The organism is Sphingomonas sp. (assembly GCF_041661825.1).
In the GTDB taxonomy this organism is placed as follows: Bacteria; Pseudomonadota; Alphaproteobacteria; order Sphingomonadales; family Sphingomonadaceae; genus Sphingomonas.
In genome coordinates this window covers 339,638-396,877 of sequence record NZ_JBAZTU010000006.1, presented here as the reverse complement: position 1 = coordinate 396,877, position 57,240 = coordinate 339,638, and the positions used below count along the sequence as shown (strand labels likewise).

53 protein-coding genes, 1 tRNA gene and 1 pseudogene (2 of these 55 only partly in view) are annotated in these 57,240 nt (G+C 65.1%); 33 read left to right on the top strand and 22 right to left on the bottom strand.

Features of this window, described 5'->3' with window-relative positions; genetic code table 11:
• The 4 genes from WC729_RS26970 to WC729_RS26955 form a co-directional block, all read right to left on the bottom strand.
• On the bottom strand, nt 1–140 hold the 5' portion of the coding sequence (locus WC729_RS26970; RefSeq protein ID WP_372857711.1) for a hypothetical protein. It extends 199 nt beyond the left edge of the window; 140 of the gene's 339 nt are visible here — the first part of the coding sequence; it begins with the start codon at nt 138–140; the stop codon falls past the left edge of the window.
• Nucleotides 141–334: 194 nt separating this feature from the next.
• The gene (locus tag WC729_RS26965) at nt 335–886 is read right to left on the bottom strand and encodes a non-canonical purine NTP pyrophosphatase (RefSeq protein ID WP_372857710.1); all 552 of its coding nucleotides are present in this window, start codon (nt 884–886) and stop codon (nt 335–337) included.
• Nucleotides 883–1,746: an SIR2 family protein gene (locus WC729_RS26960; protein WP_372857709.1), complete on the bottom strand. Its 864-nt coding sequence runs from the start codon at nt 1,744–1,746 to the stop codon at nt 883–885. The genes WC729_RS26965 and WC729_RS26960 overlap by 4 nt, the downstream gene beginning before the upstream one ends.
• Entirely contained in the window at nt 1,743–2,297 is a 555-nt protein-coding gene (locus WC729_RS26955) for a non-canonical purine NTP pyrophosphatase (protein ID WP_372857708.1), read from the bottom strand. The genes WC729_RS26960 and WC729_RS26955 overlap by 4 nt, the downstream gene beginning before the upstream one ends.
• A gap of 345 nt (nt 2,298–2,642) precedes the next feature.
• Between WC729_RS26955 and WC729_RS26950 the strand changes: the two genes are divergently transcribed.
• The 4 genes from WC729_RS26950 (at nt 2,643) to WC729_RS26935 (ending at nt 7,911) form a co-directional block, all read left to right on the top strand.
• Nucleotides 2,643–4,712, top strand: a complete 2,070-nt coding sequence (locus WC729_RS26950) for an NHL repeat-containing protein (RefSeq protein ID WP_372857706.1) — start codon at nt 2,643–2,645, stop codon at nt 4,710–4,712.
• A gap of 397 nt (nt 4,713–5,109) precedes the next feature.
• Nucleotides 5,110–5,751 carry a hypothetical protein gene (locus WC729_RS26945; protein WP_372857704.1) on the top strand — a complete coding sequence of 214 codons (642 nt, stop codon included), beginning with the start codon at nt 5,110–5,112 and terminating at the stop codon, nt 5,749–5,751.
• 265 nt (nt 5,752–6,016) lie between these two features.
• Nucleotides 6,017–7,261 (top strand): DUF3419 family protein, encoded by a 1,245-nt coding sequence (locus tag WC729_RS26940; protein ID WP_372857703.1) that lies wholly within the window; start codon nt 6,017–6,019, stop codon nt 7,259–7,261.
• Between the two features lie 2 nt (nt 7,262–7,263).
• Nucleotides 7,264–7,911 carry a class I SAM-dependent methyltransferase gene (locus tag WC729_RS26935; RefSeq protein ID WP_372857702.1) on the top strand — a complete coding sequence of 216 codons (648 nt, stop codon included), beginning with the start codon at nt 7,264–7,266 and terminating at the stop codon, nt 7,909–7,911.
• A 342-nt stretch (nt 7,912–8,253) separates the two neighbouring features.
• Here WC729_RS26935 and WC729_RS26930 read toward each other — a convergent pair whose 3' ends face one another.
• Nucleotides 8,254–9,516 (bottom strand): dicarboxylate/amino acid:cation symporter, encoded by a 1,263-nt coding sequence (locus WC729_RS26930; protein ID WP_372857701.1) that lies wholly within the window; start codon nt 9,514–9,516, stop codon nt 8,254–8,256.
• Between the two features lie 74 nt (nt 9,517–9,590).
• Between WC729_RS26930 and glmM the strand changes: the two genes are divergently transcribed.
• The 6 genes from glmM to folP all read left to right on the top strand — a co-directional run bounded on the left by glmM (nt 9,591) and on the right by folP (nt 15,530).
• Nucleotides 9,591–10,931 (top strand): phosphoglucosamine mutase, encoded by a 1,341-nt coding sequence (gene glmM / locus WC729_RS26925; RefSeq protein WP_372857700.1) that lies wholly within the window; start codon nt 9,591–9,593, stop codon nt 10,929–10,931.
• Between the two features lie 44 nt (nt 10,932–10,975).
• Nucleotides 10,976–11,206: a DUF1272 domain-containing protein gene (locus WC729_RS26920; RefSeq protein ID WP_372857699.1), complete on the top strand. Its 231-nt coding sequence runs from the start codon at nt 10,976–10,978 to the stop codon at nt 11,204–11,206.
• A 169-nt stretch (nt 11,207–11,375) separates the two neighbouring features.
• Nucleotides 11,376–12,506 carry a bifunctional hydroxymethylpyrimidine kinase/phosphomethylpyrimidine kinase gene (thiD, locus tag WC729_RS26915; protein ID WP_372857697.1) on the top strand — a complete coding sequence of 377 codons (1,131 nt, stop codon included), beginning with the start codon at nt 11,376–11,378 and terminating at the stop codon, nt 12,504–12,506.
• The gene (locus tag WC729_RS26910) at nt 12,491–13,105 is read left to right on the top strand and encodes a ribonuclease HII (RefSeq protein WP_372857696.1); all 615 of its coding nucleotides are present in this window, start codon (nt 12,491–12,493) and stop codon (nt 13,103–13,105) included. The genes thiD and WC729_RS26910 overlap by 16 nt, the downstream gene beginning before the upstream one ends.
• 201 nt (nt 13,106–13,306) lie before the next feature.
• The gene (locus WC729_RS26905) at nt 13,307–14,458 is read left to right on the top strand and encodes a site-specific DNA-methyltransferase (RefSeq protein ID WP_372857694.1); all 1,152 of its coding nucleotides are present in this window, start codon (nt 13,307–13,309) and stop codon (nt 14,456–14,458) included.
• A 7-nt stretch (nt 14,459–14,465) separates the two neighbouring features.
• Nucleotides 14,466–15,530, top strand: coding sequence for a dihydropteroate synthase (gene folP / locus WC729_RS26900; protein ID WP_372857692.1), 1,065 nt, complete (start codon nt 14,466–14,468; stop codon nt 15,528–15,530).
• On the opposite strand, the gene WC729_RS26895 is transcribed toward folP, so the two are convergent.
• The 3 genes from WC729_RS26895 to WC729_RS26885 form a co-directional block, all read right to left on the bottom strand.
• Entirely contained in the window at nt 15,523–15,957 is a 435-nt protein-coding gene (locus WC729_RS26895; protein ID WP_372857690.1) for a DUF1772 domain-containing protein, read from the bottom strand. The genes folP and WC729_RS26895 overlap by 8 nt on opposite strands.
• Nucleotides 15,954–17,168: a Gfo/Idh/MocA family protein gene (locus tag WC729_RS26890; RefSeq protein WP_372857689.1), complete on the bottom strand. Its 1,215-nt coding sequence runs from the start codon at nt 17,166–17,168 to the stop codon at nt 15,954–15,956. Before WC729_RS26890 ends, WC729_RS26895 begins: the two co-directional genes overlap by 4 nt.
• Before the next feature lie 97 nt (nt 17,169–17,265).
• Nucleotides 17,266–18,687 carry a sigma-54-dependent transcriptional regulator gene (locus tag WC729_RS26885; protein WP_372857687.1) on the bottom strand — a complete coding sequence of 474 codons (1,422 nt, stop codon included), beginning with the start codon at nt 18,685–18,687 and terminating at the stop codon, nt 17,266–17,268.
• Between the two features lie 143 nt (nt 18,688–18,830).
• On the opposite strand from WC729_RS26885, the gene WC729_RS26880 reads away from it, so the two are divergent.
• The 8 genes from WC729_RS26880 to WC729_RS26845 all read left to right on the top strand — a co-directional run bounded on the left by WC729_RS26880 (nt 18,831) and on the right by WC729_RS26845 (nt 25,390).
• Complete coding sequence (locus WC729_RS26880) at nt 18,831–18,956, top strand: aa3-type cytochrome c oxidase subunit IV (protein WP_372857685.1); 126 nt, start codon at nt 18,831–18,833, stop codon at nt 18,954–18,956.
• 10 nt (nt 18,957–18,966) lie between these two features.
• Complete coding sequence (locus WC729_RS26875) at nt 18,967–20,100, top strand: NAD(P) transhydrogenase subunit alpha (protein WP_372857683.1); 1,134 nt, start codon at nt 18,967–18,969, stop codon at nt 20,098–20,100.
• Between the two features lie 14 nt (nt 20,101–20,114).
• Nucleotides 20,115–20,828 carry a hypothetical protein gene (locus tag WC729_RS26870; RefSeq protein ID WP_372857682.1) on the top strand — a complete coding sequence of 238 codons (714 nt, stop codon included), beginning with the start codon at nt 20,115–20,117 and terminating at the stop codon, nt 20,826–20,828.
• Between the two features lie 2 nt (nt 20,829–20,830).
• Complete coding sequence (locus WC729_RS26865) at nt 20,831–21,130, top strand: NAD(P) transhydrogenase subunit alpha (RefSeq protein WP_301083971.1); 300 nt, start codon at nt 20,831–20,833, stop codon at nt 21,128–21,130.
• 29 nt (nt 21,131–21,159) lie between these two features.
• Complete coding sequence (locus tag WC729_RS26860; RefSeq protein ID WP_372857681.1) at nt 21,160–22,572, top strand: NAD(P)(+) transhydrogenase (Re/Si-specific) subunit beta; 1,413 nt, start codon at nt 21,160–21,162, stop codon at nt 22,570–22,572.
• A 245-nt stretch (nt 22,573–22,817) separates the two neighbouring features.
• A complete protein-coding gene (locus tag WC729_RS26855; RefSeq protein WP_372857679.1) occupies nt 22,818–23,753 on the top strand; it encodes a hypothetical protein in 936 nt (311 codons plus the stop codon).
• Between the two features lie 114 nt (nt 23,754–23,867).
• Nucleotides 23,868–23,943, top strand: a tRNA-Val gene (locus WC729_RS26850).
• 154 nt (nt 23,944–24,097) lie between these two features.
• The gene (locus WC729_RS26845) at nt 24,098–25,390 is read left to right on the top strand and encodes a tyrosine-type recombinase/integrase (RefSeq protein WP_372857678.1); all 1,293 of its coding nucleotides are present in this window, start codon (nt 24,098–24,100) and stop codon (nt 25,388–25,390) included.
• Between the two features lie 217 nt (nt 25,391–25,607).
• Here the strand turns inward: WC729_RS26845 and WC729_RS26840 are convergent, their stop codons facing one another.
• Together WC729_RS26840 and WC729_RS26835 are read right to left on the bottom strand one after the other, a co-directional pair.
• On the bottom strand, nt 25,608–25,820 hold the full coding sequence (locus tag WC729_RS26840) for a helix-turn-helix transcriptional regulator (RefSeq protein WP_372857676.1): 213 nt from the start codon (nt 25,818–25,820) through the stop codon (nt 25,608–25,610).
• An 859-nt stretch (nt 25,821–26,679) separates the two neighbouring features.
• Nucleotides 26,680–27,795: an IS110 family transposase gene (locus tag WC729_RS26835; protein ID WP_372857837.1), complete on the bottom strand. Its 1,116-nt coding sequence runs from the start codon at nt 27,793–27,795 to the stop codon at nt 26,680–26,682.
• Nucleotides 27,796–28,053: 258 nt separating this feature from the next.
• Here WC729_RS26835 and WC729_RS26830 point away from each other — a divergent pair, with 258 nt between their 5' ends.
• From WC729_RS26830 to WC729_RS26820, 3 genes and pseudogenes are all read left to right on the top strand, one after another.
• A complete protein-coding gene (locus WC729_RS26830; protein ID WP_372857675.1) occupies nt 28,054–28,980 on the top strand; it encodes an ArdC family protein in 927 nt (308 codons plus the stop codon).
• The gene (locus WC729_RS26825; RefSeq protein ID WP_372857674.1) at nt 28,977–29,216 is read left to right on the top strand and encodes a sigma factor-like helix-turn-helix DNA-binding protein; all 240 of its coding nucleotides are present in this window, start codon (nt 28,977–28,979) and stop codon (nt 29,214–29,216) included. Before WC729_RS26830 ends, WC729_RS26825 begins: the two co-directional genes overlap by 4 nt.
• Before the next feature lie 71 nt (nt 29,217–29,287).
• Nucleotides 29,288–30,208 (top strand): annotated as a pseudogene (locus tag WC729_RS26820) (HEPN domain-containing protein).
• Between the two features lie 19 nt (nt 30,209–30,227).
• On the opposite strand, the gene WC729_RS26815 reads toward WC729_RS26820, so the two are convergent.
• The 3 genes from WC729_RS26815 to WC729_RS26805 all read right to left on the bottom strand — a co-directional run bounded on the left by WC729_RS26815 (nt 30,228) and on the right by WC729_RS26805 (nt 31,394).
• Nucleotides 30,228–30,728, bottom strand: a complete 501-nt coding sequence (locus WC729_RS26815) for a MucR family transcriptional regulator (RefSeq protein ID WP_372857836.1) — start codon at nt 30,726–30,728, stop codon at nt 30,228–30,230.
• A 113-nt stretch (nt 30,729–30,841) separates the two neighbouring features.
• Nucleotides 30,842–31,054: a conjugal transfer protein TraD gene (locus WC729_RS26810; protein ID WP_372857673.1), complete on the bottom strand. Its 213-nt coding sequence runs from the start codon at nt 31,052–31,054 to the stop codon at nt 30,842–30,844.
• 16 nt (nt 31,055–31,070) lie between these two features.
• Nucleotides 31,071–31,394, bottom strand: a complete 324-nt coding sequence (locus tag WC729_RS26805) for a conjugal transfer protein TraD (protein ID WP_372857672.1) — start codon at nt 31,392–31,394, stop codon at nt 31,071–31,073.
• A gap of 171 nt (nt 31,395–31,565) precedes the next feature.
• Between WC729_RS26805 and traA the strand changes: the two genes are divergently transcribed.
• Nucleotides 31,566–34,469, top strand: a complete 2,904-nt coding sequence (gene traA, locus WC729_RS26800) for a Ti-type conjugative transfer relaxase TraA (protein ID WP_372857671.1) — start codon at nt 31,566–31,568, stop codon at nt 34,467–34,469.
• A gap of 160 nt (nt 34,470–34,629) precedes the next feature.
• On the opposite strand, the gene WC729_RS26795 is transcribed toward traA, so the two are convergent.
• Together WC729_RS26795 and WC729_RS26790 are read right to left on the bottom strand one after the other, a co-directional pair.
• Entirely contained in the window at nt 34,630–35,562 is a 933-nt protein-coding gene (locus WC729_RS26795; protein ID WP_372857670.1) for a HEPN domain-containing protein, read from the bottom strand.
• Between the two features lie 45 nt (nt 35,563–35,607).
• Nucleotides 35,608–36,720, bottom strand: a complete 1,113-nt coding sequence (locus WC729_RS26790; protein ID WP_372857669.1) for a Fic family protein — start codon at nt 36,718–36,720, stop codon at nt 35,608–35,610.
• A 54-nt stretch (nt 36,721–36,774) separates the two neighbouring features.
• Here WC729_RS26790 and WC729_RS26785 point away from each other — a divergent pair, with 54 nt between their 5' ends.
• The 4 genes from WC729_RS26785 (at nt 36,775) to WC729_RS26770 (ending at nt 42,018) form a co-directional block, all read left to right on the top strand.
• The gene (locus WC729_RS26785) at nt 36,775–36,993 is read left to right on the top strand and encodes a hypothetical protein (RefSeq protein WP_372857668.1); all 219 of its coding nucleotides are present in this window, start codon (nt 36,775–36,777) and stop codon (nt 36,991–36,993) included.
• A 139-nt stretch (nt 36,994–37,132) separates the two neighbouring features.
• On the top strand, nt 37,133–37,807 hold the full coding sequence (locus tag WC729_RS26780; protein WP_372857666.1) for an HAD family hydrolase: 675 nt from the start codon (nt 37,133–37,135) through the stop codon (nt 37,805–37,807).
• A gap of 67 nt (nt 37,808–37,874) precedes the next feature.
• On the top strand, nt 37,875–40,670 hold the full coding sequence (locus WC729_RS26775) for a TonB-dependent receptor plug domain-containing protein (RefSeq protein ID WP_372857664.1): 2,796 nt from the start codon (nt 37,875–37,877) through the stop codon (nt 40,668–40,670).
• Nucleotides 40,671–40,692: 22 nt separating this feature from the next.
• Nucleotides 40,693–42,018 carry an MFS transporter gene (locus tag WC729_RS26770; protein WP_372857662.1) on the top strand — a complete coding sequence of 442 codons (1,326 nt, stop codon included), beginning with the start codon at nt 40,693–40,695 and terminating at the stop codon, nt 42,016–42,018.
• Nucleotides 42,019–42,051: 33 nt separating this feature from the next.
• Here the strand turns inward: WC729_RS26770 and WC729_RS26765 are convergent, their stop codons facing one another.
• The 7 genes from WC729_RS26765 to WC729_RS26735 form a co-directional block, all read right to left on the bottom strand.
• A complete protein-coding gene (locus WC729_RS26765; RefSeq protein WP_372857660.1) occupies nt 42,052–43,125 on the bottom strand; it encodes a 2Fe-2S iron-sulfur cluster-binding protein in 1,074 nt (357 codons plus the stop codon).
• A 10-nt stretch (nt 43,126–43,135) separates the two neighbouring features.
• Nucleotides 43,136–43,612 (bottom strand): 1,2-phenylacetyl-CoA epoxidase subunit PaaD, encoded by a 477-nt coding sequence (paaD, locus tag WC729_RS26760; protein WP_372857658.1) that lies wholly within the window; start codon nt 43,610–43,612, stop codon nt 43,136–43,138.
• Nucleotides 43,613–43,617: 5 nt separating this feature from the next.
• Complete coding sequence (gene paaC / locus WC729_RS26755) at nt 43,618–44,397, bottom strand: 1,2-phenylacetyl-CoA epoxidase subunit PaaC (protein ID WP_372857656.1); 780 nt, start codon at nt 44,395–44,397, stop codon at nt 43,618–43,620.
• Complete coding sequence (gene paaB / locus WC729_RS26750) at nt 44,397–44,681, bottom strand: 1,2-phenylacetyl-CoA epoxidase subunit PaaB (protein WP_372857654.1); 285 nt, start codon at nt 44,679–44,681, stop codon at nt 44,397–44,399. The genes paaC and paaB overlap by 1 nt, the downstream gene beginning before the upstream one ends.
• A gap of 18 nt (nt 44,682–44,699) precedes the next feature.
• On the bottom strand, nt 44,700–45,692 hold the full coding sequence (gene paaA, locus WC729_RS26745; RefSeq protein WP_372857652.1) for a 1,2-phenylacetyl-CoA epoxidase subunit PaaA: 993 nt from the start codon (nt 45,690–45,692) through the stop codon (nt 44,700–44,702).
• 65 nt (nt 45,693–45,757) lie between these two features.
• Nucleotides 45,758–46,960: a 3-oxoadipyl-CoA thiolase gene (gene pcaF / locus WC729_RS26740; RefSeq protein ID WP_372857650.1), complete on the bottom strand. Its 1,203-nt coding sequence runs from the start codon at nt 46,958–46,960 to the stop codon at nt 45,758–45,760.
• A 196-nt stretch (nt 46,961–47,156) separates the two neighbouring features.
• A complete protein-coding gene (locus WC729_RS26735; protein WP_372857648.1) occupies nt 47,157–48,614 on the bottom strand; it encodes a 3-hydroxyacyl-CoA dehydrogenase NAD-binding domain-containing protein in 1,458 nt (485 codons plus the stop codon).
• A gap of 91 nt (nt 48,615–48,705) precedes the next feature.
• Between WC729_RS26735 and paaG the strand changes: the two genes are divergently transcribed.
• From paaG to WC729_RS26700, 7 genes are all read left to right on the top strand, one after another.
• Entirely contained in the window at nt 48,706–49,494 is a 789-nt protein-coding gene (gene paaG / locus WC729_RS26730; RefSeq protein ID WP_372857646.1) for a 2-(1,2-epoxy-1,2-dihydrophenyl)acetyl-CoA isomerase PaaG, read from the top strand.
• A gap of 29 nt (nt 49,495–49,523) precedes the next feature.
• Nucleotides 49,524–51,551 (top strand): phenylacetic acid degradation bifunctional protein PaaZ, encoded by a 2,028-nt coding sequence (paaZ, locus tag WC729_RS26725; protein WP_372857644.1) that lies wholly within the window; start codon nt 49,524–49,526, stop codon nt 51,549–51,551.
• Nucleotides 51,552–51,553: 2 nt separating this feature from the next.
• Nucleotides 51,554–52,846: an AMP-binding protein gene (locus WC729_RS26720; protein ID WP_372857642.1), complete on the top strand. Its 1,293-nt coding sequence runs from the start codon at nt 51,554–51,556 to the stop codon at nt 52,844–52,846.
• A 56-nt stretch (nt 52,847–52,902) separates the two neighbouring features.
• Nucleotides 52,903–53,502 carry a TetR/AcrR family transcriptional regulator gene (locus WC729_RS26715; protein ID WP_372857640.1) on the top strand — a complete coding sequence of 200 codons (600 nt, stop codon included), beginning with the start codon at nt 52,903–52,905 and terminating at the stop codon, nt 53,500–53,502.
• Nucleotides 53,503–53,725: 223 nt separating this feature from the next.
• Nucleotides 53,726–55,804 carry a transketolase C-terminal domain-containing protein gene (locus tag WC729_RS26710; RefSeq protein ID WP_372857638.1) on the top strand — a complete coding sequence of 693 codons (2,079 nt, stop codon included), beginning with the start codon at nt 53,726–53,728 and terminating at the stop codon, nt 55,802–55,804.
• 13 nt (nt 55,805–55,817) lie between these two features.
• Nucleotides 55,818–57,053, top strand: coding sequence for a dihydrolipoamide acetyltransferase family protein (locus WC729_RS26705; protein WP_372857636.1), 1,236 nt, complete (start codon nt 55,818–55,820; stop codon nt 57,051–57,053).
• Nucleotides 57,046–57,240 carry the 5' end (the start) of an acyl-CoA thioesterase gene (locus WC729_RS26700; protein ID WP_372857634.1) on the top strand. The gene runs 216 nt beyond the window's last position, so the window shows 195 of its 411 coding nt (coding positions 1–195); its start codon is at nt 57,046–57,048; the stop codon falls past the right edge of the window. Before WC729_RS26705 ends, WC729_RS26700 begins: the two co-directional genes overlap by 8 nt.

Genomic DNA, 57,240 nt, shown 5'->3' with positions numbered 1-57,240 from the left:
CTCTTGGGTACGGGATGGTGCCAGACGATCGTCTTGCCGGTCGGCCTGCCACAGAGCCAGCAGACGACCACCTCCGCCGGAGCCTCCTCCTCGCGATGCAGGTCTCCATAGGGGTCTTTTCTGGAATGCCTGCGGGCCATGGGTCGATCCGAATGCCTGAAATTGCGCTGCCCGCCTATAGCGGTGCAGTCGGCATTGCCACACCGGCATTTCGAACCTGGGAATGAAGGCGGCAGTTCATCCGATCCGGCAAGACGGGAAATCGACGGCGTTCGGCTGCGAAGATTCGGGGACACTATACTTAACTGCCGCCCGGCGTTTGCGCATAGATAGTTTAGTATAGCGTCCCTGCCAGGTAGGTGGCCAGGCAGGCGAGTGCCACTCCGCGCGGCGAGTGGCGATCTTTATCCTCATCCCCCATCTCGGCAAAGCTTCGAGCATCGCCTTCGGGCACGAAGACCGGATCGAAACCGAAGCCGTTCCGGCCCCGTGGTACGGCCAGCACGGTTCCCTCGACCCGCCCGGTGAAGACGTGGACCCCCGTGTCGTCCGCAAACCCGATCGCGGTCACGGCGACTGCGCGCGCGCTGGCATCGGCCTCGATCAACCGATGAAGCATGGCTGGCCCGCCGGCTGCCAGTACCCAAGTGACTAACGCCCCCGGAAAACCACCGAGCGCCTCCATTTCGAACCCGGTATCGTCGACAACAACGGGCCGACCGAGTCTCCGATACGCTTCCGCAGCTTTTCCGCGACAAACCGTTTCTGTGTCGAGCGACTGGATTTCGTCGAGTTCAAGACAGGCAGGCTCGAACCGGCGGCCGGTCAACCGTTGAAATTCAGCGATCTTGTCCTGATTGGTCGTACAGATGGAGATAGCTTTCATGGGCGTCCCTTCGATGGACTCGCTGGACCTCTGGGGGATTGTCCGCGTCTCGCAACTGGCGTTCGCACGTGACCTAGCAGTTCCTCGAAAAATTGCTCCAAAGCACTATGGGCGTCGGCGCTCTTGGCGACGATTGGATGAATGCCGCGACTTTGGAGGACTCGCTGTTGCACCGGGTCCGGACGCAGGAGGAAGATATAAGATTTCTCCCTTCCGGCCGAGATTCCGGCCCACATCTTTTGAAGCTTATAGAGTAGAACCCGAAGATTCAGATCTCGTAGGCTGTAGCCTACGAACAAGACACTTCTCGTCAACAGGTCGTTCCGGAGCCGGACGTCGAGCGGCGATGAAAATTCCAGCCTCTCGTAGTAATCGGATTCTGTCAGGACGATGGAATCTCCAGGCGCGAAGCCGCCATGGAACTTTATGATGTGCGGAGCCTGCCCCAAGGGGGTGGACGCCTCAGCAAGGGACTTTACGCGCTTGAAGCGCTTGCCTCTCAGCTCAAAGATGCGCTCGATATTCTCGTCGAAATTCGTCGTATAAATCACGGGAAATCCCAGATCGACGATCATGTTATGGACTGGCGACTGCTGCAGAAGTGCCTCATCGACACTCCAGGCGGTGCGCATCCAGGCTTGAAGGCTCTCGGTTCCGCCTTTCTCCAGGGCATAATATTCGGCGACCTGCATGTAATTGGCCTCCGGTCCGACCAGCACGGCCGGATCATAGCCGAGGTCGCGTGCCATCTGAGCGATGAGGCCGTCCCATGATGGCAGCTTCAAGGGCTGCGAGAGGCCGGCACCGGCGAACAGGATGACCCTTCGCTGCCGGATTTGGCGCGCCAGATCTTCGATCATGCGGATGCCTCCGCGAAGTGCCGGATCAACTTATCGAACGCGATCCTCCGCATCGATATCTCGTCTTTACGGACGCCCATTTGGGCGAAGGTCTCGTGATGTCCGTCAGGAATGAACACATCGTCCCAGCCGAATCCGTGCTTGCCGATCGGCTCCGGAGCGATACGACCGCGCACGATGCCATCGAATTGGTGGATATTGCGGCCGTCGCAAAAGCCGATTGTGGTCCTGGCGCTGACGCCCGGATGTACGCTTTGTCCAAACAGGCTGCAGGCTTGTTTGGCTCCCACGCGATCCCAGAACAATTGCGTGAGACCTCCGGGGAATCCGCCGAGCGCATCCAGATAGAGGCCGGTATGTTCGACGAACAATGGACGACCGATAGTTTGGAAAGCCTTTAAGAGCTTGTCTCGAATAAGCTGGTCGAGATCGTCGGTTTGCAGCTCGCAGAGCGCTAGTGGCACTGGAATGACATCGATTCCGGCGGGCCGGAGCATGCCGATTATTTCGCGCGACTTTGCCGGATTTTGTGAGGGGAAATAGAGTCGCACGCCGCCCCCTTCAGTGAATCTGACGCACAGGACATCACGTTACCGAAACACGAAATGCTAAAACGCCCCGGGTCGACGTGGCGCGGCCAAACAAGGATCGACAGCCTAGTCGCTCCGCGCCATCCGATCCGATATGACATCTTACCGAGATGCGCACAAGATCGCGAAACGACAAGCACAACGGTACCTTGGCTAGAACACGGCCTTCGCCTTCTTGCGCCCTCTACTGCCGCAGGTCTTTCCCGGCAGACCCTGACTGCCCCCACTGCCAAGCAAGCGGCCCCCTCATCTGCAACTCGTTCCCGTTGCAAGTGCCGCGCGATTTGCTGCTAAGGCGCTTTCCCGATGCTCAGGAAATCTCCCCGCAAGGCCGCTATCGCCCTCGGCCTGATCGTTCTGGCGCTGACGGCGGTCGCCCTTTGCTGGCTGGTGGCGCTGGGCTGGTTCGCGCCGCCGCCGACAAGGGTCGGCTGGCCGGCGGCGCTGACGACATTGGCCGGCGACGGCGTACGGGGTCATGCCGACGGTGCGCCGGCAAAGGCGCGCTTCAGCGATCCGTTCGCGGTGGCGATCGATACGCGGGGCGCGCTGTACGTGGCGGACGCCAGCCGTATCCGCAGGATCGATCCCGACGGAAATGTCACGACCTTGCCGGGATCGTTCGACACGCCCTCCGGCCTTGCGCTCGACGGGGCGGGGAACGTCATCGTCGCGGATACCGGCAGCAACAGGATCCGCAGGATCAGCCCGGACGGGGCCGTGACCACCATCGCGGGAGACGGGACGGCGGGCTATCGCGACGGCCCTGCGACGCACGCGCGCTTCAATGGCCCGATCGGCGTTGCGGCCGACGACAAGGGCAATGTCTATGTCGCGGACAGTTATAACGATCGCATCCGCCTCGTCACCGCGGACGGTCAGGTGCGGACCCTCGCGGGCCAGGATGCTCCGGGCTTTGCGGATGGACCGGGTCCGGTGGCGGCGTTCGATACGCCGACCGGGATTGCGCTCGACCGGCATGGTGCCGTGCTCGTCGCGGACACCGGCAACGATGCGGTCCGGAAGATCGCGCCGGATGGCCGCGTCTCGACGCTCGCCCGTACGGATTCCAACGATGGCGCCGGTTTGCTGAACGGGATCGTCGGCCTGGTGCCGACATGGGACGGCTTCCTCTACCTGGCCTCCTTCGATCGCGGGCGCATCGTGCAGATGGCACCCTCGGGCGCGCTTCACGTGCTCGCGGGCACGGGATCGACGATCGACGGCAACGCCGCGCTGCGGTTGACCGGCCCCGCCGGGCTCGCGATCGATCGGGCGGGCGCGCTCTATATTGCCGATGCCTCGGCCTATGCGATCCGCAGGCTCAGCCCGCGCGTCGCCGGTGCCCCGGTCGCGACGCCCCTGCCGGATCCCGCGCTGCCGGCGCTCGTCCGTGCGCCGGTGTTCCCCTGGCCTTTCAAGCCGCAATTCGAACGGCACGAGGTGGTCGGCGACATGGGGGAGGTCCGCGGCAATTATGAGGGCGACAGCCGCGATCATCTCCATGCCGGCCTCGATATCAGCGCCCCGGTCGGAGCGACGGTCGTCGCGTCAGCGGAAGAGACGGTGCGCGATCCACTGCCCAATTGGGGCGTCGAGACCCTGTCCGAAGGCCTGCGCCTCGATCAGATGACCTATATCCATATGCGTGTCGGCCGCACCGCGACCGGCGCGGCGCTCGATCCGGCACGCTTCCAGCTCGTCCTCGATGCGGAAGGGCATGTCATCCGGGTCCGGGTCAAGCGCGGCACCCGTTTCCGGGTCGGCGATCCGCTCGGCACGATCAACCGCATGGCACATGTCCATCTCGAACTCGGGCCACCGCGCGCCAAGGTCAACGCGCTGTTGCTGCCCTTTCCCGGCTTTGGCGATCATGTCGCGCCGCATATCGATGACGTGCATATCCTCAATGCCACGGGTCAGCGCCTGACCGGGATGGAGGAGGGGCGCCTTGTCGTTCCCGCCGCCGGGGGTGCCGTCGGCATCGTCGCCGAGGCCTGGGATCAGGTCGACGGCAATGCCCCTCGCCGCCGCCTCGGCCTCTACCAGGCGGGCTTCCAGATCCTGAAGGCCGACGGGGCGCCGGTGCGCGGTTTCGAACGGCCGCGCGTCACGCTCGAATTCGATCGCATGCCGACCGCGCCCGATGCCGCGAAGATCGCCTATGCCCCCGCGAGCGGCGATGCGGTGCACAGCGATCAGCGGACTCGCTTTCTCTACGTCGTCACCAATCTGGTGCGTCACGGCCGCGCGGCGCTGGGCGGCTGGAACCCGGCGGATATTCCTCCCGGCGATTACACCATCCGCATCTACGCCGCCGACCGGGCCGGGAATGTCGCATCGGCCGGACGCGATCTCCGGATCGCGATCCGCTGAGCCGATATTGGGGCGCGCGCACTCAGGATGTCACCGCATCTGTGCGCTGGGCCTGCGTTCCGATTGTCGGCGGTCCTTGTGTCACCGCTCGGGACGGCGTGCGGATGGGATCGCGTGTTCGTGGGACCACAAGCGCGAACGCCCGCCCGACATAAGGCGGCATTGCGGCTAAAGCTTGCCTTTGCGGGTGACCGAGCTAGGCCCTGAAAAGGGCCGTTTGTTCGGCTGCAATTTCCGGCGTCTGCTTTAGTGTTTGGCAGACAGTCGCTTCGGGCATCTCAGACCTAATATTTAACCGCATTTTGCGAATGGAGCATTCCTTCTCCTGAACGAGGCCCATCGTCCGATGACAGCTCGCACATTCACGACGCATTGGCTGATCGCGATGATAGCGTTGATGCTTTTCATCGCTGCGTTTCCCTTTCTGCTGCGTCTGTTGGTCGTTGGCAGTGGATGCGCCGGGGTTGGCGGGGCGTGCGGGGCTTTGGCGGTGGTCCTCGGTATTTACCTGCGTTATCCTGTAGTAATTGGCGTCGGGCTCTATCTCGCCATTCTGACATGGCGCCGCTTGCGCACGGTAGGCGTCCATCCCTCGGCATTCCTGTTCGTACTGTTGATCTTCACGGCGGCCTCTCCGTTCCTGTTCGCGCTCGGGAATTTCTGGGGCGCAAGCTTCGCGCTTGGCATCGTCAGCCTTCACAGCCCTCTCCCGACATTGGTTCTGCTACTGGCAAGTTTAATCGCGTTAAGCCGTCTGCCTGAGGACGATGCTGGCCATTATCGCGGGCCAGCGCGTGGCACAGCGTTGGCGATCGGTGGACTGGTTCTCCTGCTCACCTCGCCCCAATGGCTGATGGGGTTCATGATGATCCCGTTCGTGGGCCGCCTCTTCCTGCCTGCCGCCTTTCTGATCTCGGGTCGGATCTTGGGGGGCTGGGGACCTTATGCCGTGCTGATATCGGCCGCCGCGTTTGTCGTCGCGCTTGAGTTGTGGATCATTGAGGCGCGGCGCGGCGCCGGTACGATCCAGCGGGAATAGTGCAGAAACTTGCCTGCTGGAAATCGACGAAGACCCGCTGGCGGACTGACGCCCGGACCGACCGGAAACTGGTCGTAAACACCCGACGGCTCCACTGTTCGGCCAATGGCAGCTATTGGCACTCGACCACTCAAAGCGGCCATTTCGCCCGCGTCCTTCTCCCGGCGCCCTTCCATTTTAGTCGCGGGGCCGTCATGGAAGCGTCATCGGATTGTCCTAGCGGGGCGTGGGCCCAGCGTGTCACAGGTCCGGGAGGAGAGTTTCCATGGCCGTCGCCGATCGATCGCCCAACGCTTCCAAGAACAATGCCGTGCGCGCCGCCGTGCATCGGCATGATCATCTGTCGAAGCAGGGCCTGCTCGAGCGCGCCTTCACCTTCGCGTTTCGCGGTCTCGTCTATGCGCAGATCTGGGAAGACCCGGCGGTCGATATGGAAGCGCTGGCGATCACGCCCGACAGCCATGTCGTCACCATCGCCTCGGGCGGCTGCAACGTCCTGTCCTATCTGACCGCCAATCCGCGCGCGATCACGGCGGTCGATCTCAACACCGCGCATATCGCGCTCAACAAGCTGAAGCTCGTCGCCGCGCGGCGCCTGCCCGGATACGAGGCGTTCCACCGCTTCTTCGGCAATGCCAACAGCCGCGCCAACATCCTTGCTTACCGCACCTATGTGCGCCCGCAGCTCGACGAGACGACGCGGCGCTATTGGGAAGGGCGCGACATGATCGGCCGGCGCCGAATCGGCGGCTTCGCGCACGGCGTGTACAAGCGCGGGCTGCTCGGCAATTTCATCAGCGTCGCGCATATCCTGGCGCGGCTCAACGGCCTCAACCCGAAGGTGCTGCTCAAGGCCAATTCGATCGAGGAGCAGCGCGAGATCTTCGACCGCGAATTCGCGCCGATGTTCGACAAGGGCTTCATCCGCTGGCTGACCGACCAGCCCGCCTCGCTGTTCGGCCTGGGTATCCCGCCCGCGCAGTACGAGGCGCTGGCCGGCGACGAGAAGATGGCGACGGTGCTGCGCGAGCGGCTCGAAAAGCTCGCCTGCGATTTCGACCTGAAGGACAATTATTTCGCCTGGCAGGCGTTCAACCGCGGTTATGGCGAGGGCCCGGCGGCGCCGCTGCCGCCTTATCTGCAGCGCGAGCATTATGAAGAGATCGTCGAGCGCGTCGACCGGATCGAAGTGCGCCACATCAACTTCACCGATTATCTGCGCAGCCGCGAGGACGACTCGCTCGACCGGTACATCCTGCTCGACGCGCAGGACTGGATGACCGACGAGCAGCTGACCGATTTGTGGACCGAGATCACCCGTACGGCGAAGCCCGGCGCGCGCGTGCTGTTCCGCACCGCGGGCAACCCGACGATCCTGCCGGGCCGCGTGCCCGATGCCGTGCTGGGCCGCTGGGATTACCGGGCCGAGGAGTCGCTCGATTACACCAAGCGCGACCGCTCCTCGATCTATGGCGGCGTGCACCTGTACGTGCTGGGCGACGCAGCCTGAGCATGGACGCCGGCCATGCGGGTCACATGGATGCGATCTACCGGACGCAGCGCCATTTCTACGACCTGACCCGCAAATATTATCTGCTCGGCCGCGACCGGCTGATCCGCGAGCTCGCCCCGCCGCCGGGGGGCAGCGTGATCGAGATCGGCTGCGGCACCGGGCGCAACCTGATCGTCGCCGCCAGGGCGTGGCCGAACGCGCGCTTCTACGGGATCGATATCTCGGAGGCGATGCTGGAGACGGCGCGCAAGAACGTGGAGAAGGCTGGGCTGGCCGACAGGATCGTCTTCGCGCAGGGCGATGCGACCGCGTTCGATGCTGAGGCGCTGTTCGGCGTGGCGCAGTTCGATCGGGTATTCCAGAGCTATACGCTGTCGATGATCCCCGACTGGCAGGGCGCGATGCGCGAGGCGGCGGGCAAGCTCGCGCCCGGCGGCCGGTTCGGCATCGTGGATTTCGGCCAACAGGAGCGCCTGCCCCGCGCATTCCGCGCGCTGCTGCTCGCCTGGCTGGCGAAATTCGACGTGTCGCCGCGCGCGGAGCTGCGGTCGGCCGTACAGGATGTGGCTGCCGCGCACGGGCTGAGCGGGACCTTCCAGCCGCTGTATCGCGGCTATGCGTGGTCGGCGGCGCTGAGCCGGGCCTAGCGCCGATCGATCGTCAGCCGATCGATTCAACTACGCGTCGGACCATGCCAGCGTTGGATCGGGCGCCGCGCAGTCCTGGCATCGCCCCGCTCTTTCTCAGCCTGAAGATTGTAGGGGAATTCGCGCCGCTGTTTTCCGCGATAACAGGGGCGACGACCCGCTGTTTTTCCGCTGTTATACCCCTGTTACGGCATAACAGGGAAAGCGGTCTGCAAGCCATTGGAAGCGCTCCGGAAATTCGGGCACAAAATCCAACATGACAGCGGTAAAAAATTTCGGCGAAAGAATAGGGGAAAACGGCACCTTTTGTTGGAGTCGGTGCGCGCTGGCCCGGCGCCCGCCCTACGCCCGGAGCAGCGCATCACCCTCCGTCTCGGGGACTTCGCCGCTCCGTGCCGACACCGTCACCGTCGTCGCCAGGTCCATCGTCACATTGCCGAGCGTGCGGAAGATGTCGGGGATCGTCTCGACCGCGACCAGCAGGCCGAGCGGGGCGACCGGCACGCCCATCGCGATGCAGATCGGCGCGATCGAGGTGACGAAGCTGATCTGCCCCGGCAGGCTGACCGCCCCCATGGTGGTGATCGCGGCGACCGCCACGCCGGCGGCGAGCTGGACCGGGCCGATCGGCACACCGAACCAGTAGGCGACATAGATGGCGACCGCGAGGTTCATCGGCGGGCCGGTCACGCGGAAGATCGCGACGGCGAGCGGCAGGACCACGCCCGAGGTGGCGACCGGCACGCCCAGCCCCTCCGCCCCGCGCAGCATCGCCGGCAGCGAGGCGAGCGAGGATTGGGTGCTGATCGCGACCGCCTGGGACGGCGCGGTCGCGCGGACGAAGCGCGCCAGGCCGATCCGCCCGCCGATCGCGCCGATCGGGAAGGAGGCGATCCAGACGATAATGCCGATCGCCGAGATGATCAGGACATAATGGAGCAGCGCGCCGAACGCCGCCGTGCCGGCCTTCGCGCCGACGACATAGGACAGGGCCAGCACGCCGATCGGCGCGAGCCACAGCACCCAGCCGATCACGATCAGCATCGTGTCGGCCACTGCCTGGAAGAATTTGGTGAGCAGCAGGCGCGGCTCGGCCGGCAGCCGGGTGAGCGCGAAGGCGAACACCAGGGTGAAGAGGATCAGCGGCAGGAAGGCGTTGTTGGCGGCGGCGGCGACCGGGTTGCTCGGCACGATCGAGGCGATGAACTCCGAAAAGGGCGGGATGTCGCCGACCGGCGGCGTCTCGCCCAGCGCCGTCCGAAGTGCGGCTGCCGCTTCGGAGGGGAGCGGGAACCAGCCGAGCAGCAAGGGCGTCAGGATCGCCGCCAGCGCGGAGAAGGACCAGAGCAGCCCGATGAACAGGGCAAGCGCACGGCTGGCGACACGGCCGGCACGCGCCGCCTCGGCCGTCGCGGCGACGCCCGTCACGAGCAGGGACACGACCAGGGGGACGATCGTCATCTGCAGCGCATTGAGCCAGGCGGTGCCGACCGGCTGGGCGATGACGATGCCGGCATTGGCGGCGGAGGGCGCCCAGGCGGCGATGCCGATGCCGATGGCAAGACCCACAACCAGGGCCAGGAGAATGCGGGTTGCTTGCGACATGCTCGCCCTTCGACTTTTCCGGCGCTATCACGCCGCCTGTAAATTCTGGTGCATAGCTGAACGGACGCGCTGACATGGCAAGAAAATATTTCGGCACCGATGGGATTCGCGGGGCAACCAATCTCTCCCCGATGACGGCGGCGATGGCGATGAAGGTCGGCATGGCGGCGGGCGCGCATTTCGTGCGCGGCGATCACAAGCACCGCGTGGTGATCGGCAAGGACACACGCCTGTCGGGCTATATGCTGGAAAACGCGATGGTCGCGGGCTTCACCAGCGTGGGCATGGACGTGGTGCTGGTCGGCCCGATGCCGACCCCCGCGGTCGCGATGCTGACTCAGTCGATGCGCGCCGATCTGGGCGTGATGATCTCGGCCAGCCACAACCCCTATGCCGATAACGGCATCAAGCTGTTCGGGCCTGACGGCTACAAGCTGTCCGATGCCGACGAGATGGCGATCGAGGCGCTGATCGATGGCGAGGTGCCGCTGGCGGCCTCGCCCGATATCGGCCGGGCGCGGCGCGTCGAGGATGCCCGCGGGCGCTATATCCATTTCGCCAAATCGACCTTCCCCGAACACCTCCGGCTCGACGGCCTGAAGATCGTCGTCGATTGCGCCAATGGCGCTGCCTATCAGGTCGCGCCCTCCGCCTTGTGGGAACTGGGCGCCGACGTGATCGCGATCGGCACCACGCCCAACGGCAAGAACATCAATGACGGGGTCGGCTCCACCGCGCCGCAGGTGCTGTGCGAGACGGTGGTCGCCTCCGGCGCGGCGATCGGCATCGCGCTCGACGGCGATGCGGACCGGCTGATCGTGGTCGACGAGCTCGGCCATGTCGTCGACGGCGACCAGTTGATGGCGACGATCGCGAGCGGCTGGGCGCGGCGCGGACGGCTGGCCAATGGCGGGCTGGTTGCGACGGTGATGTCGAACCTGGGGCTCGAACGGCACCTTGCGACGCAAGGCATCAAGCTGATCCGCACCAAGGTCGGCGATCGTTATGTGCTCGAGGCGATGCGCGCGCAGGGCTTTAATGTCGGGGGCGAGCAGTCGGGGCACATCATCCTGTCGGACTATGCGACGACTGGCGACGGGCTGGTCGCGGCGCTGCAGATCCTGGCCGAACTGGTCGAGAGCGGCATGCCGGCGAGCAAATTGCTTCACCGGTTCGAGCCGCTGCCGCAGCTGCTCAAGAATGTGCGTTTCAAGGGCGGCAAGCCGCTCGAAGCGGACGCAGTGAAGGCCGTGATCGCCGAGGCCGAGGCCGAGCTGGACGGCAAGGGCCGGCTGGTGATCCGCCCCTCCGGGACCGAGCCGGTGATCCGGGTGATGGCCGAGGGCGACGATCCGGTACAGGTCGAACGCGTGGTCGACCGGATCTGCGACGCGGTGCGGGTGGCGGCGGGGTAACTCCCTCCCACTTGTGGGAGGGGAGAAGAAGGAACGGAGTTACGATGCTTGAGATGCGCCCCGATTGCGAACGCTGCGGCACGGAGCTGCCCGCCGATGAGGCAGGCGCGTTCATCTGCTCGTTCGAATGCACTTTCTGTGCGACTTGCGCCGAGGCGATGGACGATCGCTGCCCCAATTGCGGCGGCGAACTGATGGACCGGCCGGCCCGGGTGGACGAGGCATTGGTGCGCTATCCCGCGTCGACCGAGCGGAAGTTCAAGGGCCGGGCGTGACTGTCACGCGACCGATCCGCGTCTTTCCCTCTCCCCGCGGGAGAGGGAGGGAGCCGCGCAGCGGCGGAAGGGTGAGGGCGATCGGTTCGCGTCTCAATCACCCTCACCCCGCGCTGCTGCGCAGCTTGCCCCTCTCCCGCTGGGAGAGGGGAAGGGAAGGTGGCAGGTCATGACCCCCCGCATCCTCATCATCGCGGGCTCCGATTCCGGCGGCGGCGCAGGCATCCAGGCTGACATCAAGACCGTGACAATGCTTGGCGGTCACGCGATGACTGCGATCACAGCAATCACCGCGCAGAACACGTTGGGCGTTCAGGCGGTGCATCCGGTGCCGACCGATATGGTGATCGCCCAGATCGACTCGGTCGTCTCCGACATCGGCGTGGACGCGGTGAAAATCGGGATGATCGGGTCGGCCGAAACCGCCAGTGCGGTGGCGGATCGGCTGGAGGCAATGCCGGGCGTGCCGATCGTCTTCGATCCCGTCATGGTCGCGACCAGCGGCGCGACTCTGGCTGACGAGGCCACGATCGCCGCCTTCACCCGGCTGATGCGTGTCGCCACGGTGACCACGCCCAACCTGCCCGAGCTCGACGCGCTGGGCGGCGAGGCGGCAGTGCGCGATCGCACCGGCGCGCTGCTGGTGAAGGGCGGGCACGGTGACGGCGCGGAGGTGATCGACCGGCTGCTGCTCCCCGATGGCGGCGAGATTCGCTGGGCCGATCCACGGATCGAGACGCGGCACAGCCACGGCACGGGCTGCACCCTGGCGAGTGCCATTGCGACCGGGCTCGGACGCGGGCTGACCCTGGCGGATTCGGTCGCGCGGGCGCGGGTGTTCGTCAGGCTCGCGCTCCGCGAGGCGCCGGGCTTTGGCGGTGGGCATGGCCCGATAGGGCACCAGGCAGTGCGGCTCGACGGCGATCTCGGCGGGGCGATGCTCAACCAGGTCACCCTGCCGCTCGCCGATTACGAGGCGAGCGCGACCTTCTACCGCCTGCTCGGCCTGCGTCAGATCGTCGAATCGGCGCCGCGTTATGCCCGGTTCGAAAGCGCGGGCGGCGCCACCTTGTCGATCGAGACGGCGGACGAGATCGCGGGCAAGTCGGTGGTGTTCCTCGAGTGCGGCGATCTGGACGCGCTGGTGGTGCGGCTGCGCGAGGCCGGTATCGCCGTTTCCGATCCCGTCCTGGAAGGCTGGGGCTGGCGCGAGGCGCGGCTGACCGATCCCGCGGGCAATGCGCTCTGCCTCTATCAGGCTGGCGAGAATCGACGTTTTCCGCCATGGCGCTTGCCGTGACCCGACCTTCCCTCAAGCACGAAAAGCTTTGCCTCGCGCCCGTCGCCGGCGTGGACGAGGCGGGCCGCGGGCCGCTCGCCGGGCCGGTGGTGGCAGCGGCAGTGATCCTGCCCGCCAAAGGCATCCCGCGGGGCATCGACGATTCCAAGAAGCTCAGCGCTGTCGAGCGCCTGCGGCTGCACGACCGGCTGCGCGATTGCGCCATAGTGGGCGTAGGCATCGTCGAGGCCGACGAGATCGACCAGCTCAACATCTATTGGGCGACGATGAAGGCGATGACCCTGGCGGTCGAGGCGCTCGGCCAGGCGCCGGCGCATGTGCTGGTCGACGGCAATCGCCTGCCGCGCTGGACGCATCAGGCGACCGCGATCGTGTCGGGCGACGCGATCTCGCTGTCGATCGCCGCGGCGTCGATCATCGCCAAGCACACCCGCGACACGATCATGATCGCGCATGCCGAATCGCATCCGCATTACGGATGGCACTCGAACAAGGGCTATGGCTGCCGCGCGCACCTCGATGCGCTGCGAATCCATGGTCCGACGCCGCTGCACCGGCGCAGTTTCGCGCCGGTCGCTCAGGCCTGGCTCGATTTTTAGCCCATATCCCCCTTTGTGAGTCTTTTGGGCCACACACCATGGATTGAGTCCCTGTGGATAACTCGACTCAACATCTGGATGGCTTCCTAAAATGTTCCGGTTTGTTAACGATTTGGCAACCGATTTCGTTAACTAAACTCTGCTTGACCCGAGTCCGTACATCCGCAGGGATGCGCCGCTCTTCCAAGGGGGTGACTAAAGATGGGTGTGATCGAGAAGGTTAAGGCGCGCGCGGTTGTGCCGGTGGCAGACGCGTTGCCGAAGGCCGAATTGCCGCGAGCCGAACTCCCATTAGACAGCATCATCATGCAGGATTGCATCACGGCGATGCGCGCCCTGCCGGCCAAGTCGGTCGACCTGATCTTTGCCGACCCGCCCTACAACCTCCAGCTCGGGGGCGACCTGAGCCGGCCCGACGGCAGCCATGTCGACGCGGTGACCGACGACTGGGACAAGTTCGATTCGCTCGCCATCTACGACAAGTTCACCCGCGCCTGGCTGACCGAGGCGAAGCGCATCCTGAAGGACAATGGCGCGATCTGGGTGATCGGCAGCTATCACAACATCTTCAAGGTCGGCAGCGCGATCCAGGACCTGGGCTATTGGATCCTCAACGACATCGTGTGGCGCAAGGCCAACCCGATGCCCAATTTCAAGGGCACGCGCTTCACCAACGCACACGAGACGCTGATCTGGGCGTCGATGGGCGAGAAGGCACGCTACACCTTCAACTATCGCAGCATGAAGACGCTGAACGACGAGCTGCAGATGCGCAGCGACTGGGAATTCCCGATCTGCGGCGGCCAGGAACGGCTGAAGCGCGACGGGGTGAAGGTGCATCCGACACAGAAGCCCGAAGCCTTGATCTATCGCATCCTGCTCGCCTGCACCAAGCCGGGCGATGTGGTGCTCGACCCGTTCTTCGGCACCGGCACGACCGGTGCAGTGGCGAAGCGGCTCGGCCGGCGCTGGATCGGCATCGAGCGCGAAGCAGATTATTGTTCGGCCGCGTTGGAGCGGATCGAGGCGGCGCTGCCGCTCGACGAATCCTCGCTGGTGACGATGCAGTCGCCCAAATCCGCGCCGCGCGTGGCGTTCGGGACCATCGTCGAGAATGGGATGCTCACTGCGGGCGCCGTGCTGACTGACTCCAAGCGCCGCTTCCGCGTGACGGTGCGCGCCGATGGCTCGGTGATGAGCGGGGATATCACGGGGTCGATTCACAAGCTCGGCTCCACCCTGCAGAATGCGCCGGCGTGCAATGGCTGGACCTTCTGGCATTATGAGACGCCCGAGGGGCTCAAGCCGATCGACGCGTTGCGGCAGGAATATCTGCTGGCGACCCAGCCCTGATCCGGGCGTGACGCTCCACCTCCGCCCCGTCCAGTTCGTCGACACACCGGTCGGCCGCGACGGCGAGGTCACGCGGCTGGCGGGCGGGATGGCGTGGTTCTCCGCTTATGAAGTGATCGAGGGCGGCAAGCGCCGCACCGTGCCGATCGCCGCGTTCGAGACCGCGCTCGGCGGGAACGAGCGGGCGGCCAGGCTCCATGCGGCGATCACCGCGCCCCGCCCGGCGCTGACGCTCGGCGACCGCGTACTGCGGTTCGACCAGCCGTCCGTCGCGGCGATCCTCAACGTGACGCCCGACAGCTTCTCCGACGGCGGCAAGCTTACCGATCCGGCCGCGGCGGCTGAGGCCGGGTTCGACCTCTCGGTCAAGGGGGCAACGCTGATCGATGTCGGGGGCGAATCGACCCGGCCCGGCGCACCTTTGGTATGGGAAGGCGATGAAGTGAAGCGCGTCGTGCCCGTCATCGAACGGCTGGCGAAGAGCGGCGCGCTGATCTCGGTCGATACGCGCAAGGCAGTCGTGATGGAGGCGGCGCTGGCCGCGGGCGCGGCGATCGTCAACGACGTGTCGGCGTTGCTCTGGGACGACCGTGCGCTGGATGTGGTCGCGCGGGCGGGCTGTCCGGTGATCCTGATGCATTCGCCCGATCCGAAAAAGGGCCCGCATGGCGGCGAGGGCTATCGCGACGTGCTGACCGAAGTGTTTGACTGGCTCGAGGCGCGCGTCGCTGCCGTGGCAGCGGCGGGAGTGGACCGGGCGAAGATCATCGTCGATCCCGGCATCGGTTTCGGCAAGTCGCTCCAGGACAATCTCGCGCTGCTCAACGGGCTGGCACTGTTCCACGGCCTGGGCTGCCCGATCATGCTCGGCGCCAGCCGCAAGCGGATGATCGGGGCGCTCTCCAACGAGGCGCCGGCCGACCAGCGGCTCGGCGGGTCGATCGCGCTGGCGCTGAAGGGGATCGAGGCGGGCATGCAATTGCTCCGCGTGCATGACGTGGCGGAGACGGTGCAGGCGCTCCGCGTATGGCGCGGACTGAAGGACGCCGCGCTGGTCGCGCGGATCAGCTGACCGGAGCCAGCGCCCGGATATAGCAGGCCGTCGCCGCCAGGCCGAACAGGGTGCGGGCGGCGTGGAGCCGGCCCCAGCTCTTGATCAGCGGGCGAATCGGCGCCGGATCGTCCTCGGCCTTGATCGCGGCGAGCCGGTTGTTGACTGGCAGGATGATCACCAGCGTCCAGGGCAGGTTGGTCAGCATCAGCAGCGCGCCGAGCAGGAATGGCCATTGGCCCCCGGTCCACCAGGCGGCTGCGCCAAGCCCCGCGCCGATCAGCGCGAGCGGTGCCTGCATCAGCGTGCCGCGCTTGTAGGCGGGCAGCCATTCCGTCAGCAGCGCGCGGTCGTCGAGCTTCAGCCGGGCGGGCTGCTCGGCGAAATTGATATAGAAAGCCGCCCCGGCGAACAGCGCGGCGACAGCGAGGGCGAGAAGCCCGGTCATGCCGGATGCGGCAGGTCGACCACCGCTGCGGGATCATGGGCGCGCTTATAGGCCCAACCGGTCTTCACCGTCGCGCCGCCCTTCGCGACCGATTCGAGGATCGCGGTCATCAGCCGCACATCCTGCAGGCCTTCCTCGCCGGGCGTGACCAAAGGCACCTTGCCGCGCACGACATCCGCCATCCAGTCCATCTCGCGTTCGAACTGGTCGATCTCGGTGATCTTCGGCGCACCTTGGGCAGCGGGCACGCCGATCAGGCTGAGCTTGTTGCCGCCATAGAAGCAGCCCGGATCGGCGACGAGCCGGCCATTCTCGCAGAATACCTGGTACGCCATGGTGCCGGCGCAGGAGAAGGACGTGGTGCCGTTGGCGATCGTACCCGAGGGGAAGCGGAACTGCCAGGAGACGACGTCCTCCACGGTCCTGAAGCGCGGATCGGTGCGGTCGGTCTTCGCCCAGGCGCGCACCTCGATGGGTTCCTCATTGAGCAGGTAACGCGCGGCGTTGATGCCATAGACGCCCATATCGGCAAGCGCGCCGCCGCCCGACATCTTCATGTCGAGCCGCCACGCGTCGGACGGGTCGGACAAGGTGGATTGCCGGCCCATATCGGTGGTGACGATGCGCGGCTTGCCGAGCGAGCCAGAACGGAGCCGACGCATCGCCACCAGGTTCAGCGGCTCGTAGTGGCAGCGATAGGCGATCATCAGCTTGCGATCGGCGGCTTTCGCGGCGGCGATCATCGCTTCGCCATCGGCCACACTGGTCGCCATCGGCTTTTCGCACAGCACATGCTTTCCGGCTTTCAGTGCGCGAATGGTGTATTCGGCGTGCATCGCATTGGGCAGGACGATGTAGACGACCTGGATGCGCGGGTCCTTCGCCATGCGGTCGTAATCGGTGTAATTATAGATCGCGTCGGCGGGCAGGCCATTCTCCGCCGCGATGCGCTTCGCCTTGACGGGATCGCCGCTGACGACGGCGACAAGCTTGGCGCTCTTCGCCGTCTTCAAACCGGGGATGATCTGGCCGAGCGCGAGCTTGCCCAGACCGACGACCGCGAAGCCGATCTTGTCGTTGTCGGGCAGTGCAGGCCGATCCTGCGGTTCGGCAGAGGGACCCGGTTTGGCGATCGCGGCTCCTGCGACGGCGACCGACGCACCGGCCAGGCCGAGCTCGATCAGGGTGCGGCGCGAAATCTCGTTCGGCATGCGGCTCTCCTCCCGGCTTCTCGCGAGAGTCGCGGGCCGTGGAGAATCCTATAGCATTCCACGATGTCGGTGACGAGATGGTACCGGTAACGTGGACTCAGGCCGCGTTGTCGATGCCCAGCTCGCCGAGCTTGCGGTAAAGCGTCGAACGACCGATCCCGAGCCGGCGGGCGACTTCGGTCATGCGACCGCGATAATGGCCGATGGCGAGGCGGATCACGTCTGCCTCGATCTCCTCCAGCGCGCGCAAATTGCCGTCGGCGTGGAACAAGGTGACCCCGCCGCTGGTCGCCATCGGCAACGGCCCGGGCGTGGTGTGCCGCTGCGAGCCGAGCGCCGCAATCTGCGGGAAATCGAGCCGGGTCAGCGCATCGCCGTCGCAGAGCACGGCGGCGCGGAACAACGCGTTCTGGAGCTGGCGGACATTGCCCGGCCAGTCATATTTGCCGAGCAGCGCCAGCGCATCGTCGGTGATGCCGAGTTCCCGCAGGCCCGGCTGCTCGGCGATTCGTGCGAGCAGGTGGCGGGCGAGCGCCGGGATGTCGCCGGTGCGCTCGCGCAAGGGTGGGATCGTCACCTGGACGACGTTGAGGCGGTAATAAAGGTCCTCGCGGAAGCGGTCGGCCTCGACTTCCTCGATCAGGCGCTTGTTGGTCGCGGCGATCACGCGGACGTCGACTTCCTTGGTGTGGCGCGCGCCGATCGGCTGGATCTCGCCCGATTGCAGCACGCGGAGCAATTTCACCTGCGCCTCGAGCGGCATCTCGCCGATCTCGTCTAGAAAGAGCGTGCCGCCGTCCGCTTCCTGGAAACGGCCGATCTTGCGCTCGAACGCCCCGGTGAAGGCGCCCTTCTCGTGCCCGAACAATTCCGATTCGACGAGATTGGCGGGGATCGCGCCGCAATTGACCGCGATCATCGGTTTCTTGCCGCGCGGCGAGGCGGCATGGATCGCCTCGGCCACCACTTCCTTGCCGACGCCGCTTTCGCCCTCGATCAGCACCGGCACGCGCGCACGGGCTGCCTTGGCGGCGATGGCGAGCGCGGCGCGGAAATCGGGGGCCGAACCGACGATCTCGTCGAACGCGAGCAGCGCAGGGATTTTCTCGGTCAGCGGGCGCAGCTCGCCCGCCGCCTTGCCGGCGACGGCGGCGTCGAGCGCGCAGAGCAGGCGTTCCGGGGCGAGCGGCTTCACCAGGAAGTCGCTCGCACCGGCGCGCATCGCCGCGACGGCATGCGCCACGGAGCCGTTTGCGGTGAGCATGAGGAGCGGCAGCGCCGGGCGGCGCTGGCGGATTTCAGTGATGAGCGCGGTCGCGTCGGCGTCCGGCGCCCAGTGATCGAGCAGGATCGCATCGAGCTGCATGCCGTCCTGCGTGCCCAGCATGGCGATCGCCATTTCGCCGTCATTGGCGAACACTGCACGCCATCCGCGCCGCGCGGCGAGCGCCGCGACGAGGCGGCGCTGCGCCGGTTCGTCGTCGATCAGCATCAGCAATCGCTGTCCGTTGCGCGTCATTCCGCTTGTCCAATCGTCCCGGTTCAAGCGGTAACCATAGACCTTAGGTGTAAAAGCGCCCTTAAACGCCCCAAGCTGGGACTTGAGAGACAGCGCCGTGACCGCTAAGCAGCCCGCACAGAGTTACAGGCAGGGGACGACCGATGGCCGGAGACGGCGAGATCAAGGTTCACGAAGCGACCTACCATCAGGTGATCGCGCTGCTGAAATGGGGCGCGGTTGGCTGTTTCCTGATCGCCTTTCTGGTGATCTGGCTGATCGCCGGTTAAGCGGCCGCGGGTGAAGATCGCAGTCCTCAAGGAGCAGGCCGAAGGCGAACGCCGCGTCGCCGCGACCCCCGAAACCGTCAAGAAGTTCATCGCGCTCGGTGCCGAGATGGCGGTCGAGTCGGGGGCTGGCGACACGGCATCCTGCGCCGACGCCGATTATACCGCGGCGGGCGCGAGCGTCGGCACACGGGCGGCGACGCTGAAGGGTGCCGACATCATCCTCGGTGTGCAAGGGCCTGATCCGGCAAGCCTGAAGGGTGCGGCGCCGGGCGCCTGGCTCGCCGCCAGCCTCAACCCGTTCGGCGCCGGAGAAAATGGGGGGCGTGCGCGCGTCGACGGCTATGCCAAGGCCGGCATCGAGGCGCTGGCGATGGAATTCATGCCGCGCATCACGCGCGCTCAGTCGATGGACATATTGTCCTCCCAGTCGAACCTGTCGGGATATAAGGCGGTGCTCGACGCCGCGGCCGAATATGGCCGCGCCTTTCCGATGATGATGACGGCAGCGGGCACGGTTTCCGCCGCGCGCGTCTTCGTGATGGGCGTGGGCGTGGCGGGGCTGCAGGCGATTGCCACGGCTCGGCGGCTGGGCGCTCAGGTCTCCGCGACCGACGTGCGTTCGGCGACCAAGGAGCAGATCCAGTCGCTCGGCGCCAAACCGATCTTCGTCGAGAATGTCGCCGGGATCGAAGGCGAGGGATCGGGCGGCTATGCCGGCGAGATGTCGCCTGAATATCAGGCGGCGCAGGCCGAACTGGTCTCGGGCCATATCGCCAAGCAGGACATCGTCATCACGACGGCGCTGATTCCGGGGCGCCCGGCCCCGCGCCTCATCTCGGCCGCGCAGGTCGCATCGATGAAGCCGGGCAGCGTGATCATCGATCTCGCGGTCGAACAGGGCGGCAATGTCGAGGGCGCGGTCGCGGGCGAGGTCGTGATCGTCTCGGGCGTGAAAATCGTCGGCCACCGCAACGTGCCAAGCCGGCTTGCGGCGGACACTTCGGCGCTGTTCTCGCGCAACCTGTTCAACTTCCTGAGCGCCTTCTGGGACAAGGAAGCGGGCCGGCCGGTGCTCGACGAAGAGATCGGCGACGCGATCCGGCTGACCAAGGATGGGCAGGTCGTGAACGCGAGGTTGACGTGATGAGGATTGGGGCGTTGGCACTCGGCATCCTGCTGACGCTCATGCCTGACGCGGCGCTACCGCAGAATGCCGCGGATAGCGGGTCCATTCGCTACATCTTCCGGACACTGCTCGTGCCTGACCAACCTGCCGAGCGATCACCGACCGTTTCCAAGAATGACCCTTGGTTTTCCGGTAAGGCTGTACCGGTCCGGGCGATGGCTCTCGATGCCGATATTCCAATAACCGGGGCCGCGATCGTCTTGTCGCGCGGGGCGGTGCTGTCGGTCGCCGACAGCGACCATCTCATCGCATGCCAGCGCGAGGTGGTGCTTTCAGCAGGCGTTGGCGGCATGGGCCGGTCGCCGGTCTGTCTCGTTGACCTCGATCGGGACGGCAGGTTCGACGGATGGTTCAAAAGCAGTATCAACCTCATCTGGGGCTGCTGCAACGGCCATCTTCAGAGGAGCAGGGTCCGGCCAATTGCGCCGGCCGGCGCCACCGAACTCTCGCCCGACAGGGTTCGCGCGCTCGACCCTTGGGGGTATTTCTCGATCCGCTATGCGCAGGGGATGCTGACGTATTGTTTGGGAATTTCGGACGTCTGCCAGCAGAAGGCGCCAAGGATTAAGCCGTCCGAGATCGAACAGACGACTGAGTTCATGGGCGGACTATTCGGTTATCGAAAGCTGGAAAACGGAAAATTGGCTGTCCGGATGATCCGTGATCCGCAGGAGGCGACATACTAGCTATGGACTTCATCTCGATCCTGTCGATTTTCGTCATGGCCTGTTTCGTGGGCTATTATGTCGTCTGGTCAGTCACGCCCGCGCTGCACACGCCGCTGATGGCGGTGACCAATGCGATCTCCTCCGTGATCATCGTCGGCGCGTTGATCGCGAGTTCGGCGGCGGCGGGCGGATCGGCCTCGTCGAAGTGGCTGGGGCTGCTTGCGGTGGTGTTCGCCAGCGTGAACATCTTCGGCGGGTTCGCCGTCACCGAGCGGATGCTCGCCATGTACAAGAAGAAGGAAAAGCCCGTCGCGAAGTGAGCGGTGTGAGGTTTTTGGGGGTTTAGCACATGCACGAAGCAGCACCGGTCAATCCCTGGGTAGCGCTGGCATACCTGATTTCGGGCGTCTGCTTCATCCTGGCGCTGCGCGGCCTGTCGTCCCCCGCCAGCTCCCGGCGCGGCAATCGCTACGGCATGATCGGCATGGCGCTGGCGGTCGGCACGACGCTGTTCATCCATGAGGTCGCCTCGCTGCCCGAAATCCTGATCGCGATCGCGATCGGTGCCGCGATCGGTATCGTCACCGCCCGGAAGATCGCGATGACCGACATGCCGCAGCTCGTCGCGGCCTTCCACTCGCTGGTCGGCATGGCCGCGGTGCTGGTCGGCGTGGCGGCGTTCCTCAACCCCGAAGCCTTCGGCATCATGGGCGCGGACGGCGAGATCCTCACCGTCAGCCGGATCGAGATGGGGCTCGGCGTCGCGATCGGCGCGATCACCTTCTCCGGCTCCGTGATCGCTTTCCTCAAGCTCAACGGCAATATGGGCGGCAAGCCGATCATGCTGCCGGGCCGCCATGTCATCAATCTCGGCGTGCTCGCGGGCATCCTCGGGCTGATCGCCTATTTCACCCAGGACCAGAGCCCTTGGATCTTCTGGACCGTCACGCTGCTCAGCTTCGCGATCGGCTTCCTGCTGATCATCCCGATCGGCGGGGCCGACATGCCGGTCGTGGTGTCGATGCTCAACAGCTATTCGGGCTGGGCAGCGGCGGCGATGGGCTTCACCTTGCACAACACCGCGATGATCATCACCGGCGCGCTGGTCGGATCGTCGGGCGCGATCCTTTCCTACATCATGTGCCGCGCGATGAACCGCAGCTTCATCAGCGTCATCGCCGGCGGCTTTGGCGGCGACAGCTCGGCCGGCGGTGCGGCGGCCGCGACCGACCGGCCGTGGAAGCGCGGGAGCGCCGAGGATGCGGCCTTCCTGATGCAGCAGGCCGAGCAGGTCATCATCGTGCCTGGCTACGGCATGGCGGTCGCTCAGGCGCAGCATGCGCTGCGCGAGATGGCCGACAAGCTGAAGGAGCACGGCGTCCGCGTGAAATATGCGATCCACCCGGTCGCGGGGCGCATGCCGGGGCATATGAACGTGCTGCTCGCCGAGGCGAACGTGCCCTATGACGAAGTGTTCGAGTTGGAGGACATCAACAGCGAGTTCGCCCAGACCGACGTCGCCTTCGTCATCGGCGCCAACGATGTGACCAATCCGGCGGCCAAGACCGACAAGACTTCCCCGATCTACGGCATGCCCGTGCTCGATGTGGAAAAGGCCAAGACGGTATTGTTCGTGAAGCGCAGCATGGGCGGGGTGGGCTATGCCGGCGTCGACAACGACGTCTTCTACATGGACAACACCATGATGCTGCTGGCCGACGCCAAGAAGATGGTCGAAGAGATCGTAAAATCCCTGGATTGAGCGCGAGCGCTCGATCGGCTTCCAATCCCGTCATCGCTCGATCGCTTCCGCGTTCGGCGCGCCAGACACCGATTGCATCCATTTCGGTTTGAAGCGTTGCGCCGGTGACGGAGGCTTTTGAGCGATTTCGGGACTCATACCTCCATTTTGGACGTACTCATGGCTAACCCATTCCTACTAAGCGGGTATTTTTGCAGGATTCCGGGCCGAGGGGGCGACCGGACCGCACGATGGTGGGGGCTATGATGCATTCGGCAACGGACGCGACCTACGCCATGACCGTCCCCGCGCTGATCGTCGCTGACGACGGCGCGGAGGCTTTGGCTGCGCTGGAAGCGATCTCGCTTGCCGGCGGCCGTTCGCTTGGCCGGGTCGGCTGGGCGGAAGCAGCGGAGCGCCTCCAACAGCATAGCGTGCTGGGCCTGTTGGTCGTCGAAGCCGAGGATGTTCCCGATGCCGTCATTGCTGCCGTCCTGCCGCACGTCGATGCCCTTGCGCGCGCCATCGACGCGCGCGTCGTCGTCTCCTTTGCCCGCCATCAGATCGATCTGGTCGCGGCCCATCTGTTCGGTGACCATGTCGATTTGCTCTGCACCCCGTCGGTCGCCGATCGGGTGGCAGCACTCGCGGTCGCGCTGATGCCGCGCACCGGCCGGCTCCAGGATTCGAAGCGCGACGCCGATTCGACGCGCCTGAGGCAGCTCAACAAGGAGATCGCGCGGATCGCCGAGATCATCGCCCGCCTGAACAATGAAGAAGGCGAGCCGATCGGCAGCGGCCCAGGGCTGAAGGGCCATTCGAGCGATCGCGACCCGACCCCAGAGCAGGACGCGCCGCCGGTCGCCGCGCGCGACGTGCGCGAGGTGATCCGGGCGCGCCGGCTGCGCGATCAGTTCTTCGAGCGCGGCCTATTCGAGGATCCCGCCTGGGACATGCTGCTCGACCTGTTCGCGGCGGAGCTGGAGCAGACCCAGGTCTCGGTATCGAGCCTGTGCATCGCTGCCGCGGTCGCGCCGACCACGGCGCTGCGCTGGATCGCCAAGATGACCGAGGCAGGCGTATTCGTGCGCCATGCCGATCCCTTCGACAAGCGCCGCGCCTTCATGGCGCTGTCGCCCAGGGCGCGCGACGGGATGCGGGATTATTTCGCGGCGGTGAAGCGGGGCGGCCCGGTCGCTTGAGGCCCGCACCCATCGCTTGACCCTTGCTCATCGCAGCCGACGGTGGCAACGGGCGCTATTCCAGAGCAGCGATTTTCGAATCGCCGGGCAGTGCCGGCGCGAAATCATCTGTGAGGGCGATTAGCTCAGTTGGTAGAGCGTCTCGTTTACACCGAGAATGTCGGCGGTTCGAGCCCGTCATCGCCCACCACCCCTTCGTTTCAAGGGGTGCCGGAACGCCTCGCTACCTTGCGAAATCCCAGTAAAACTGCCATTTCTTGGTTCATCGCTTCCGGCGCCGTGCCACCAAAGCGCACGCGCGCTGGGGGCACTTCGGGGGCACGGAACCAGATGGAGGGGGCATCGTGTCACTCACCGATTTGCAGGCCCGAAAGGCCGCGCCGCGCGACAAGGATTACAAGCTGGCCGATTCGGGCGGGCTCTACCTTTTCGTCACCCAGAAGGGGTTCAAATCGTGGCGCCTGAAGTACCGTTTTGCCGGGAAGGAGAAGCGCCTTGTTTTTGGTCCCTACCCAGAGGTGACCCTGGCCAAGGCACGTGAGGAGCGAGATCGAGCGCGCGCGCTCTTGCGCGAGCATCGCGACCCAGCCCTTGAAGAACGCAAACGGAAGATGGCCGCGTACGCTGCTTCCGGCGTGACCTTCGAGCGCGTGGCCACGGAGTGGCACGAAGCACAACGCGCCCGCTGGTCACCTGTCCAAGCGAAGAAGGTCATCCAGGCGTTCAACCGGGACGTGTTTCCCGCATTCGGCGCGCTGCCCCTCACCGACATCGATGGCCCCACGATTCTTTCGATGTTGCGCACTGTGGAAGCTCGGGGTGCGATCGACTCGGCGAAACGGATTAGGCAACACGTCTCTGCCGTTTTCAGTTACGGGATGGCCGAAAGTTTGGTTGGCAGCGATCCGGCTGCAACCATCGGCCGAGCCCTCAAACCCATTGGGAAGAAGGGAAAGCAGCCGGCGTTACGGTCTGTCGAAGATGCTCGTCGGTTGCTTCTCGACATGGAGGCGTCCACCTCCAGTCCACTCACGAAGCTTGCCTCGCGCCTACTCGCGCTGAGTGTCGTCCGGCCGGGCGTGGTTCGAACCGCGCAATGGGTCGAATTCGAGGGCATCGACTGGACCGTACCGAACGTTCCCGCGGCCGCTGCGATTTGGCGAATACCGGCGGACAAGATGAAACTAGAACTCAGCGACAAGTGCGAGGAAGCGTTCGAACACGTCGTTCCTTTGCCGCCGCAAGCCGTCGAAGTCCTGCGGGCGCTACGGCAACTGACCGGCTCGATCGCTTTCCTGTTCCCGAGCAGCCGGTCGACCCGAAAACCGATGTCGGAAAATGCGATCGGCTACATGTATTTTCGAAATGGCTATAGCGGCCGGCATGTCCCACATGGCTGGCGGGCAACCTTCTCGACCATAATGAACGAGCGGGCGATTGACCTGAAGCGGCCAGACGATCGAGCTATCATCGACGCAATGCTGGCCCACAGACCCAAAGGCCTTTCCGCGTCTGAGATGGCTTATAACCGAGCCCTGCACATGACGCGGCGACGGGAGCTTGCGACCGAATGGGCCGATCTGCTGATTCAGGGCCTCCAGCCTGCTTCCGCTCTCCAGGGCGGGCAAGTCAGATAGCCGGTGAGCACCAATCGGATTTCTGCGCCGCTCAGGGGACGATACGCTGATCGTCTATCCGGATGAAGTTGCGCGGCATATCCGGAGCATGCGCCGTTTCAGGAAATCGTCGGAAATTCGCCTCCCTTCTCTCTGACACCTGCGACAAAAAGGCCGCTCGCTTCATCGCCGCGACGGCCTTCTGTGTCACGCCGCCCGATCGCGTGGAGCGTCCGCCTTAGTCCTGGGGATGATCGGCTGCGTCGTAAAATTGCCGGTTGCGTAACCACTCAGTAATCGCGGAAACGCGCCAGCCCGTGCAGCGGGTACTGAGCTTGAGACCCTTCGGAAACGTCCCGTCGCCCATCTTCCGGTAGACGGTTGAGCGACTGAGGCCGGTGCGTTGGAGGACGGTTTTCAATCGTAGGATACTGTCGGGTGTTTCACTCACGGGATGCTCCTGTGTGCGTTGGTCTGGCTCCCCGCGAACAGGATTGGGATTCGGGCCAAAGGTGCAAGGGGAGTGGCGCTACTTGACGCCATCAGGCGACCTCTGGCGCGCAATGACATACCTTGGCGTAGGTTCGATTTTGAGCTCGGACCCCTCACGGCGTCTCACACCTTTGGCATGAGCGCGCTCTACGCCGCTGATGCGCCGCGGAGTCGCTCTTTGCGCGCCTCGGTCCATTCGGATGACGATCGACTGACGCTGGATCGACCGGGATCGATCCAGGCCGGCGCAGGCCGGCAAGCGGAACGCGGTTGAATGGAGCGCGCACTGGCGCTTCTTGCGAAGCCGCCAGGGGTCGCAGCGCCTTTGTTTTTCCGCGTCGCACACTCGATCCGGCCGGAGGGCACGGCGGCGGCTGGCCCCCAAGGCCCGCGCGCACGCCGCCGCGCCGGACGGCCGGATTCAAGGGTGCGCTTTTGATCGGCCCTGTGGGGCCGGGCAGCGCTGCGCGCTGGTGATGCTGCGGTCGCCGCGCCGGGCGCGGCGGCGTTTTGCCTCCGGCACTCGAACTGGCGGGGTGGGCGTCGCTTCCCTCTCTGATGATCGATTCAAGTGCTTTCGGCGAGCGCCATCGGGCCGTGGCGCAGACGGCCGCTATTCGTATAGGCGGGCAAGGTCGAAGACGGGGCCGCAGACGTCGGTGAACACGCTCTGATGCGCGGGTTGGGTACCGCATTTCCGTTTTTCGTCCGGGGCTGCTCCAGTCTAGTGTCGGGCGTCGGCGATGCCGGCCACATACAGGGTATCGGACATTCCCCACGTGGCCCCGCCTTCGGCCTTGCCGGCCAGGAAGTGAGCGTCACGCCTCGATCGGCACCTCCCGACCGATCGCCCATATGAAGGCCGCAAGCTCGCGTGCGACGGCGACCACCGCGATGGTGCTGCGCTTGCCGCTGGCGCTGAGCTTGCGATATCGCTCGCACAGGCGGCTTTGCGCCTTCCACGCGATGTCAGTGACCGGTTTCGGAAGGTCCTCAATGATGTGGATCTTCTCGCGGCGGATGCGAGGCGCATGCCGATAGCCCCATGACGCCTCGACGAGCGTGCGCCGCACGATTGCGTTGCCGCGTCTGGTGATGCCGCCTCGCTTGACCCGGTCGCCCGTCGAGCGCTCCGATGGGACCAGCCCGACATAGCCCATCAGCTGGCGGGGGTTCTCGAACCGGGCCAGGTCGCCGAGCTCCGCCATCAGCGTCACCGCGGAGATGAGGCCGATCCCGCGCAGCGCCTGCAGCGCCGCGACCACCGGTGCGAGCGACCACTCCTCGAGCATGGCCTCGATGGCCGCTTCGGTCCGCTTTTGCCGCGTCTCGGCATCCGCCACAGCCTGCAGCGCTTCGCCCAGCGCGATGTCGGATGCGCGATGGCCGAGATTCTGATCGGCGAGCCATCGGCGATGCTTGGCGCTCCAGGTCTTTTTTCCGGGATAGAGGTGCCCGTGACGAAGCATCATCGCGCTGACCTGCTGGCGCTTCATCCGGGCGTCCCGAACGGCTGTTTCTCGCGCCCGGACGAGATCGCGCATCGCTTCGTGCGGCGCATCAGGCACCCACACGGGTGTCAGTTCGCCCGCCCGCAGCAGCCTCGCGAGATCCATGGCATCGCGGCGGTTGGTCTTGACCCGATCGCCTGGCCGACGCGGCATCGAGGTCGGCGCGATGACGATGCTGTCCTGACCCAGATCCTTCAGGCACCGGTGGAGGCCGTACCCCGTCGGCCCCGCCTCATAGCAAAAGTGCAGTTCATCGTACCTCGCGGCCAACTTTGCCACGAGCTTGCGAGTCGCCTCCGGCGTGTTGGGGATCTCGCCTAAGTACCGGATTTCGCCGGTTCGGCCGGCGTCGGCGATCGCCACAGCGTTGTGCAGCTTCGCCACGTCTAGACCCACGAACGCTTCAGAACCATGCTGTCCCATGCTCGCTCTCCTCACATTGAGCCATGCATTCTCCACCCTCTCTCCCTCGCGCGCGAGTGCGCCGGAAAGGGAAGGGTGAGCAGCGATCATACGGTCTAGTCCCGCAGCGGCGGGCAGCAACCCGAGGCAAGCCTCGGGTGCGGCACCTTGTTGGCCCCTTCGGGTGCAACCCGCCGCTCTTGCGGGACTGCCGGTCCGCTCCTGCCGCCCACCCCGCCATTCCGGCGCCGGTTGCGGTGTTTGAGAAGGAGCGAGGCAGTGAAGAAATCTGTTCAGGCGCAGCGTACGGCCACCAGTCTTTATGCGGAGGTGACGGATCGGATCGTCGTGGAGCTGGAGGCGGGGCGGCTGCCTTGGGTCCAGCCATGGGGCGATACGGGGGCGGATGTGGGCATGCCCTGCAATGCCGGGACGGGGCGGCGCTACTCGGGTGTCAACGTTCTGATGCTGTGGGTGGCTGCGATGGAGCGGGGCTGGTCGTCGCAGCGCTGGCTTACCTATCGGCAGGCGCAGGCCCTGGGCGGCAATGTCCGGAAAAGGGAGGTCGGAACCACAGTCTGTTACGCGGATCGGTTCACGCCGAAGGATCAGGACGACAGCGAAGGGTACGGCGAGGAGGCGCGGCAGGTTGCGTTTCTCAAGCGGTTCACGGTCTTCAATGTCGACCAGTGCGAGGGGCTGGGTGCGGACCTTGTTGCGATGCCGGCTCCGCTAGCCGAGGATCAGATCGTGCCGGTTGCCGATGACCTGATCGCGGCAAGCGGCGTGGACTTCCGGATCGGCGGATTGCGGGCCTTCTATGTGCCGGCGGAGGACCTTGTCGTGGTGCCGCCGCGGCGGGCCTATTTCGACGAGATCAATGCTTATCGGACGTGGCTGCATGAGCTGGTCCATGCCACCGGGCATGCGTCGCGGCTTGGGCGGGACCTGACCAATCCGTTCGGGTCGGAGGGCTATGCGCGGGAGGAACTGATCGCCGAAATGGGATCGGCGTTCCTGTGCGCGTCGCTCGGGATCGTTCCGACCGTCCGGCATGCCGATTATATCGGTTCATGGCTCGAGGTTTTGCGGGAGGATAGCCGGGCGATCTTTCGGGCGGCGAGTGCTGCGAGCAAGGCGGCGGACTGGCTGCTCGAGCGGCACGCCAGCGCCTGTCGCGAATTCGCGCAGGAGGAAGCGGCATGACGCGCCGGGCACGCGAGGCTGCCGAGCTTGTCCGGCTGGCGGCCGCGATCGACACGCTGCCGATGGCCGAGCGCGCGGTCTATCTGCTGGGGGCGGTGGATGGTCTCGATTATCCCCGCATTGGCTTCCGGCTTGGCCTGTCGGTCGAGGAGGTGGAGCGGCTCACTGCCAGCGCGGTGCTTGCCGTCAGTCGCGCCCTTGACCGGGACGATGAGCCACAGAAACCTCAGGAATGAACGCGCTTTCCCGGCGATGCCCGGCTTTACGGCTGGGCATCGCCGGATCGATCCGGCTAGGATGAATGGCAATGCGTACCGACCTCGACCACCTGCCCGCTTCCAAGCAGCGCGAACTCGCGCATATCGTGCGCGTGCTGTTCGAGGAATTCGCGGATTCTACCGCGCGGGCGACCTCGCCCTGGAAGAAGAACGGGCGCATCCTGAAGATCGTCCTGTACGGCTCCTATGCGCGCGGCGGGTGGGTCGACGATCCAATCGGCGGCTATCAGTCCGACTACGACATATTGGTTGTGGTCGACGAGGAGCGGCTGACCGACGTGGTGGACTATTGGTCCTCCGCCGATGACCGGCTGATGCGGGACATGACGATCAACGGAGCGCTCAGCGCGCCGGTCAATTTCATCGTTCACAGCCTCAAGGATGTGAACAAGCAGCTTGAGTAGGGGCGACCGTTTTTCATAGACATCGTCGAGCAAGGGATCGCGCTCTACGAGGCGGAAGGGTTCCCGTTCGCGAGCCCGCGCAAGCTGCCGCCGGAGAAGGCTCGCGCCGAGGCGCAGAAGTATTTTGACACTTGGTTTGCGAGCGCGTCGCGACGCATTCGTGCGTTCGAGTTAGAAACGCGTGAGGCCGCCGTGGACCCCGAGTGGCGAAAAGATGCGGCCTTCACGCTGCATCAGGCCGCTGAGCGCCTCTATCACTGCACTATGCTGGTGCTGACGCTCTATAGTCCGAAGTCGCACAAGCTCAATTTCCTCCGCTCGCATTCGGAAGAGATCGCGCCCGCGCTAATCGGTGCGTGGCCGCGCGACGACAAGTTCAGCCGACGCTGCTTCGAACTCCTGCGTCAGGCCTATGTCAACGCGCGCTACTCGCCTGAATACAGGGTCAGCGCGGAAGAATTGGGCTGGCTTGGGGCGCACGTCGCCGAGTTGCAGACTCTCGTGAAGTCGGTATGCGAGGCGCGGCTCGCGCCGTCCGGTCAGTGACCGAACGGCGCCCGCAGGTTTAGGCCTTTTTAGGACGGCCGGGACCACGCTTTGCGGTCGGAGCCGCTGCGGAAGCCGCCGCCTTCGCTTGCCGGCCCTTCTGGCCGAGTCCAATCTTCATCGCCATTTCGCGGCGCGCGGCCGAATAGGTCTCCGCGACCATCGGGTAATCGGCCTTGAGGTTGTAGCGCTCGCGATACTGCTCAGGCGTCAGGCCGTGGCCGGACAGATGGCGCCGGAGAGTCTTGTACGGCTTCCCGTCGATCATCGAAATGATGTGGTCTTTCGACGCGAGTGATTTGCGCGCCCCGACAGCCGGCGTGTACTCCGGCTGAGATGCCGCATCTTCCGTGGCCTGTGCTGCGGAAGTGCCTTGTGCCAGCTCGGTCACCGTCGCGTGCATCTTCTCAAGAAAAGCCGGCACGTCGTCAACGGAAGCGCGGTTGTTGGGATTGCCGAGCCAGGCAATGGTGAGCTCGGTCGCGAGTTCGACGGCGTTTGGAGTATCTTCGTCAGACATGGAGATTCCGATCATTGGAATGGCGGCAACCTTATGGTGCCGCTTGAATTCATTCCCCCCGGAAGCACTCGCCATGTCGTGCCCGGCGGGAATAGGCAATATTAAAGACAGGATTAGGGTGTGGCGGACACTTCGAAGGCGCGTTTCCCTCGTCGGCGCCACAGTGTCAGTGCTTGTTCGCGATCGTCGCTTCGCAATGCGACACCCGCCTCAATCAGGATTCCGAAGATGACGGCGCGGTCATCATCGGTCAGCTCGATCAACCCGGCCTTGGCAATCAGCCCGCCAAGCTCGATCAACTGACGCGTTCGCTCGCGGCGCTTCACGACCCAGTCTCGAGTGTCAGTTCGTGCCCGTTTGAGCTCGAGGCGGTGTCGCGCTGCTGTCGCCCGACGGAGTGCTGCCCTGGTTGCCACCAGCATTGCCAGCTGCGTTGTCCGCGCGCTGAAAGAAGGCAGCACCGCGCTTGCTCCAGCTCTCCTTTGCAGCTGCGTCCTTGTTCGCCACGCCGGCCAGGAGAAGACCGGCGAGTTGCTCAACGGACAGGTCATCGGCGCCGGTTGCGATCACCAACTCGCCGAGCTGATGCACCTTGCGCTCTTTCAGCTGCCTCGCCTTGTCAGTGAGAGCTTTCAGTTCCGAATCAAAGTCGCGGGGTTTGCGCATGCTGATGTCTCCGATTGAGTGTCGAAGGTAATCCAGTTAGTGAGTGGTTCGATCAGCGTAAACAGTGTGGAATGATGTGGGACGAACCAGTCCCGAGTTAAATGAATATTTTTGAGGGCGCGCTTATACGTCGTGCCGACGTCGCTTTTGAAGTGTAAGTGGATTGCCGTCATGGCGATCTACCATTTTTCGGCCAAGGTCATCTCCCGCGCTGCTGGGTCGAGCGCCGTTGCTTCCGCCGCGTATCGCTCCGCCTCGCGGCTGCACGACGAGCGGCTGGACCGGAACCACGACTTCTCGAACAAGGCTGGCGTCGTTCACTCCGAGGTGATGCTGCCGGACGGCGCGCCCGAGCAACTCGGCGATCGGGAGAAGCTGTGGAACGAGGTCGAGGCAGCCGAGAAGCGGATCGACGCGCAACTTGCGCGCGAGGTCGAGTTCGCCATCCCGCGCGAGATGACCAGGGAGCAGGGGATCGAGCTCGCGCGCGATTTCGTTCGCGATGAGTTCGTCGATCGCGGGATGATCGCCGATCTCAATGTGCATTGGGACGTCGGCACTGACGGAATGCCGAAGCCGCACGCACATGTGATGCTGACAATGCGCGAGGTGGGAGAGGACGGGTTCGGCAAGAAGAACCGCGACTGGAACCGCACCGATCTTCTGGAAAAATGGCGCGAGCGCTGGAGCGAGCACGTCAACCAGCGGCTTGCCGAACTCGATATCGACGCGCGGATAGATCACCGGTCGCTGGAGGCGCAGCGGATCGAGCTTGAGCCGCAGCACAAGATCGGGCCGGCGGCGTCGCGCATGGCGGGGCAGGGGCTGGAGTCCGAGCGGCTGGACGAGCACCACGCCATCGCTCGCGCGAACGGCGAAAAGCTGCTGGCGAACCCTGCGCTCGCGCTGGACGCGATCACGCACCAACAAGCTACGTTCACGAACCGCGACCTTGCCATGTTCGTCCACCGACATAGCGACGGGAAGGAGCAGTTCGATCGGGTGATGGTGGCCGTGAAGGCCGCGCCCGAGCTGGTTCCACTCGGCACAGATGGGCGCGGGGAAGAGCGGTTCACCAGCCGCGACATGATCGAGACCGAGCAGCGGCTTGAGCGTGCGACGGGCGCGATGGCCGGGCGCGATCGGCACGGTGTCAGCGACCGGGAGCGCGCGATCGGCGACGCCGAGCGGCGCGGCCTTGTGCTGTCGGCCGAGCAGCGCTCTGCGTTCGACCATGTCACCGACGGCAAGGATCTGGGTGTCGTCGTCGGCTATGCCGGCACCGGCAAGTCGGCGATGCTGGGTGTCGCGCGGGAGGCTTGGGAGAGCGCCGGCTATCACGTTCAGGGGCTCGCGCTGTCGGGGATCGCGGCCGAGAATCTGGAGAGCGGATCAGGGATCGCGTCGCGCACGATCGCCAGCATCGAGCATCAATGGTCGCAAGGTCGCGAGTTGCTGGATCAGCGCAGCGTGCTGGTGATCGATGAAGCCGGGATGATCGGCACGCGGCAGATGCAGCGTGTGGTCTCCGAAGCGGAGAAGCGCGGCGCCAAGATCGTGCTGGTGGGCGATCCGGAACAGCTTCAGGCTATCGAGGCGGGTGCTGCGTTTCGTTCGGTCGCCGAGCGTCACGGCGCGGTCGAGATCACTGACATCCGCCGGCAGCAGGAGGACTGGCAGCGCGATGCAACGCGGCATCTCGCGACAGGGCGGACCAGCGAGGCAATCCAGGCGTATGGCGAGCGCGACATGGTGCATGCCGCCCCCACGCGAGGCGATGCGCGCGAGGCGCTGGTCGATCGCTGGGATCGCGACCGGCTCGCCAACCCGGATGCTTCACGCATCATCCTCACCCACACCCGGGACGAAGTGCGGTTGCTCAATGAGGCGGCGCGGGAGCGGCTTCGTTCGGTGGATCAGATTCGCGAGGATATTTCCATTAATACCGAGCGCGGTTCACGCGACTTCGCCTCCGGTGACCGGATCATGTTCCTGAAGAACGAGCGCAGCCTTGGCGTGAAGAACGGTACGCTCGGAACCATCGAAGGCCTCACCACCGCGCGCATGGCGGTGCAACTCGATGATGGGAGATCGGTCGCGTTCGACGTGAAGGATTATTGCCAGGTCGATCACGGCTATGCCGCTACGATCCACAAGGCACAGGGGATGACGGTCGACCGAACGCATCTGCTGGCGACGCCGGGGATGGATAGTCACTCGGCCTATGTCGCGCTGTCACGCCACCGCGACGGCGTGGACCTGCACTACGGCAATGACGACTTCGCCGATCAGGGCAGGCTGACCCGCACGCTGTCGCGCGAGCGCACAAAGGATATGGCGAGCGACTACGTGCAGGATCAGAACGAGCCGGATCGCTCGTTCGCCGAGCGGCGCGGCCTCACGTTCCGCGAACGCGTGGCAGCGGTCATCGAGAAGGTTGTGCCCGAGAAGATGCGGGACCTGTTCGATGGACTGCGGCTTCACGTAACGGCACCCAAGCAACTCGCGCCCGAGCCTCAGGAAAGCCCGACTGTCGCACGGGACCGCATCATCGCGCGACATGCTCGCGCGGTGCAGGTCATCTTCGAAATGCAGGACCGGGGCGGGCATGAAACGATCGAACAGGTGCGCGAGCTCAACGAGGCACGCGGCGATCTGAACGCGATCCGCGCGAACGCTTCTGACGACGCGGAGAAAGCGTATGCGCGCGACGCGACGCTGGCGCCCGAGGCGGCAGGTGGTGACAGCCGAAGGGCGCGAGAGGCGATTGCGCGCGAGCGCGACATCCGGACCGATCCAAAGCTACGCGCCGATCGGTTCGTCGAGCGTTGGAACAAGCTCGGGGAGCAGTCGCAGCGCGCCTACGAGGCTGGCGACATGAAGGGTCGCAGGACTATCCGAAGTGAGATGGTGGGCATGGCGAAGAGCCTCGAGAAAGACCCGCAGCTGGACTCGATCCTGGCCAATCGGAAGGCTGAGCTTGGCATCACATTCTCCACCGGGCGCAGCATGAGTGCAGAGCTCGCGCTCAATCATGGGATCGACTTGGGCCCGGGGCTTGGGATTGGGATGTAGCGATGTCTGCCTCGCGCACCGATCTCCGGCGTCCGAGCAGCCTGTTGCTGATCCGATAACCGGACATCGGTCCACGTGAGATTGAGGGACTACATGGACCAATGTCGGCTTCGGGATTGGCCTAGCGCCAGCTGGACGACCGAGATTAGGCGTATACGGGTCAAGACGAGAACGAACTAAGCCGCAGATTGCCCGCCAAGTGTTCGCTGCAAGCAGCCTGTACCAGTGAGCGCAGATCAGAGGCGTGATTGCCGAGCCAGTCAAGCTCTTCGCCGCTGACTTCGTAGTGGGGCGAGTAGCGGGCGTTCACATAGGCTTGCCGTAATAGCTCGAAGCACCTTCGGCTAAATTTGTCATCGCGGGGCCAAGCTCCAATTAGGCTTGGTGCGATCTGCTCGGATTGCGATCGTAGAAATTTTAGTCGATGAGATTTTGGACTATAGAGCGTCAGTACAAGCAACACACAGTGATAGAGTTGCTCGGTGGCTTGATGTAGTTCAAACACCGCCTTGTTTCGCCAGAACGGGTCGTCACCCTCACTGCGCTGCAGTTCAAATGTCCTGAAAGAACGACTGGCGATACCAAACCATCGATCGAAATGTTCTTTCGCCTCGGCGCGAGCCTCTTCGGGCGGCAGATCGCGCGGTGCTGCGAACGAGAACCCTTCCGCCTCATAGAGCGCGATGCCCTGCTTCAAGATGTCAACGAAGAATGGCCGGCCACGCTCAAGCTGCTGGTTCACCTCGGTGAGGGTGTGGACGATGAAGCTGACCGGCGCGCTGAGTGCCTTGTTGATCGTGAGGTCGCGCATCAGTCTGTCCTCGGCGGCCGACCAGAGCTCGAAGTCGGTGAGGCGCTCGTCGTTGACGACGATCAGGATGTCATAGTCGGAGGTGTAGCCGCCGATCGGATCGTCGACCCAGTCGCCCCGGGCATAGGAGCCGTAGAGCACCAGCTTTAGGATGCGGCCCTGCTTCTTCCATTTCTGGGTACCCGTGGCGTGCGCGGCCTCGAATTCCTCGAACAGGACGCGCACGACATGCGCCAGCTCGCGCTGCTTCGAGGCGGGCAGATGGTCGAGCTGGTCACGCATTGCCTGATCTTCCTAGCCGCAAGACGGCGCCGATGCCCACCCTGTTCAACGGGCTGGCTCGCGCAAGAGATGATAGCTGGTGCTGCGGCCACCGCCTTCGTCACGCGCGAGCACGCCTTTTTCAAGCAGGTCCTGGATGTCCCTGAGCGCCGTGTCGTTCGACGTCTTCGCCATCTTGGCCCATTTCGACGTGTTGAGCTTTCCCTCGAAGGGACCGAGCAGGCGATTGATCATCAGGCGCTGACGCTCGTTGAGCGGCGTGTCGGCATGGCGCTCCCAGAAGCGCGCCTTGTCCAGCACCGCTGACAGCGTCTCCTCGGCGCCGTCGATGGCGCGTTCCAGGCAATCGAGGAACCAGGCAAGCCAAGGCGTGATGTCGAGATCGCCCTTCTGGGTCTTTTCGAGCAGGTCGTAATAGGCGTTTCGCTCGGCGCGGATTTGCGCCGACATGCTGTAGAAGCGCTGCGCGGTCCGTTCCGATCGGGCGAGGGCGAGATCGGCAATGGCGCGGGCAATGCGGCCGTTGCCGTCGTCGAACGGATGGATCGTCACGAACCAGAGATGGACGACGCCAGCCTTGAGGACGGGATCGATCGCCGTGTCGGTCTCGAACCATGCGATGAACGCCTGCATCTCCTGGTCGAGTCGATCGGCCGCGGGTGCCTCGTAGTGCACACGCTCCCGACCGATCGGTCCGGAGACGACCTGCATCGGACCACCCTCATCCTTGCGCCACGCGCCGACCGTGATCGCGCTCATGCCGCTCCGCCCCGTCGGAAACATCGCCGCGTGCCAGGCGAACAGGCGGTCGGCGGTGAGGGGCGCTGCATAGTTCTGCGTCGCGTCGAGCATCATCTCGACGACACCCTCGACATGCCGGTCGGCGGGGATCAGGCCGCCGATGTCCATCCCGAGGCGGCGGGCGATCGAGGAGCGCACCTGGTCCTTGTCGAGATGCTCGCCCTCGATCTCGCTCGATTTGAGGACGTCCTCGGTCAGGGTCGTCAGCACCGCCTCGCTGCGCAGGGTGAAGCCGAGGGCGCCCATATGCCCGATCAGCCGGCCCTGGCGATGGCGCACGGCACCGAGCCTGGTGGCAAGGCGGTCGTCGCGCCATAGGAAAGTCGGCCAGTCGGGTCGCTCATGAATGAAGGTCATTATTCGCCGCGTCCTTTGCGGTGAATATAGCGCGTAATCGCCGCATGGCAATGGATGTTCACCGCACCATCTGCGGAGAATAAGCGCGACATTCGCCGCATCGCGCCGGCGAGCATGGTCTGGCAGTGCCTGGATCGGGGCATCCTCCGGATCCGCTTTGGCAGATGCCAGGGCGCCTCGGCCATCCGTTTCGAGCGACTCGGAATGCAAGGCCGAGGCGAATTTTCTTCCGACACGGCAATCGCCGACGCGCTCGCTGCGATACGCAAATAACTGATATCGCGTTCTAATAGTGGGGCCGTGGGGCGGGTCATCATAGTGTCACAACTTCTATTGACCAACGGACAATAATAGCTCACTATTCTGAGAATGCCGGGGATGGGGTCTGTCCCCAGGCGAGCGGAGACGACTCATGGATCGCTGGATTTCGTTCGATTGTTACGGGACACTCATCGATTGGCAGAAGGGAATGTCCCATTCCCTGGAGATCGTCGCACCAAGCCGATCGCTCGACCTGATGCGCCACCACCGCCAGGTCGAGGGCGAGATCGAACTGGAGCGGCCCATCCTGACCTATCGGGAAGTTCTGGCGCGCTCGGTTCGGCAAATGGCCGATATCGAGGAGGTCAATCTCTATCCCGGTGACGAGCATATCCTGGCCGCGACGCTGCCCTTCTGGAATCCCTATGCGGATACGGGCCCGTCGCTGGCCGCGATCAAGGCGCTGGGCTGGCGGATCTGCATCCTCTCGAACGTCGACCGCGACCTGATCGCCCAGACGCTCGAGCATTTTCCGGTCGAGATCGACATGGTGATCACGGCCGAGGACGTGGGATCGTACAAGCCGGCACCGGCGCACTTCGAAGAGTTTCGTCGCCGCACCGGCGACGCCGAGATCGAGTGGGTCCATGCCGCGGTCAACCTGGAATATGACCTGGTGCCGACATCGGCGATGGGCGCGACGACGATCTGGATCAATCGCGAGCGAGAGACCGGCAGGGAAACGGCGTTCCTCCACCGGGAGCTTCCCGACATGACCGAGCTGGCCGGCACGCTCGCGAAACTGGGCGCAACAGCGCCAGCCTAGGCAGGCGCGCTCGACGCGCGCGTGCACATTAAAATCTGGAACACATATCGAACAAGGGGGGTCGAGCATGAACAGTACCTATCGTACGAAGTGGCTGTCGAAGAGCGCACAGGCGAGTGGAATCGCCATGGTCGTGGCGACGATGGCGCCAGGTCACGCAGTGGCCCAGGCAGCGGATGCTCCGGCTGAAGCAGAAGCTCCAACGAGCGATATCGTGGTCACTGGCTCGCGCGTCTCGCGCAAAGGCTTCGAACAGCCGACGCCGATGACGGTTCTCGGCCAGGATGTGCTGCAGACGCGCGCTCCTGCAACCATTGCGGACGCCCTCAACCAGCTTCCCTCGGTCGCCGGCTCAGTCAGCCCGCGCAGCATCAACAACAACACGACCGGCGGCACCGCCGGCGCCAATTTGCTCAACCTTCGCAACCTGGGCGTCAACCGCACGCTCGTCCTGCTCGACGGCCACCGGGTCGCCCCGTCGACGGTCACGGGCGCGGTGGATATCAACCTGCTGCCGGCGTCGCTGGTGCAGCGCGTCGAACTCGTCACGGGAGGCGCATCGGCCGCTTATGGATCGGATGCGGTCGCCGGGGTCGTCAATTTCGTTCTCGACGACAGGTTCACGGGCGTGAAGGGCACGCTCGAGACCGGCATCACCGAAGAGGGAGACGCCCGATCCTACAAGGCCAGCATGGCCTATGGCGGGTCGTTCCTCGACAATCGCCTGCGCGTGCTGCTGAGCGGTTCGCTGGAAGATATTGGTGACGCGAGCCCGGTCAGCAGCCGCAGCTGGTCCAAGGGCTACAAGATCGTCGCCAATCCCGCGTTCGTAACGGGCAACGGACAGGCGCCCCTGACGATCCTTCCCAATGTCGGGACCGCGAACGCGACCGCCGGCGGCCTCATCACCGCCGGACCGTTGCGGGGCACACAGTTCCTGCCGGGCGGCACGCCCGCACCCTTCAGCTTCGGCTCGGTCACTGGCCAGCTTTCGGCCGGCGGCAGTGCCGTGGACGACGCGCAATATAACCAGCTCCAGGCCCCGCTGAACAACAAGACGGCCTATGGGCACATCGCCTTCGACCTGAGCGACAATGTCACGCTCTACGGCGAGGCCGGCTATGGCCGCTCGACCACCAGCTACTATACGGTGCCGTTCTTCAAGCTCAACAGCATCACGATCCAGTCGGACAATGCCTATCTGGATCCCGTCACCAAGGCACGGATGGCCACCGCCGGCGTCACGAGCTTCACCATGGGCCGCACCAACCGGGACCTGGGCTCGGTGCAGGGGTTCAACCAGCGCGAACTTACCCGCTTCGTCGGCGGCGCGAAGGGGACGCTGGCCGGCGTCAAATGGGACGTCTATTACCAGCATGGCGACAGCAAGATCATCAATCGGCTCGACAATGACGCCATCGGCGCAAATTATACGCTGGCGGTCGATGCGGTGCGCAACGGCAGCGGCCAGATCGTCTGCCGTTCGACCCTGACCAATCCGACCAATGGCTGCGTTCCGCTCAATGTGTTCGGCGACGGCTCGCCGTCAGCCGCGGCGGCGGACTATGTCAACGGCACCGGTCTCGCCGTCATCCGCATCAAGCAGGATGTGGCGGCAGCCAGTGTTTCGGCCGAGCCTTTCTCGCTCTGGGCCGGGCCGGTCTCGGTGGCAGCGGGCGGAGAATATCGCCGGGACAGCTATACGGCCACGGCAGATGCGCTTTCGACCGCCAACGCGTTCTTCGTCGGCAACTACAAGCCTTCGGGCGGCAGCGTGAACGTGAAGGAAGCCTTTTTCGAAACGGTCATCCCGCTCCTGCGCGACCTGCCTTTCGCAAAGAGCGTGGACTTCAACGGCGCGGTCCGCGTCACGGATTATTCGACCAGCGGGACGGTGACGACCTGGAAACTCGGCGCGACCTGGGACGTCAACAGCGATCTCCGGTTCCGGGGCACACGGTCTCGCGATATCCGGGCGCCCAACCTCAACGACTTGTTTCAGGGCGGTCTGAGCACCACCGTCACGGTCGCTGACTCGCTCACCGGCGCCAATTATTTCACGCAGAAACTGACTGTGGGGAACAGGTCGCTGAAACCCGAAAAGGCTGACACCTACACAGTCGGCGCGGTCTATCGCCCCGGCTGGGCACCTGGGCTGTCCGCCTCGGTCGATTATTTCAACATCAAGATCACCGATGCGATCGTCACCCTCGAGGCGCAGGATCTGCTCAACCGCTGCCTCGCCGGCAACACGGCGCTCTGCCAATATGTCATCCGCAATGGCGCCGGCGCGATCACGCAGATCCAGACGCCAGGGCTCAATGCCTCGTCCGAGAAGACCGATGGCATCGACATCGAGCTCAGCTACCGGACCGCGCTCAGCCGCCTTTCATCAGGATTGGGCGGGAACATCACGCTCAGTGCGCTGGGGACCTGGGTCGACAAGCGCACGGTAACGCTCGGCGCCGTCACGACCGATTATGCCGGCGCTCTATCCGACGCGACCGCAGTCCCCGACTGGCGCTGGCTGCTCAGCGCTAGCTATGACAACGGCCCGTGGTCGACCACCCTGACCGGCCGCTACATCGGGTCCGGCGTGATCAGCAATGCATATAAGAATAACGGCATCACCGACAACCACGTCCCTGCCACGCTCTATGTGGATCTTGCGGCGAGCGTCGACATCCATGTGGGCAGCAAGGGCAAGGTACAGCTCTTCTGGGCGGTCGATAACCTGCTGAACCAGGATCCCCGCGTGACGCCGGCCACCTTCGGCAACACCTTCGCGTTCACCGGGACAAACCAGGTGATCTACGATGTCCTGGGCAGGGCCTTCCGCACCGGCGTCCGGTTCAAGTTCTGATCCGGCAAGCAGGGGTTCGCACATGAGGCCGTCCGTCGATATTGACGCATTGATGGACGGCCGCATGCCGGCCCGACAAAAACTGGTGCTTGGGCTCGGGGCGCTGGCCATCGTGTTCGATGGTTTCGACAACCAGCTGCTCGGATTCGCCGCGCCGGCGATCATGGCGGACTGGCACCTGTCGGCGACGAGCCTGGTGCCGGTCGTGGCGTTCAGCCTCATCGCGATGACCGTCGGCACCGCGCTGGGCGGCTATCTGGCGGATCGCGTCGGACGGCGGCCGATGCTGATCGGCTGCGTCTTCCTCTTCGGCATCGCGACACTCGCCATTGCCGCCGCCCCCGATTTTACGACCCTGATCGCCTTGCGCATCACCGCCGGCCTGGGCCTGGGCGGGGCGCTGCCGGTCGCCGCTGCCTATCTCACCGAGTTCACCTCGAAACGGCATCGCAGCATGGTGGTATCGCTGGGCATCGTCTGCACGCCGCTCGGCGGCCTGATCGCCGGCGCGCTGTCGGCGGTCATCCTGCCCTCGATGGGATGGAGGCATCTGTTTCTTGCCGGGGGCCTGCTCTCTGTGGGAACGGCGATGATGTTCCTGCTGCTCCTGCCGGAGTCGCCGCGCTACCTCCTGGCGCGGGGTGGGCATGATCGCCGAATCAACACGCTGTTGCGGCGTTTTGGCCACGCTATCGACGCGGATGCGCATGTCGTTTGCACAGAGGCCGAGGCGCCTGCGAAACCGGGCCTGACCCAGATCTTCAGCGCGCAAGGCATAGGCCAGACGTTGCTGCTCTGGTCAGCCTTCTTCTGCTGCCTGCTGGCGGTCTATGCGATGTTCAGCTGGGGGCCGACCATCCTCAATGGCGGCGGTGTCGGCCTGCGTGTGGCCAGCATCGGCCTTGCCCTGTTCAACCTGGGCGGCATGCTGGGCGCCCTGGTCGTCGGCGTCGCGATGGATCGCCTGGGTTCGCGCCGTCCGATGCTGGCATTCGCTGCCGCCGCATCAATCGTCTCGGCGATCGCCGCTCTATATTGGAGCTACCCGGATCGCTCGGCGACGGGATTCATGGTGATCTTCGCGATTCTCGGCCTGACGATCGCTGGCCTGCAGGTGGCGCTCTACGCGCTGGCGACCCAGATCTATCCCACCGCCATGCGCGCGTCCGGTGTCGGCTTCGCCGCTGCGATCGGACGCCTGGGCGCAATTGCCAGCTCCGCGGCCGGCGCCCTGTCGCTGGCCAACGGTGCGTCGATATTCTTCGTCATCCTGGCTGTCGCCATGGCTGGCGCGGGGGTCGCGCTCGCATCGATGCGCCACCATTTCAGCGCAACCGCCCGGCCGTAGAGCTGGTCCGGCTGGCCACCCGCTGACCTCAGGTCAGGCGTCGTAATCCAGCGCAACCCCTTCGCCCAGCGGGACGGACTGGCAGGTAAGCACATAGCCCTGCGCCACCTCCTCGGCCGAGAGACCGTAATTGACCTTCATCCGCACCTCGCCGGCGACGAGCCTCGCCCGACAGGTCGCGCAGACCCCCGCCTTGCAGGCGAAGGGAGCAGGCAGGCCAGCCTGCTGGGCGCTTTCGAGGATGCTGCCGGTCTCAGCATGAAAAGGCACGAGCCTCCGGCGCCCGTCGATCGTGATCTGCATGCCGAGGCCCTCGGCCAGGGCGGCGACCGACCGATCGATCTCTTCGTCCGCTGCTGCCGGACGATCGGCGGTGAAGCGCTCGACCAGCACCTGCTGCTGCGGCATGCCCGCGTCGAGCATGGCACGTTCCGCGTTGTCCATCATCGCGCCGGGTCCGCAAATGAAGGCGACGTCGATGCCCTTTGGATCGACGAGAGAGGAGAGCACGCGGGCAATACGCTGCTCGTCCAGCCGCCCATTGAACAAGTCGACGTCGTCCGCTTCGGCATCGAGGAAATGATAGACCTGCAGCCGGTCCATGAAGCGGTCCTTGAGGCTGGCGAGCTCCTCCAGGAACATGATCGAGCTCGAGGTGCGATTTCCGTACAGCAGGGTGAACCGGCTGTTCGCCTCGGTTGCGAGGCCGGTCTCGATGAGCGAGAGGATCGGCGTGATGCCGGAGCCGCCGGCAAAACAGAGATAGGTGCGCGCCTCGCCTGCTTCGAAGGTCCAGGTGAAGTGGCCGCGCGGGGTCATGGCGTCGAGCGTTCCGCCCGGCTTCAGGGACCTGGTCGCCCAGGTCGAGAACCGACCGCCGACGATCCGTTTGATACCGACCTTGAGCGGGCCGCCGGGGGGGACGCAGATCGAATAATTGCGACGGACATCCTCGCCGTCGATATCGGCGCGAAAGGTGAGATGCTGCCCGGGCCTGAAGGAAAAGTCGGAGGAGAGCTCGGGCGCGGGCTCCAAGGTGACCGAGATCGCGTCGTCGGTTTCCTGGCGAACGTCGAGAATCGTCAGCGGATGAAAGCTTGTGGACACGGGATTTTCCTCAATGACATTTGAATCGGTCGAACGGCTCGAGACAGGCGCTGCATCGCCAAAGTGCCTTGCACGGCGTCGATCCGAAGCGGCTGACCTCGATCGTCTCCAGGGAGCCGCATTGCGGGCACTCGACCCGATCAGCGGTATGGGCCGATGGCGGCGCGATACCGTAAGCCCTGAGCTTCTGGCGGCCGCTCTCGCTGATCCAGTCGGTCGACCAGGGGGGCGAGAGCATCGTCTCGATCGGCACACCGCCATAACCGGCAGCATCCAGCGCGGCGCGGACCGAGGCCTGGATGGTGAGCGTGGCCGGACAGCCGGTATAGGTCGGCGTGATCAGAACGGCCGGCGGATCCAGGCGGACGCCGCGAACGATGCCCAGATCGACGACGGACACGACCGGGATCTCGGGATCGGGCACCGACTCGAGCGCCGCCATGATCCGCGCCTGGTCTTCCGGATCAAGGACCGCGTCGGCGCGCACCGCAATTACCAGCGCGCGTCGGGATAGGTCCGCGGCAGATACTGCATCACGGCGAGCAGGTGTCCCAGATGCTCGGAATGATGGCCGGCCCGCCCGCCACGCACGCCGCGCGGATACACTGGCAAAGGCAGGGTGGCCTCGGACACTATACGGGTAACGGTGGCATCGAAGGCGGGCCGCAGCGCGGCACGATCGCTTGCCACGCCAAGCTCGAACAGCATCGTCTCGAGCCCGTCCATGTCGAACAGCTCGTCAACGAACCGCCAGAACCAGTCGAGGCCCTCGATCATGCGCCGACGGCTCTCCTCGGTACCGTCCCCGAGCCGTATCACCCAGTCGGCGGCAAGATCCGCGTGATAGCGGACTTCCTTCACGGCCTTGGCGGCGATCTCGGCGATGCCGGGATGCGCTGATTCCGTCAGGGCTTCGAGATGGGCGAGCTGGAAGGTCGAGAACAGGAATTGTCGTGCAATTGTTTGCGCGAAATCACCGTTCGGCTGTTCCACCATCAGGCAGTTGCGAAACGCCAGCACGTCGCGGCGAAACGCAAGGCTGTCCCCATCCCGCCCCTCTCCCTCGATCCGACCCGCAAGGTTCAGGAACAGGGTTGCCTGGCCGATCAGGTCCAGGCCGATATTGGCGAGGCTGAGATCGACCTCGAGCGCGGGTGCATGACCACACCATTCGGTGAGCCGCTGGCCGAGAACGAGGCTGTCGTCTCCCATGCGGAGCAGAAACGCGGCCAATGCCTGTCGCTGCGCGGGGTCTTGAGCTTCGGTCGCCATCAGATGTGCGTCACGACGTCGGGAATGTCGTAGAAGGTCGGGTGGCGATAGACCTTGCTCTCCGCCGGCTCGAACATCGGGCCTGCCTGGGCCGGGTCGGAAGCGACGATGTCGGCCGACCGCGCGACCCAGAGGCTCACGCCTTCCTGCCGGCGGGTATAGGTGTCGCGGGCATGGCGCAGCGCCAGTGCGGAATCCGGCGCGTGGACGGACCCCACATGCTTGTGGCTCAATCCGCCCCTGGAACGGATAAAGACTTCCCAAAGTGGCCAATCGCCGCTCATCGTGATCCCTTCGAAAAATTAGGCAGCCAGCTTCAGGCGGCGCTTTGCCTCATACGCGTCGGCCGCCTCGCGGACCCACGCGCCGTCGTCCCAGGCCGCACGCCGCGCCTTCATGCGCTCCCTGGCGGTAGGGCCTTCGCCCCGCACCACGGCGTAGAACTCGTCCCAGTCGATCGCGCCGAATTCATGGGCGCCCTTCTCCTCGTTCCACCGCAGGTCGGGATCGGGAACGGTCAGGCCCAGGAACTCGGCCTGTGGCACAGTGATATCGACGAACTTCTGGCGAAGGTCGTCATTGCTGTCGCGCTTGATCCGCCAGCGGAAGCTCTGCGCCGAGTTGGGAGAATTCTCGTCCGGCGGCCCGAACATCATGAGCGACGGCCACCACCAGCGATCGAGCGCGTCCTGCGCCATCGCCTTCTGCTCGGCCGTGCCATTGGCCATGACCATCATGATCTCATAGCCCTGGCGCTGGTGGAAGCTCTCTTCCTTGCAGACCTTGACCATTGCGCGGGCATAGGGGCCGTAGGAGGTGCGCTGGAGCGGCACCTGGTTCATGATGGCTGCCCCATCGACCAGCCAGCCGATCGCGCCGATGTCTGCCCAGGTGAGGGTCGGATAGTTGAAGATCGTGCTGTATTTCGCTTTGCCCGAATGAAGGGCCTCGATCATTTCCTCCCGGCTCGTCCCCAGCGTTTCTGCCGCGCAATAGAGATAGAGGCCGTGCCCCCCTTCATCCTGCACCTTGGCAAGAAGCACGGCCTTGCGGCGCAGCGAAGGGGCGCGGGTCAGCCAGTTGCCTTCGGGCAGCATGCCGACGATCTCCGAATGGGCGTGCTGGGAGATCTGGCGCACCAGCGTCCTGCGATACGCCTCGGGCATCCAGTCCTTCGGCTCGATGAACTCATCGGCCGCGACCCGAGCCTCGAAGGCGGCGAGCAACGTCGGATCCTCCTTCGACACGGCAACCGGCGTTCCGAGATCGGCCTTGGCAAGTTCGGTCGTGTACATGGTGCGCTCCTCTGACCTCGGCCATGGCGATATAATAGACCGACCGGGCGGTCAATTAATATTCGTCACACGCGCTCGATCGCCAGCGCAATGCCCTGGCCGACGCCGATGCACATCGTGCACAACGCCCGCGTTGCCCCGCGCCGCTGCAGTTCTTCGGTTGCGGTGAGCACCAGCCGAGCGCCCGACATGCCGAGCGGATGGCCGAGCGCGATCGCGCCGCCATTCGGGTTCACATGATCGGCATCGTCCGGAAGGCCGAGCCGGCGCAATACCGCGAGCCCCTGGCTCGCAAAGGCTTCGTTGAGCTCGACCACGTCGAAATTGCCGATCCGCAAACCCAGCCGCGCCATCAGCCTTTCCGAGGCCGGCGCCGGTCCGATGCCCATGATCCGCGGCGCGACGCCAGCCACCGCGCAGCCGAGCACGCGGGCGCGCGGTGTCAGTCCGTGCTGTCGAACCGCCGCCTCGCTCGCAACGATGATCGCGGCTGCGCCGTCATTGACGCCCGAGGCATTCCCCGCCGTAACAGTGCCGTCGGCGCGGACAATCGGCTTCAGCCTGGCAAGGGCTTCCATGCTTGTCTCGCGTGGATGCTCATCGCGGGCGACAAGGATCGGATCCCCCTTTTTCTGCTGTACCGGAACGGCGACGATCTCCGTGTCGAAGCGGCCAGCCGCCTGGGCGGCTGCAGCCCGGCGTTGCGATTCGACCGCGAAGCGATCCTGGTCCTCGCGACCGATGTTGAAGTCCTGGGCGACGTTCTCGGCGGTTTCCGGCATCGAATCGATGCCGAATTCGACCTTGAGCTGCTGGTTGACGAAGCGCCAGCCGATCGTCGTGTCATGCACCGCAGCGGCCCGGGAAAAGGCGCTCTCCGCCTTCGCCATCACGAACGGCGCCCGCGTCATGCTCTCCACGCCGCCAGCCACGATCAGATCGGCCTCTCCCGCCTTGATCGCTCGCGCCGCATAGGCAACCGCGTCCATGCCCGAGCCGCACAGCCGATTAATGGTTGTTCCGGGCGCAGTGGCACCCAGGCCGGCGAGCAACGCCGCCATGCGCGCGACGTTGCGATTGTCCTCGCCGGCCTGGTTGGCGCAGCCCATCAATATGTCATCGAGCGCCGCCCAGTCGAGATCGGGATTCCGGTCGCTGAGCGCACGCAGCGGAACCGCGGCGAGGTCGTCCGGACGGACGCCGGCCAGCACCCCCCCGTACCGGCCAATCGGGGTACGAATCGCATCGCAGATAAAGGCGTCGGCCATCAGTTTGCTCCTCGAGATGACAGGGCCGTTCCGCCGACCAGGCGGAGCAGTCCGTGGAAGTGAGCGGCTGCGCCGGCGCCGGCAGCGCGGGCTCCCACCATGTGGCCAGTGCGCGTGCCCTGGGACGCACGCGCCGACCCTCCTTCGGATGGGTCAGGCGCCTCGCTGGCACGGCGGGCCAAGAAATCCCCCACTCTCATGGGACACCGAACATTGGCGACGGCGCATAGATCGGGTCGCCGCTCGCGGCTGCGATATTGCTTAGCGAAGCACGGACGCGATCATCGCCGATGCGCCCTGCCCAGCCGAGCGGGCCTTCGGGATGATTCGCGCCAAATATCATGGCCTCGTCGATCCCGCTGGCGGTCGCCACCTCGTCACGCACCGCGTCGGCGGCGGCATTGGCAAGTTGGGCCAGGGTGCGCAACACGATCTGCCCGGGGCGATCGGGCACCTGCAGCGCCTCACGGCCGAGCGCGCGCAGGAAGCCGGTCGCTCTATCCGCATGCTCGGCCGATCGGGCGGAAATCACACAATGCGTCGCGCTGGAGAAATCACGCGCATGATCGATCAGAACGTCGATGTCGCAACGGCTGGCGAGCGGCCTCCCGTCTCCTAGCGCCATCAAGCTCCCATCAACGCTGAGCGCGTCCGGGCCCAGGCGCGAATCCTCGACCACCGTGATGCCATGGCTGCGCGCGTCGGCGACGAGCGGCGCCAGCAAGTCGATTTGCGAAACGGTGATCGACGCCGGCGCGGAGCCACCGCGCAGGCAGTCCGGTACGGGCAGCGGCTGATTATAGTCATAGACGCCGTGACGCGTCTTGCGGCCAAAGCGTCCCGCCTCGACCAGCGACCGCTGGCTTTCCTGTGGCCGGAACCGGGTCTTGCCGCGATAGGCCTCGTACACCGATGTCGCGACGGCGAAATTCACGTCGTGGCCGATCATGTCGCCAAGGGCGAGCGGTCCCATGCGGAATCCCGCGGCCCCGGTTAAGGCGGCATCGATCGCAGCCGGCGCGATGCCCTCCCCGAGCGCCGCGAAGCCTTCGGCATAATAGGGCCGGGCAACCCGGTTGACGATGAAGCCGGGTACTTCGCGAACCACGACCGGTCGCTTGCCCCAGATGCGCATCAGCGCCGATACCGCGTCGACGGCCATCGGGCCGGTGGCCGGACCGGCCACGATCTCGACCAGCTTCATGCTGGGAACGGGATTGAAGAAATGCAGGCCAAGGAAGCGCTCCGGCCTGGTCAGCACCGCCGCGATATCGCCTATCCCGAGCGACGACGTATTGCTGGCGATCAGCGCATCGCGGCCCACGACGCGCTCGATCGCGCCGAGCAGGTGGTGCTTGGCATCGAGCCGCTCGACGATCGCCTCGACCACCAGGCAGGCGTGGGCGACCTGTGACGGATCGGTGGACCAGCGGATCCGCGCCTCGATGTCGGACCGGGCCCTGTCGTCGAGCCGCCCCTTGGCGACCGAGCTGGCCAGCACCGTGGCGACCACCGATCGCCCTTGCGCAAGCGCCGCCTCGTCCCGGTCGATCACGGTGACCATATGCCCTGCGGTCGCTGCTACCTGGGCGATCCCCGCGCCCATCGTCCCGGCGCCGATCACGGCGATCGGGGAATTGATGTGAATCTCCATGGGACCGCCGACTAGCGACAAAAAAGCGTCTTGCCAATAATAGTCCGACCGGGCAGTCTATTTATAGAATGGCAGGACTGGGGACTCGACGATGTTCGAAACGATCACGCTGGACATCGCCGATGGCGTCGCCCGCCTCACGCTCAATCGGCCCGACCGGCTGAACAGTTTCACCGTCCAGATGCATGGCGAAATTGCCGCAGCCCTCGACCGCGTCGAGGCGGACCCCTCGGTGCGCACGATGATCCTGACCGGCGCCGGCCGCGGCTTCTGTGCCGGCCAGGACCTCGCGGACCGCGCGGTCGCCCCGGGGGGACACGCGGTCGACCTGGGCGACTCGGTCGAGAAGTTCTACGCACCTCTGATCCGCAGGCTAGCCGGCCTGCCCTTGCCCGTCATCTGCGCGGTGAACGGGGTCGCCGCCGGTGCTGGTGCGAACATCGCGCTAGCCTGCGACGTGGTGATTGCCGCACGCGGCGCCAGGTTCATCCAGTCCTTCGCCAATATCGGCCTGATCCCCGATTCGGGCGGCACCTGGATATTGCCGCGCCTGATCGGGCAGGCCCGTGCCCTCGGTCTCGCGCTGACCGGCGATCCGTTGCCGGCCGAGACCGCAGCGAACTGGGGCATGATCTGGAAATGCGTCGATGACGATGCACTGTCCGCTGAGGTCGATGCGCTCGCCCATCGCTTCGCAAAAGGTGCCACCCGCGGGCTTGCCCGCACCAAGGCGCTGATACGTGGCGCCTGGCTCACGTCGCTCGATGACGAACTCGACATCGAGCGCGACACGATGCGCGAGCTGGGTGCCAGCCATGATTATCAGGAAGGCGTCGCCGCCTTCACCGCCAAGCGCCCGCCAGTCTTTACCGGCCGCTGACCATCCACCTTTCTTCCGGGGATATTTCCATGACGACCATGCTTCTCAACTATGTCGCAGACCAGTGGATCCAGGCGACCGGCGGCACGGCGGAACTCCGCTCGGCGGTAACCGGCGAAACTGTCGCGCGCACGGGGAGCCAGGGGCTCGATTTCCACGCGATGCTGAAGCACGCTCGCACCGTCGGTGGTCCGGCGTTGCGGGCGATGACGTTCCACGAGCGAGCGGGCATGATCAAGGCGCTTGGCAGCGCCATCATCGCGCGCAAGGAGGAGCTGTACGCGCTTTCCTGGGCGACCGGCGCGACCCGCACGGACAGCTGGATCGACATCGAGGGCGGCGCCGGGACACTGTTCGCGATCTCGTCCAAGGGCCGGCGCGAACTGCCCGACGACACCATCCTGATCGACGGGGACATGGAGCCGATCGGCAAGACCGGCACCTTTATCGGCCAGCATGTCTATACCTCATTGCAGGGCGCAGCCGTGCACATCAACGCCTTCAACTTCCCCGTTTGGGGAATGCTGGAAAAGCTCGGCCCGGCCCTGCTCGCCGGTGTGCCGGCGATCATCAAGCCCGCCTCCTCCACCGGTTACGTCGCTGAGGCGGCGTTCCGCATCATGGTTGAGGCGGGCGTGCTGCCGCCCGGCGCCATCCAGCTTGTCATGGGGTCGACCGGCGATCTCTTCGAACATCTCGGCTGCCAGGACGTAATCTCGTTCACCGGCTCCGCCGCCACTGCCACCAAGCTCCAGTCCCACCCGGTCATCGCACAGGAGAGTGTGCGCTTCGTCGCCGAGCGGGATTCGCTGAATGCATCGGTGCTGGGGCCGGACGCGAAGCCCGGTACCCCCGAGTTCGACCTGTTCATCAAGGAGGTCGTGCGCGAGATGACGGTGAAGGCGGGGCAGAAATGCACGGCGATCCGCCGCGCCTTCGTTCCCGCCGCGATGCTCGACGCCGCAGAGCGGGCGTTGAAGCTGCGGCTCGAGGCCGTCGTGGTCGGCGATCCCCAGGCCGAAGGCGTGACCATGGGCCCACTCGCCAGCATGAGCCAGCTGGACGACGTGCGCGCAAAGGCACGCCTCCTCGCAAAGGAAGCGACGCTCGTCTTCGGCGACATTGATCGCATCGTGCCGGCGGGGGGTGTGGCAGGGCAAGGCGCGTTCATGTCGCCTTTGCTGTTCCGTGCCGTCGACCCGTGGAACTGCGATCTGGTCCACGACGTCGAGGCGTTCGGGCCCGTCTCCACGCTGATGCCGTACAAGGACCTGGACGACGCGATCGCGCTCGCCAATCGTGGCAAGGGCAGCCTTGCTCTCTCCTTCTTCACATACGATCCCCGATATGCGCGGGATTTCGTCCTTGGTGCCGCTTCCTTCCATGGTCGTATCGTACTGATCGATCGCGACAGCGCGAAGGAATCGACCGGCCATGGCTCGCCATTGCCGACGCTCGTCCATGGGGGCCCGGGCCGGGCCGGCGGCGGCGAGGAGATGGGCGGCGTGCGCGGCGTGAAGCATTATATGCAGCGCTCTGCGCTGCAGGGAAATCCGCGCACGCTGTCCGCCATCGTCGGCCAGTGGCTGCCCGGCGCGCCCCAGCCGGAAGGCGAGCTGCATCCCTTCCGGCAGCGCTTCGGGGAGCTCGCGATCGGCTACACGTTGCGGACTGGATCCCGCGTCGTGACGCTGGAGGATATCGAGCATTTCGCACACTTCACGGGCGACACCTTCTACGCGCACATGGATGAGGAAGCGGCAGCCGCCAACCCGTTCTTCCCGGGCCGCGTCGCGCATGGCTATCTGCTGCTGTCGTTCGCCGCTGGCCTGTTTGTCGATCCCGCGCCGGGTCCGGTGCTTGCCAATTACGGCCTGGAAGCGCTGCGCTTCGTCAAGCCGGTGTCGCCCGGGGAAGAGATCAGCGTCGCCCTCACCGTGAAATCGAAGGCGCGGCGCAACGATGAATATGGCGAGGTGCGCTGGGCCGTGGCGATCAGGGACGGCGTCGGCGACCTGTGCGCAACCTATGACCTGCTGACCATGAACGCGATCTAGGCGTGGACGAAACCGTGGATTTCGGCCCCCAGACGGTGTCGGCGTTGCAAAAGGTGCAGCTCGAGCGATTGCGACGGACTGTTTCGCACGCCTACGCCCGGGGTGTGCATTACCGGCGCGTCCTTGACGGACATGGCGTTGCCCCGTCCGATCTCAGGTCATTGGAGGACTTGGCCCGGTTCCCGTTTACGACGAAGGCGGATTTCCGCGACAACTATCCCTTCGGCATGTTCGCCGTGCCCATGCAGAGCATCGCACGCCTGCATGCCTCATCCGGCACCACGGGACAGCCCACGGTCGTCGGCTATACCGCGGGTGATCTGCGGACCTGGGCGGGACTCGTCGCCCGTTCGATTCATGCCGCGGGTGGTCGCCCCGGCATGAAGGTGCACATCGCCTACGGCTATGGCCTCTTCACCGGCGGGCTGGGTGCCCATTACGGCGCCGAGGCGCTTGGCTGCACCGTCATCCCAATGTCGGGAGGCCAGACCGGGAAGCAGGTGCAGATGATCCAGGACTTCGCGCCCGAGATCATCATGGTGACCCCAAGCTACATGCTGGCGATTCTCGATGAATTTCGGCGCCGCGGGCTGGACCCGTCAACCTCGTCGCTTCGCTACGGCCTTTTTGGTGCCGAACCCTGGACCGAGGCCATGCGGCGTGAGATCGAGCACGCCTTTTCAATGCAGGCGAGCGACATCTACGGTCTCTCCGAGCTGATGGGCCCGGGCGTTGCCGCGGCGTTCGTGGGCGATCCGATCGGCCCCACGGTCTGGGAGGATCATTTCTATCCCGAGATCGTCGACCCGGACACCGGGCACGTCCTCCCGGATGGGGAGCAGGGGGAGCTGGTGCTCACCTCGCTGACCCGTGAGGCGATGCCGATCCTGCGGTACCGGACGCGCGATCTTACACGATTGATGCCCGGCAACGGCTCGCCGATGCGGCGCCTCGCCAGGATCGTCGGCCGGTCTGATGACATGATGATCGTTCGGGGCGTCAATCTTTTTCCCAGCCAGATCGAGGAGATGGTGATCGGCCTCCCGGCCCTCAGCCCCCATTTCGAAATCGAGATCAGCCGACTGGGACGCCTGGACACGCTCCTGGTCAGGGTCGAGCCCCGCTTCGGTGCTGGCGGCGATGACGCGGCTTTGGCCTGCCGGCACCTTGCAGCCCGGATCAAGGACCTGGCAGGCGTCAGTGCCGACGTGCGGCTTGAGCCGGCAAATTCCATTGCTCGGTCTGCCGGCAAGGCGGCACGCGTCCAGGATCTCCGCGGAGCGCTGCACGCTTGATCCGATCCCTCAGGATGATAGTCCGTAGGACTTCAAGCGAATGACGAAGGCGGACAATGGCTCGGACACAGGCGGCGGATTATGAACAGCGCCGCGAGGCGATTGTCGACAACGCCGCAATCCTGTTCGCTCGCCAGGGCTTCCATGGGGCGTCGATGGCCGACCTGGCGAAAGCCTGTGGCATGTCGAAGTCGCTTCTTTATCACTACTATGCCGCAAAAGAGGATCTGCTCTACGCAGTGATGCTCTCCCACGTCGATCAGCTCGTCGGCGAGGTCGATCATGTCATGGAGATGGACCAGGAGCCAACGGCGAAACTATCAACGTTGATCCACGCTTTCATGACCCATTATATCGGCGCCACCGATCGGCAGAAAGTGCTCCTCAACGAGCTGGAGAACCTGCCTCCTGCGCAGCGCACGCTGATCGTTTCGAAGCAGCGCATGATCATCGACAGCCTCCAGCGTCTCCTCGTCGATATTTTCGGCAAGAAGGAAACCGATGCCGAGGCACGGGTCCGGACGATGCTCGTCTTCGGCATGATCAACTGGACCCATACGTGGTTCGATCCCAGCGGCCCCGTCTCCGCCGACAAGCTCGCGAACATGGTCGTCGATTTCACCATCGGCGCCGCGCGCCGCGACAGCCCAGCATAGCGCCTCGAGTGGCCGCGCATGAGGCTTCACGCCGTTCATGCGCCTCATTGACAGACCGGCCGTTCGGACTATTAATTGCTGCCTGTTGTTGATCGATCGGGATCGGGAACAATCATTTCAGACAAAGGAACGTGTCGGGTGGCGTATGAAGTCCGGATGGCCGGCATAACCGCATGCGCCGACGCGCTCGCGTCGCCTCGCTGATCTTCGACCGAGGAATATGATGGCACAGTCCGCTTCGACGCCAGACCTGCGCAACACCCCGGACCAGGCAGTCGACTGGCCCCGGGTCGCCTATCTCGTCTCCCTCTCGCGCGCGCTCGACAAGATGGAGGAGACAAGGCTCGTCCCCGAAAAGAAAGTGCTCTACCAGTTCTCGGCGCGAGGGCACGACATGGGGCAGATCCTGCTTGGCTGCAGGCTGGACGACCCGGCCGATGCGACCTGCGGATATTACCGTTCGCGTCCGATGCTGCTGACGCTCGGCGTCGACGTCGCCGACGCGCTGGGCTCGGCGATGGGCCGCGCCGGCGGCTATTCCGACGGTCGCGATATCGGCGTGGTGTTCAACTACCCTAACCCGCACGGCGCTTCGGCCCTGCCGATGTGCGGCGGCGTCGGCGCGCAATATACGCCGACGGCAGGCTGGGCGCAGGCAATCGAATATCACCGGACCGTGCTCAAGGAGCCGGCGTACGACAAGGCGATCGCCGTCGTGCTCGGTGGCGACGGGTCGGTCGCCTCCAACGGCTTTTGGGCGGCGCTGACCGTTGCGACGACACAAAAGCTGCCAATGCTCTTTTATATCGAGGACAATGGCTATGGCATCTCGGTGCCGTCGACGTTCCAGACTCCTGGCGGCAACATCGCCGCGAACCTCGCCAGCTGGAGCGGCCTCACGATTTTCTCGGGCGACGGCACCGATCCTGCCGAGGCAGCGCGTCTTGTCGACCAGGCCGTCACGCACGTGCGCGAGGAGCGATCGCCGGTCCTGTTGCGCCTCACCGTGCCGCGCCTGCAGGGTCACAGCTTCCAGGATACCCAGACCTACAAGTCGGAGGAGTTCGTCGCCTCCGAATGGGCGCGCGACCCGCTGCCGCGACTCAAGTCCTACCTGATCCCGGCCGTGCTCAGCGAGGGGGAGTGGGCCGAGATCGAGCGTCGCGCCGACAGCGATGCCGAGGCAGCGCGCGAGCGTGCAGAGGCGCGCGGGGTCGCCGATCCTGAAACCGTGCTGCGCAACGTGTTTTTCGAGGGCACGCTGCAGACCGAGGGCGGCCAGTGGAATCACGGCTATATCGCCCCCGACACGACGGAGGTGCCGCAGCCCGCGGGCCAGCGGATCAACATGGTCACCGCGATCCGCCGTACGCTCGAGCGTGAGATGGAGCTCAATCCCCGCGTCGTGCTGTTCGGCGAGGATATCGGGCCGAAGGGCGGCGTCCACGCCGTCACGCTCGGATTGCAGGAGAAATTCGGGTTCGGGCGCGTGTTCGACACCAGTCTTTCCGAGGAAGGCATTGTCGGCCGGGCGGTCGGCATGGCGCTCGCCGGTCTGATGCCGGTGCCGGAGATCCAGTTCCGCAAATATGCCGAGCCGGCGACCGAGCAGATCAACGATTGCGGCACGATGCGCTGGCGCACCAACAACCGCTTCGCTGCGCCGATGGTGCTGCGCGTGCCAGGTGGCTTCTTCAAATGCGGCGATCCCTGGCACAGCCAGACCAACGAGGTCGCCTTCGTTCACCAGCCCGGCTGGAAGGTCGCGGTGCCGTCCAACGCCGAGGACGCCGTCGGCCTGTTGCGGACGTCGCTGCGCGGCAATGACCCGGTGCTGTTCTTCGAGCATCGCTCCATGCTCGATTTCGCCTGGGCCCGCCGCGCCTGGCCAGGCGACGATTATGCGCTGCCGTTCGGGCGGGCGAAGACGACGGTATCCGGCGATGACATCACCATCGTGACATGGGGCGCGATGGTGCCGCGATGCGAGGAAGCGGCGGAAGGGCGCTCGGCCGACGTGATCGACCTGCGCACGCTGATGCCGTGGGACAGCGAGGCGGTGCTTGCCTCGGTACAACGGACGCGCCGCTGCCTGATCGTGCATGAGGATATCAAGACGGCGGGCTTTGGCGCCGAGATCGCCGCTGTGGTCGCCGACCAGGCCTTCATGGATCTCGATGCCCCGGTCGTGCGGCTCGCCATGCCGGATATCCCGAGCCCGCATAATGCGGTGTTGCTCGATTGGGCAGTGCCGTCGGTCGAGCGCATTCGCGCCAGGATCGACGACCTTGTTGGCTTCTGAGGGGAACAGGACCGTGATCGATATTCTCGTCCCGTTCGAGCAGGAAGGCACCAAGGCGATCGTTCGCAGCTGGCTGAAAAAGCCGGGCGACCGCGTCGCGCTCAACGATCCGCTGGTCGAGCTCGAAACCGACAAGGTGACGCAGGAAGTGCCATCGCCCGGAGACGGTATTCTCGACGTGATCCTGCTGGATACCGACGCCGAAGCAGTGCCCGGCGCGCTCCTCGGGCGGTTGAGAAGCGCGGATGCGGAAATTGCCGTCGAGGAAGTCGTCGCCTCACCCTCGCCAGCATTGGCCGCGCAGCCCGCGCCGGCGGAAACCATGGGCGAAGTGCATCTCTCGCCGGCGGTGCGCCGTGCCGTGCGGCAGCATGACGTTGATGTATCGGCCGTAACCGGAACAGGCCGCGGTGGCCGCATCACCCGGGCCGATGTCGATCAGCATCTGGCTGAGCGCGACCATGGGCCGGCCCCATCGACCGCGGCACCCGGGCAGGTCGCGGACTCCGCAGTGCCAACCGTGCCCCCGCTGCCGCCGGCCGCCGGCAAAGTCCGAAGCGTGCCGCACGACCGCATGCGCCTCGCCATCGCTCAGAACATGCTGAACTCGGTGACCGTCGCGCCGCATGTGACCGCTGTGTTCGAGTGCGACTTCAGCGCCATCATGGCGCACCGTGCGAAGCACAAGGGCGACTTCCAGAAGGCGGGCGCGAACCTGACCTTTACCGCCTATGTCATCGCCGCCAGCGCCGAGGCGATGAAGGCTGCGCCTGCGATCAACAGCCGGTGGCATGACGACCGTCTCGATATCTACGAGGACATCAATATCGGTGTAGGGACCGCGCTCGGCGAGAAGGGGCTGGTCGTCCCGGTCGTCGGCCAGGCCCAGGAACTGTCGCTGCTCGGCATTGCCAAGCGGCTGACCGATCTCACCGGCCGGGCGCGCGACGGCAAGCTCGCCCCCCAGGACATGCGCGGCGGTACTTTCACCATTTCCAATCATGGCGTCTCAGGGTCGCTGTTCGCGTCGCCGATCATCATCGCCCAGCCGCAATCGGCGATCCTCGGCGTGGGCAAGCTCGAAAAGCGTGTCGTGGTCCGCGAGGCGGGCGGGATCGATACCATTCAGATCCGACCGCTATGCTATGTCTCGCTGACGATCGATCACCGGGTCGTCGACGGTCATCAGACCAATACATGGCTGTCGCGCTTCGTCGAGCTGATCGAAGGGTGGCCGCTCGATGGCTGAACCCGCCAAGGACTCGGTAGCCGTGCGCGTGATCGCGATGCCGGCCGACACCAATCCGCTCGGGGACATTTTCGGCGGCTGGCTGATGTGCCAGATGGACCTGGCGGCCGGCAGCATCGCGACCCGCCGGGCAGAAGGGCGCACAGTCACCGTTGCGGCAGATTCAATGACGTTCCTGCGGCCCGTG

Coding starts and splice junctions, on each gene's coding strand:
- WC729_RS26855 (WP_372857679.1), top strand. CDS start 22,818: ATGCATTCGGCAACGGACGCGACCTACGCCATGACCGTCCCCGCGCTG.
- WC729_RS26815 (WP_372857836.1), bottom strand. CDS start 30,728: ATGTCTGACGAAGATACTCCAAACGCCGTCGAACTCGCGACCGAGCTC.
- WC729_RS26770 (WP_372857662.1), top strand. CDS start 40,693: ATGAGGCCGTCCGTCGATATTGACGCATTGATGGACGGCCGCATGCCG.
- traA (WP_372857671.1), top strand. CDS start 31,566: ATGGCGATCTACCATTTTTCGGCCAAGGTCATCTCCCGCGCTGCTGGG.
- paaA (WP_372857652.1), bottom strand. CDS start 45,692: ATGTACACGACCGAACTTGCCAAGGCCGATCTCGGAACGCCGGTTGCC.
- WC729_RS26935 (WP_372857702.1), top strand. CDS start 7,264: ATGGACGCCGGCCATGCGGGTCACATGGATGCGATCTACCGGACGCAG.
- WC729_RS26960 (WP_372857709.1), bottom strand. CDS start 1,746: ATGATCGAAGATCTGGCGCGCCAAATCCGGCAGCGAAGGGTCATCCTG.
- paaC (WP_372857656.1), bottom strand. CDS start 44,397: ATGGCGACCGAAGCTCAAGACCCCGCGCAGCGACAGGCATTGGCCGCG.
- glmM (WP_372857700.1), top strand. CDS start 9,591: ATGGCAAGAAAATATTTCGGCACCGATGGGATTCGCGGGGCAACCAAT.
- WC729_RS26805 (WP_372857672.1), bottom strand. CDS start 31,394: ATGCGCAAACCCCGCGACTTTGATTCGGAACTGAAAGCTCTCACTGAC.
- WC729_RS26895 (WP_372857690.1), bottom strand. CDS start 15,957: ATGACCGGGCTTCTCGCCCTCGCTGTCGCCGCGCTGTTCGCCGGGGCG.
- WC729_RS26945 (WP_372857704.1), top strand. CDS start 5,110: ATGCTTTTCATCGCTGCGTTTCCCTTTCTGCTGCGTCTGTTGGTCGTT.
- WC729_RS26890 (WP_372857689.1), bottom strand. CDS start 17,168: ATGCCGAACGAGATTTCGCGCCGCACCCTGATCGAGCTCGGCCTGGCC.
- WC729_RS26735 (WP_372857648.1), bottom strand. CDS start 48,614: ATGGAGATTCACATCAATTCCCCGATCGCCGTGATCGGCGCCGGGACG.
- WC729_RS26710 (WP_372857638.1), top strand. CDS start 53,726: ATGGCACAGTCCGCTTCGACGCCAGACCTGCGCAACACCCCGGACCAG.
- paaB (WP_372857654.1), bottom strand. CDS start 44,681: ATGAGCGGCGATTGGCCACTTTGGGAAGTCTTTATCCGTTCCAGGGGC.
- thiD (WP_372857697.1), top strand. CDS start 11,376: ATGACCCCCCGCATCCTCATCATCGCGGGCTCCGATTCCGGCGGCGGC.
- WC729_RS26715 (WP_372857640.1), top strand. CDS start 52,903: ATGGCTCGGACACAGGCGGCGGATTATGAACAGCGCCGCGAGGCGATT.
- WC729_RS26865 (WP_301083971.1), top strand. CDS start 20,831: ATGGACTTCATCTCGATCCTGTCGATTTTCGTCATGGCCTGTTTCGTG.
- WC729_RS26950 (WP_372857706.1), top strand. CDS start 2,643: ATGCTCAGGAAATCTCCCCGCAAGGCCGCTATCGCCCTCGGCCTGATC.
- pcaF (WP_372857650.1), bottom strand. CDS start 46,960: ATGGCCGACGCCTTTATCTGCGATGCGATTCGTACCCCGATTGGCCGG.
- WC729_RS26860 (WP_372857681.1), top strand. CDS start 21,160: ATGCACGAAGCAGCACCGGTCAATCCCTGGGTAGCGCTGGCATACCTG.
- WC729_RS26910 (WP_372857696.1), top strand. CDS start 12,491: ATGGCGCTTGCCGTGACCCGACCTTCCCTCAAGCACGAAAAGCTTTGC.
- WC729_RS26780 (WP_372857666.1), top strand. CDS start 37,133: ATGGATCGCTGGATTTCGTTCGATTGTTACGGGACACTCATCGATTGG.
- WC729_RS26930 (WP_372857701.1), bottom strand. CDS start 9,516: ATGTCGCAAGCAACCCGCATTCTCCTGGCCCTGGTTGTGGGTCTTGCC.
- WC729_RS26775 (WP_372857664.1), top strand. CDS start 37,875: ATGAACAGTACCTATCGTACGAAGTGGCTGTCGAAGAGCGCACAGGCG.
- WC729_RS26885 (WP_372857687.1), bottom strand. CDS start 18,687: ATGACGCGCAACGGACAGCGATTGCTGATGCTGATCGACGACGAACCG.
- WC729_RS26940 (WP_372857703.1), top strand. CDS start 6,017: ATGGCCGTCGCCGATCGATCGCCCAACGCTTCCAAGAACAATGCCGTG.
- WC729_RS26795 (WP_372857670.1), bottom strand. CDS start 35,562: ATGCGTGACCAGCTCGACCATCTGCCCGCCTCGAAGCAGCGCGAGCTG.
- paaG (WP_372857646.1), top strand. CDS start 48,706: ATGTTCGAAACGATCACGCTGGACATCGCCGATGGCGTCGCCCGCCTC.
- paaZ (WP_372857644.1), top strand. CDS start 49,524: ATGACGACCATGCTTCTCAACTATGTCGCAGACCAGTGGATCCAGGCG.
- WC729_RS26790 (WP_372857669.1), bottom strand. CDS start 36,720: ATGACCTTCATTCATGAGCGACCCGACTGGCCGACTTTCCTATGGCGC.
- WC729_RS26785 (WP_372857668.1), top strand. CDS start 36,775: ATGTTCACCGCACCATCTGCGGAGAATAAGCGCGACATTCGCCGCATC.
- WC729_RS26825 (WP_372857674.1), top strand. CDS start 28,977: ATGACGCGCCGGGCACGCGAGGCTGCCGAGCTTGTCCGGCTGGCGGCC.
- WC729_RS26920 (WP_372857699.1), top strand. CDS start 10,976: ATGCTTGAGATGCGCCCCGATTGCGAACGCTGCGGCACGGAGCTGCCC.
- WC729_RS26880 (WP_372857685.1), top strand. CDS start 18,831: ATGGCCGGAGACGGCGAGATCAAGGTTCACGAAGCGACCTACCATCAG.
- WC729_RS26835 (WP_372857837.1), bottom strand. CDS start 27,795: ATGGGACAGCATGGTTCTGAAGCGTTCGTGGGTCTAGACGTGGCGAAG.
- WC729_RS26905 (WP_372857694.1), top strand. CDS start 13,307: ATGGGTGTGATCGAGAAGGTTAAGGCGCGCGCGGTTGTGCCGGTGGCA.
- WC729_RS26965 (WP_372857710.1), bottom strand. CDS start 886: ATGAAAGCTATCTCCATCTGTACGACCAATCAGGACAAGATCGCTGAA.